General features: G+C 69.9%; 53 protein-coding genes and 1 pseudogene (1 of these 54 cut by a window edge). 23 read left to right on the top strand and 31 right to left on the bottom strand.

The genetic code is table 11. The features are described 5' to 3' along the window. Positions 1-975: the 5' portion of a DUF7134 domain-containing protein gene (locus tag I004_RS0126825; RefSeq protein ID WP_028438029.1), read on the bottom strand. It extends 282 nt beyond the left edge of the window; only the first 975 of its 1,257 coding nucleotides appear in the window; the start codon lies at positions 973-975; its stop codon lies off the left edge, out of view. A 121-nt stretch (positions 976-1,096) separates the two neighbouring features. Between I004_RS0126825 and I004_RS0126820 the strand changes: the two genes are divergently transcribed. After that, positions 1,097-2,356, top strand: coding sequence for an SAM-dependent methyltransferase (locus I004_RS0126820; RefSeq protein ID WP_028438028.1), 1,260 nt, complete (start codon positions 1,097-1,099; stop codon positions 2,354-2,356). On the opposite strand, the gene I004_RS36260 is transcribed toward I004_RS0126820, so the two are convergent. After that, positions 2,342-3,856 (bottom strand): PH domain-containing protein, encoded by a 1,515-nt coding sequence (locus I004_RS36260; RefSeq protein ID WP_078511840.1) that lies wholly within the window; start codon positions 3,854-3,856, stop codon positions 2,342-2,344. The genes I004_RS0126820 and I004_RS36260 overlap by 15 nt on opposite strands. 160 nt (positions 3,857-4,016) lie before the next feature. Continuing rightward, positions 4,017-4,586, bottom strand: coding sequence for a PH domain-containing protein (locus I004_RS36255; protein WP_051345481.1), 570 nt, complete (start codon positions 4,584-4,586; stop codon positions 4,017-4,019). A gap of 114 nt (positions 4,587-4,700) precedes the next feature. Here I004_RS36255 and I004_RS0126805 point away from each other — a divergent pair, with 114 nt between their 5' ends. Beyond that, positions 4,701-5,894 carry an NADH-quinone oxidoreductase subunit D gene (locus I004_RS0126805; RefSeq protein WP_486580409.1) on the top strand — a complete coding sequence of 398 codons (1,194 nt, stop codon included), beginning with the start codon at positions 4,701-4,703 and terminating at the stop codon, positions 5,892-5,894. A gap of 104 nt (positions 5,895-5,998) precedes the next feature. Here the strand turns inward: I004_RS0126805 and I004_RS39955 are convergent, their stop codons facing one another. The 4 genes from I004_RS39955 to I004_RS36240 all read right to left on the bottom strand — a co-directional run bounded on the left by I004_RS39955 (position 5,999) and on the right by I004_RS36240 (position 11,275). Next, complete coding sequence (locus I004_RS39955) at positions 5,999-8,308, bottom strand: hypothetical protein (protein WP_199779468.1); 2,310 nt, start codon at positions 8,306-8,308, stop codon at positions 5,999-6,001. Between the two features lie 239 nt (positions 8,309-8,547). Further along, positions 8,548-9,537, bottom strand: coding sequence for an ABC transporter substrate-binding protein (locus I004_RS0126795; protein WP_078511848.1), 990 nt, complete (start codon positions 9,535-9,537; stop codon positions 8,548-8,550). Positions 9,538-9,632: 95 nt separating this feature from the next. Beyond that, on the bottom strand, positions 9,633-10,433 hold the full coding sequence (locus I004_RS36245; protein ID WP_051345487.1) for an ABC transporter permease: 801 nt from the start codon (positions 10,431-10,433) through the stop codon (positions 9,633-9,635). 2 nt (positions 10,434-10,435) lie between these two features. Then, positions 10,436-11,275, bottom strand: coding sequence for an ABC transporter permease (locus tag I004_RS36240; RefSeq protein ID WP_486580406.1), 840 nt, complete (start codon positions 11,273-11,275; stop codon positions 10,436-10,438). Between the two features lie 288 nt (positions 11,276-11,563). On the opposite strand from I004_RS36240, the gene I004_RS0126780 reads away from it, so the two are divergent. The 8 genes from I004_RS0126780 (at position 11,564) to I004_RS0126745 (ending at position 17,521) form a co-directional block, all read left to right on the top strand. Further along, positions 11,564-12,796: a betaine/proline/choline family ABC transporter ATP-binding protein gene (locus tag I004_RS0126780; RefSeq protein WP_028438024.1), complete on the top strand. Its 1,233-nt coding sequence runs from the start codon at positions 11,564-11,566 to the stop codon at positions 12,794-12,796. Between the two features lie 254 nt (positions 12,797-13,050). Then, the gene (locus I004_RS0126775) at positions 13,051-13,656 is read left to right on the top strand and encodes a cysteine dioxygenase (protein ID WP_028438023.1); all 606 of its coding nucleotides are present in this window, start codon (positions 13,051-13,053) and stop codon (positions 13,654-13,656) included. A 166-nt stretch (positions 13,657-13,822) separates the two neighbouring features. Continuing rightward, on the top strand, positions 13,823-14,317 hold the full coding sequence (locus I004_RS0126770) for a rhodanese-like domain-containing protein (RefSeq protein ID WP_028438022.1): 495 nt from the start codon (positions 13,823-13,825) through the stop codon (positions 14,315-14,317). After that, positions 14,314-15,249 carry a dihydropteroate synthase gene (gene folP, locus I004_RS36235; protein ID WP_051345477.1) on the top strand — a complete coding sequence of 312 codons (936 nt, stop codon included), beginning with the start codon at positions 14,314-14,316 and terminating at the stop codon, positions 15,247-15,249. Before I004_RS0126770 ends, folP begins: the two co-directional genes overlap by 4 nt. Then, positions 15,246-15,725: a nuclear transport factor 2 family protein gene (locus I004_RS0126760; RefSeq protein WP_028438021.1), complete on the top strand. Its 480-nt coding sequence runs from the start codon at positions 15,246-15,248 to the stop codon at positions 15,723-15,725. The genes folP and I004_RS0126760 overlap by 4 nt, the downstream gene beginning before the upstream one ends. 337 nt (positions 15,726-16,062) lie before the next feature. Then, positions 16,063-16,422: a dihydroneopterin aldolase gene (gene folB, locus I004_RS0126755; RefSeq protein WP_028438020.1), complete on the top strand. Its 360-nt coding sequence runs from the start codon at positions 16,063-16,065 to the stop codon at positions 16,420-16,422. Beyond that, positions 16,419-17,015 (top strand): 2-amino-4-hydroxy-6-hydroxymethyldihydropteridine diphosphokinase, encoded by a 597-nt coding sequence (gene folK / locus I004_RS0126750; RefSeq protein ID WP_028438019.1) that lies wholly within the window; start codon positions 16,419-16,421, stop codon positions 17,013-17,015. Before folB ends, folK begins: the two co-directional genes overlap by 4 nt. A 14-nt stretch (positions 17,016-17,029) precedes the next feature. Next, positions 17,030-17,521 carry a DUF3180 domain-containing protein gene (locus tag I004_RS0126745; protein WP_028438018.1) on the top strand — a complete coding sequence of 164 codons (492 nt, stop codon included), beginning with the start codon at positions 17,030-17,032 and terminating at the stop codon, positions 17,519-17,521. Positions 17,522-17,529: 8 nt separating this feature from the next. On the opposite strand, the gene folE is transcribed toward I004_RS0126745, so the two are convergent. From folE to dacB, 6 genes are all read right to left on the bottom strand, one after another. Next, positions 17,530-18,135: a GTP cyclohydrolase I FolE gene (folE, locus tag I004_RS0126740; RefSeq protein WP_028438017.1), complete on the bottom strand. Its 606-nt coding sequence runs from the start codon at positions 18,133-18,135 to the stop codon at positions 17,530-17,532. 121 nt (positions 18,136-18,256) lie between these two features. Then, positions 18,257-20,287: an ATP-dependent zinc metalloprotease FtsH gene (gene ftsH / locus I004_RS0126735; protein ID WP_028438016.1), complete on the bottom strand. Its 2,031-nt coding sequence runs from the start codon at positions 20,285-20,287 to the stop codon at positions 18,257-18,259. 172 nt (positions 20,288-20,459) lie between these two features. Continuing rightward, a complete protein-coding gene (hpt, locus tag I004_RS0126730) occupies positions 20,460-20,999 on the bottom strand; it encodes a hypoxanthine phosphoribosyltransferase (protein WP_037977985.1) in 540 nt (179 codons plus the stop codon). An 84-nt stretch (positions 21,000-21,083) separates the two neighbouring features. After that, complete coding sequence (tilS, locus tag I004_RS0126725; protein WP_028438014.1) at positions 21,084-22,169, bottom strand: tRNA lysidine(34) synthetase TilS; 1,086 nt, start codon at positions 22,167-22,169, stop codon at positions 21,084-21,086. 282 nt (positions 22,170-22,451) lie between these two features. After that, on the bottom strand, positions 22,452-23,585 hold the full coding sequence (locus I004_RS0126720) for a zinc-dependent metalloprotease (RefSeq protein ID WP_028438013.1): 1,134 nt from the start codon (positions 23,583-23,585) through the stop codon (positions 22,452-22,454). Positions 23,586-23,678: 93 nt separating this feature from the next. Next, positions 23,679-25,301 carry a D-alanyl-D-alanine carboxypeptidase/D-alanyl-D-alanine endopeptidase gene (gene dacB, locus I004_RS0126715; RefSeq protein WP_028438012.1) on the bottom strand — a complete coding sequence of 541 codons (1,623 nt, stop codon included), beginning with the start codon at positions 25,299-25,301 and terminating at the stop codon, positions 23,679-23,681. Between the two features lie 85 nt (positions 25,302-25,386). Between dacB and I004_RS0126710 the strand changes: the two genes are divergently transcribed. After that, a complete protein-coding gene (locus tag I004_RS0126710) occupies positions 25,387-25,878 on the top strand; it encodes an inorganic diphosphatase (protein ID WP_028438011.1) in 492 nt (163 codons plus the stop codon). A 213-nt stretch (positions 25,879-26,091) separates the two neighbouring features. Here I004_RS0126710 and solA read toward each other — a convergent pair whose 3' ends face one another. From solA to proC, 4 genes are all read right to left on the bottom strand, one after another. Continuing rightward, on the bottom strand, positions 26,092-27,228 hold the full coding sequence (gene solA / locus I004_RS0126705; protein WP_028438010.1) for an N-methyl-L-tryptophan oxidase: 1,137 nt from the start codon (positions 27,226-27,228) through the stop codon (positions 26,092-26,094). Then, positions 27,225-28,160 carry an EamA family transporter gene (locus I004_RS36230; RefSeq protein WP_199779467.1) on the bottom strand — a complete coding sequence of 312 codons (936 nt, stop codon included), beginning with the start codon at positions 28,158-28,160 and terminating at the stop codon, positions 27,225-27,227. Before I004_RS36230 ends, solA begins: the two co-directional genes overlap by 4 nt. Further along, positions 28,157-29,023, bottom strand: a complete 867-nt coding sequence (locus tag I004_RS37730; protein WP_158677112.1) for a methyltransferase — start codon at positions 29,021-29,023, stop codon at positions 28,157-28,159. The genes I004_RS36230 and I004_RS37730 overlap by 4 nt, the downstream gene beginning before the upstream one ends. 62 nt (positions 29,024-29,085) lie before the next feature. Continuing rightward, positions 29,086-29,886, bottom strand: coding sequence for a pyrroline-5-carboxylate reductase (proC, locus tag I004_RS0126690; RefSeq protein WP_486580398.1), 801 nt, complete (start codon positions 29,884-29,886; stop codon positions 29,086-29,088). Positions 29,887-30,180: 294 nt separating this feature from the next. On the opposite strand from proC, the gene I004_RS0126685 reads away from it, so the two are divergent. After that, on the top strand, positions 30,181-31,011 hold the full coding sequence (locus tag I004_RS0126685; RefSeq protein ID WP_158677111.1) for a helix-turn-helix domain-containing protein: 831 nt from the start codon (positions 30,181-30,183) through the stop codon (positions 31,009-31,011). A 78-nt stretch (positions 31,012-31,089) separates the two neighbouring features. Here the strand turns inward: I004_RS0126685 and I004_RS0126680 are convergent, their stop codons facing one another. The 7 genes from I004_RS0126680 to I004_RS0126650 all read right to left on the bottom strand — a co-directional run bounded on the left by I004_RS0126680 (position 31,090) and on the right by I004_RS0126650 (position 38,881). Then, positions 31,090-32,742: a threonine/serine exporter family protein gene (locus tag I004_RS0126680; protein ID WP_028438007.1), complete on the bottom strand. Its 1,653-nt coding sequence runs from the start codon at positions 32,740-32,742 to the stop codon at positions 31,090-31,092. Between the two features lie 193 nt (positions 32,743-32,935). Then, positions 32,936-33,715, bottom strand: a complete 780-nt coding sequence (locus I004_RS0126675; RefSeq protein ID WP_028438006.1) for an ABC transporter permease — start codon at positions 33,713-33,715, stop codon at positions 32,936-32,938. After that, entirely contained in the window at positions 33,712-34,740 is a 1,029-nt protein-coding gene (locus I004_RS36220; protein WP_037977955.1) for a daunorubicin resistance protein DrrA family ABC transporter ATP-binding protein, read from the bottom strand. Before I004_RS36220 ends, I004_RS0126675 begins: the two co-directional genes overlap by 4 nt. Positions 34,741-34,853: 113 nt before the next feature. Beyond that, positions 34,854-35,474 carry a PadR family transcriptional regulator gene (locus tag I004_RS0126665; RefSeq protein ID WP_028438005.1) on the bottom strand — a complete coding sequence of 207 codons (621 nt, stop codon included), beginning with the start codon at positions 35,472-35,474 and terminating at the stop codon, positions 34,854-34,856. 169 nt (positions 35,475-35,643) lie between these two features. Continuing rightward, on the bottom strand, positions 35,644-36,228 hold the full coding sequence (locus I004_RS0126660; protein WP_028438004.1) for a DinB family protein: 585 nt from the start codon (positions 36,226-36,228) through the stop codon (positions 35,644-35,646). 255 nt (positions 36,229-36,483) lie between these two features. Beyond that, positions 36,484-37,941: an aldehyde dehydrogenase family protein gene (locus I004_RS0126655; RefSeq protein WP_028438003.1), complete on the bottom strand. Its 1,458-nt coding sequence runs from the start codon at positions 37,939-37,941 to the stop codon at positions 36,484-36,486. Positions 37,942-38,041: 100 nt separating this feature from the next. Continuing rightward, a complete protein-coding gene (locus I004_RS0126650) occupies positions 38,042-38,881 on the bottom strand; it encodes a helix-turn-helix domain-containing protein (protein ID WP_486580393.1) in 840 nt (279 codons plus the stop codon). 350 nt (positions 38,882-39,231) lie between these two features. Between I004_RS0126650 and I004_RS0126645 the strand changes: the two genes are divergently transcribed. After that, positions 39,232-39,747 carry an ATP-binding protein gene (locus I004_RS0126645; protein WP_028438001.1) on the top strand — a complete coding sequence of 172 codons (516 nt, stop codon included), beginning with the start codon at positions 39,232-39,234 and terminating at the stop codon, positions 39,745-39,747. A gap of 164 nt (positions 39,748-39,911) precedes the next feature. Here the strand turns inward: I004_RS0126645 and I004_RS0126640 are convergent, their stop codons facing one another. Next, positions 39,912-40,151, bottom strand: a complete 240-nt coding sequence (locus I004_RS0126640; RefSeq protein WP_028438000.1) for a DUF397 domain-containing protein — start codon at positions 40,149-40,151, stop codon at positions 39,912-39,914. Between the two features lie 378 nt (positions 40,152-40,529). Between I004_RS0126640 and I004_RS0126635 the strand changes: the two genes are divergently transcribed. From I004_RS0126635 to I004_RS36215, 4 genes are all read left to right on the top strand, one after another. Further along, positions 40,530-42,431, top strand: coding sequence for an ABC transporter ATP-binding protein (locus I004_RS0126635; protein WP_028437999.1), 1,902 nt, complete (start codon positions 40,530-40,532; stop codon positions 42,429-42,431). 151 nt (positions 42,432-42,582) lie between these two features. Beyond that, positions 42,583-43,605: a rod shape-determining protein gene (locus tag I004_RS0126630; RefSeq protein WP_028437998.1), complete on the top strand. Its 1,023-nt coding sequence runs from the start codon at positions 42,583-42,585 to the stop codon at positions 43,603-43,605. 138 nt (positions 43,606-43,743) lie between these two features. Continuing rightward, positions 43,744-43,950 (top strand): DUF2277 domain-containing protein, encoded by a 207-nt coding sequence (locus I004_RS0126625; protein ID WP_028437997.1) that lies wholly within the window; start codon positions 43,744-43,746, stop codon positions 43,948-43,950. Positions 43,951-44,034: 84 nt separating this feature from the next. Continuing rightward, positions 44,035-45,792 carry a BCCT family transporter gene (locus tag I004_RS36215; protein WP_051345473.1) on the top strand — a complete coding sequence of 586 codons (1,758 nt, stop codon included), beginning with the start codon at positions 44,035-44,037 and terminating at the stop codon, positions 45,790-45,792. Between the two features lie 156 nt (positions 45,793-45,948). On the opposite strand, the gene I004_RS0126615 is transcribed toward I004_RS36215, so the two are convergent. Continuing rightward, a complete protein-coding gene (locus I004_RS0126615; protein WP_028437996.1) occupies positions 45,949-46,890 on the bottom strand; it encodes a DUF389 domain-containing protein in 942 nt (313 codons plus the stop codon). Between the two features lie 262 nt (positions 46,891-47,152). On the opposite strand from I004_RS0126615, the gene I004_RS0126610 reads away from it, so the two are divergent. The 3 genes from I004_RS0126610 to I004_RS0126600 all read left to right on the top strand — a co-directional run bounded on the left by I004_RS0126610 (position 47,153) and on the right by I004_RS0126600 (position 50,340). Further along, on the top strand, positions 47,153-48,136 hold the full coding sequence (locus I004_RS0126610) for a tripartite tricarboxylate transporter substrate binding protein (RefSeq protein ID WP_028437995.1): 984 nt from the start codon (positions 47,153-47,155) through the stop codon (positions 48,134-48,136). Positions 48,137-48,204: 68 nt separating this feature from the next. Further along, positions 48,205-48,723: a tripartite tricarboxylate transporter TctB family protein gene (locus I004_RS0126605; RefSeq protein WP_051345486.1), complete on the top strand. Its 519-nt coding sequence runs from the start codon at positions 48,205-48,207 to the stop codon at positions 48,721-48,723. Between the two features lie 3 nt (positions 48,724-48,726). Next, a complete protein-coding gene (locus I004_RS0126600) occupies positions 48,727-50,340 on the top strand; it encodes a tripartite tricarboxylate transporter permease (protein ID WP_028437993.1) in 1,614 nt (537 codons plus the stop codon). Positions 50,341-50,494: 154 nt separating this feature from the next. On the opposite strand, the gene I004_RS0126595 is transcribed toward I004_RS0126600, so the two are convergent. From I004_RS0126595 to I004_RS0126585, 3 genes are all read right to left on the bottom strand, one after another. Further along, positions 50,495-51,241, bottom strand: coding sequence for a VTT domain-containing protein (locus I004_RS0126595; protein ID WP_028437992.1), 747 nt, complete (start codon positions 51,239-51,241; stop codon positions 50,495-50,497). Positions 51,242-51,399: 158 nt separating this feature from the next. Further along, complete coding sequence (locus I004_RS36210; RefSeq protein ID WP_028437991.1) at positions 51,400-52,335, bottom strand: hypothetical protein; 936 nt, start codon at positions 52,333-52,335, stop codon at positions 51,400-51,402. Between the two features lie 616 nt (positions 52,336-52,951). Beyond that, positions 52,952-53,494, bottom strand: a complete 543-nt coding sequence (locus I004_RS0126585; RefSeq protein WP_051345472.1) for a hemerythrin domain-containing protein — start codon at positions 53,492-53,494, stop codon at positions 52,952-52,954. A gap of 371 nt (positions 53,495-53,865) precedes the next feature. On the opposite strand from I004_RS0126585, the gene I004_RS0126580 reads away from it, so the two are divergent. Further along, positions 53,866-54,690, top strand: coding sequence for an alpha/beta fold hydrolase (locus I004_RS0126580; RefSeq protein WP_028437989.1), 825 nt, complete (start codon positions 53,866-53,868; stop codon positions 54,688-54,690). 65 nt (positions 54,691-54,755) lie between these two features. On the opposite strand, the gene I004_RS36205 is transcribed toward I004_RS0126580, so the two are convergent. Both I004_RS36205 and I004_RS36200 read right to left on the bottom strand, forming a co-directional pair. Beyond that, a complete protein-coding gene (locus I004_RS36205) occupies positions 54,756-55,523 on the bottom strand; it encodes a peptidoglycan recognition protein family protein (protein WP_486580387.1) in 768 nt (255 codons plus the stop codon). 132 nt (positions 55,524-55,655) lie between these two features. After that, positions 55,656-56,258, bottom strand: coding sequence for a VTT domain-containing protein (locus I004_RS36200; RefSeq protein WP_158677110.1), 603 nt, complete (start codon positions 56,256-56,258; stop codon positions 55,656-55,658). A gap of 379 nt (positions 56,259-56,637) precedes the next feature. Between I004_RS36200 and I004_RS38555 the strand changes: the two are divergent. Together I004_RS38555 and I004_RS0126560 are read left to right on the top strand one after the other, a co-directional pair. After that, positions 56,638-56,751, top strand: a pseudogene (locus I004_RS38555) (TOBE domain-containing protein); the annotation flags it as partial. A gap of 105 nt (positions 56,752-56,856) precedes the next feature. After that, positions 56,857-57,184: extracellular solute-binding protein (locus tag I004_RS0126560; RefSeq protein ID WP_028437988.1), on the top strand; the 328-nt coding region annotated here is incomplete at its 3' end.

Raw genomic sequence — 57,184 nt, 5'->3', positions numbered from 1 at the left:
CACGCGGTACGCGGTCAGTTCGACGCTGCTGGGCAATGGGCGCGGAGTGCCCTCTATCGAGAAGCTGACGGTGAGGCCCGCGCCTCTGACCTGGTCGATCAGTTCCGAGAGCTGCTCGACGCCGGGCTGCGGGAGGTATTCGCCGATCCCCTCCCTGCCTTCGCGGCCCTGGCCGCCGGAGCCGCCCCCGCCCTCGCCGGTGCGGAGCACTCCGAGGAGCCGGCGCATCTCCGCGAGCGCCTGACGGCCCGTCCCGGAGATCGTCTCCAGGGCCTGCTTGGTCTGGTCGGGAGCGGAGTCCAGCACGTACGCGGCACCGTCGGCCTGAACGACCATCACCGAGACGTTGTGAGCGACGACGTCGTGCAACTCGCGGGCGATGCGGGCCCGTTCGGCGGCGGCAGCGATCTTCGTCTGCGCCTCGCGCTCCTTCTCCAGGCGCGTGGCGCGCTCTTCGAGCTGCGCGTAGTAGGCGCGGCGGGTGCGCAGCGAGTCTCCGAGCACCCAGGCGAGGAGGAAGGTCACCGTCAGGAAGATGTCGCCGAGGATCGTACCGGCGAGCGACTGCCTCTCGTCGGGCCAGCGGAGCGTGGCGATGGTGGGAGCGAGGAGGGCTGCGCACAGCGCGAAACGCGACGCCCAGCGGATGTTCCGGGACGCGACCGTGAAGACGATCACCAGCATGGCGAAGTTGCTGGGCCCCACCTCGACGTGCGTGACGACCTGTGCCACGCCGGTGCCGGACGCCAGGACGAGCATCTTCTCCGGTACGCGGCGGCGCAGCGCGACCACCGTGCACATCGCCAGGACGATGGGGATCGCGGCTATCTGCTCGTCGGGGCCGTGCGGCAGCCCATCCCCGTCGCCCTCCACGCTCGAGACGAGCCACACCGCCGAGATCATCAGCAGCAGGACAGCCCACAAGCTGTCCACCCAGGTGGGATGCCGGCGGATGAAATCGTAAATGCGGTGCACATAACCCAGCGTATTCAGACCGAGCACGTGCCGGGGTCAGCCCGAGGGGCGATCCCGTGGCCGCCCGCCTACTCCGCAAGGTGGAGGAGGACCGTCCGCACCGCTCGCCTAACGTGGCCACGTGAGCACACCCCACACCGGCCCGGAGCCCGGCGTCACGAGCGGAACGGACGGCGTCTGGCTGCCCTGGCGGACCGCCGCGGAGCGCGCGCTCTACGGGACGCGGGACGTGGACTCGGACATGGCGGCGGACGCCGGTGCGAGGGCGGACGAGGGCGCCGGGCAGGCGGACGGCGCGGGAGCCGGCGGCACTGGAGCTGCCGGGGCAGGAGCGGGGGGCGGGGGCTTCTTCGTGCGCGAGGCACCCGCGGCCCACTTCCGTACGTCCGTGCACGCCTCGCCGCTCTTCGCGGTCGCGGTCGCCCGCCTGCTGCGGCACGTCGACGACGCGCTCGGCCACCCCGAGGAGCTCGCCATGGTGGACGTCGGCGCCGGGCGCGGAGAACTGCTCACCGGCGTGCTCGGGGCGCTGCCCGCGGACGTCGCCGCGCGTGTGCGGCCGTACGCGGTCGAGCGGGCTGCCCGTCCCGAGGGACTGGACGAACGGATCGTGTGGTCCCGGCAGTTGCCCGCTCCTCCCAAAGCGGCCGGCCTGCTCTTCGCGAACGAATGGCTCGACAACGTGCCCGTCGACGTCGCCGAGACCGATTCCGGCGGGGTGCCGCGCACCGTGCTCGTACGGACGTCGGACGGCGCCGAACGGCTCGGCGATCCCCTGAGCGGACCCGACGCGGAGTGGCTGGAGCGGTGGTGGCCGCTGGGGCCGGCCGGCTTCGACCCCGGCGGGCCCGCCGGACCCGATCGCGCGGAGCCCGGGCTGCGCGCCGAGATCGGGCGTCCGCGCGACGAGGCGTGGGCAGCGGCCGTACGCACGCTCGGGCAGGGACTCGCCATCGCCGTCGACTACGGGCACTTCCGCGAGAACCGCCCGCCCTTCGGCACGCTCACCGGCTACCTCGACGGCCGCGAGGTGCACCCCGTACCGGACGGCAGCCGGGATCTCACGGCGCACGTCGCGATCGACGCCTGCGCGGCCGCGGGTGCGCGGGCCGCCGCACGCCGCAGCACTGCCACGCCCGGCGACCCGACGGAGACCGCCGGGACAGCGCCTCCGGCCGTACGGTCCCAGCGGGACGCCCTCCACAGCCTGGGGATCGACGGTGCCCGTCCCCCCCTCTCGCTGGCGTCCAGTGATCCCGCCGCGTACGTACGGCAGTTGGCCTCGGCCGGTGAGGCCACTGAGCTGACCGGCACGGGCGGGCTCGGTTCCTTCAGCTGGCTGATCCAGCCGCTCGGCGGCGTACCGTCACCCTTCGGCTGACCGGCCCTCGTCAGCCGCGGAGGCGGGCACATCGGGCACCTCGTGCAGCAAGGCCCCGGCCTGCGGGGCGGCCTGGGTCTGGGAGGCGTGCGCCGCGCCGCCTGTCATCCAGCGTTCGGGACGTGCCTCCCGACGTCCTGTACGCGAGCGCTCCGCCTGCGCGTGCACCAGCGCGCGCGCCTCGTCCGCGTCGCGCAGCCGGGCCGCGGTCCAGCCGTTGGCGCCGTGGTCGACGGCCACGTCAGCCAGCCGCATCCTGCGCTCCCAAGGGCCCTGCGCGAAGCGCACGCTCTGCACCTTCGCGTGCGGGACGAGCGTGACCCGACGGCTGATCAGGCCGCTGCGGGTGACGAAGACGGAGTCGGTCGCCCCGTGCCCATAGCCACGCCACAGCAGCGGCACACACCAGCGGGCGCGGCGGGGCGCGGGAGCAGTCGTCCCGGCCGCGGCCGCGAGGTCGACGCCGGGCAGCACACGAGCGAGAACGTCGGCCGCCTCACCCCGCGGGGCGACCGGAATGAGCACCCCGCCCTTGTCCTTGCCGGCGCCCGCGATCTCCAGCTCGACGCGCACCCAGCCACGGCGCCGCCACAGCAGCGGCTCTGTGATCCGCACGGACTGCACCCGTCCCGGCGGCACGGTGGCGTGCTCGCGGTCCAGCAGGCCGTGGTCGAGGCGCAGCCCGTCCGGCGACTCGGCCACAGTCCAGTCGTACTCCTTGAGGAAGCGGCCGCCCGTGCTCGCCCAGACACCGCCGAGGGCCGGGACGAGAGCGGCGACGGCGCCCAGGGCGCTGTCGCTGGCGACGTACACGAGGGCGGGTACGACGAGCATCATCAGCAGCGCGCCCCAGCCGGTGCCCATGAGCAGCAGGCCCGTGACGAGCGTGCGGGTGCCGACGCGCAGCAGTTCGCGGGCCGGGGCCTCACCGGCCTCCGGTGCGGCGTCCGGGGCGATACCGGCGGCGCGGGCGAGGAGTTCGGCCCGCAGGGCGACCGCCTCGCGCTCGCCGAGGAAGGCGAGTTCGTCCTTCGCCTCGGTGCCCACGACGTCCAGCTTGAGCTTGGCGACCCCGGCGACGCGGGCCAGCAGCGGCCTGCCGACGTCGACGGCCTGTACGCGGTCGAGGCGGATGTGCGCGGTGCGGCGGAAGACCAGGCCCGTGCGGATGCGCAGTTCGGTGTCGGTGACGAGGTAGCTGGTGAACCACCAGGAGAAGAAGCCGTAGGCCGCCGCGACCGGGAGCAGCACCGCGAACGCGGCAGCCAGCCAGCCCGGCGTCAGATGCGTGAACCACTCACGGGTCCGCTCGAAGTCGTGCACGGAGAAGGCCACCAGACCCGCGACGGGGGCCCAGGCCCGGCGCCAGGGCGTGACGGGATGCAGCCGCTTGCCCTCCGAGCGGTCGGGCAGCGCGGGCCCGTTGCCGGTGTCCTTCCCGGAGTCCTTGCCGGGGTCCTTGCCAGGGTCCGTGCCGATGGCGTTCCCGGCTTCTGCCACGGTCCCTGGGCCTGGGCCTGCCCCTGGGCTCGTGCTCGTCGCAGCTCCGGATCCTGCCCCCGTGCCCGGGCCGGTGCGGCTGCCCGCCTGCCCGGCGGCCGGATCCGCCCCGTCCTCCGCTCCGCGTACCTCGCTCACAGCTCCGCGCTCTCCACCCGGCTCACAGCCCCGCCGACCTGGCGCCGCCGAGCTCCGTGAGCCTGTCGCGCAGCCGCTCGGCCTCGTCCGGCACGAGACCCGGGATCTCGGCGTCGGTCGTGGCGGCGGCGGTGTGCAGCTGAACGCGTGCGAGGCCGTAGCGCCGCTCCAGCGGACCCGAGGTGACCTCCACGAGCTGCATGCGCCCGTACGGCACCACCGTCAGCTCCCGCCAGAGCACGCCCCGGCTGATGAGCAGGTCGTCCGCGCGCTCCGAGTACCGCCAGGAACGCCAGTTGCGCTCCAGCGCGCCCCAGCCCCACACGGCGAAGGCGCAAGGCAGCAGCGCGAAAGCAGCCCACACCTGGCCGGCCGTCGGCCAGAGCACGCCGGCCGTCACGGCGGCCAGCGGAAGCAGCGTGCTCAGCAGCACGACCCTGCGCATCCGCAGCAGCGCACGCTCGACACCGCTCCACCGCTCGGGCTCGCCTGCGGGCCCCGGCTCGTCAGGCCCGGCGGTCCCGGGCCCGCTCGCGGCACCGGTTGCGGCACCCTTCGCTGCGCTTCCCGGGTCGTTCCCCGCATCGGACATCCCCGTCCCCGTCGTCATGCGGCCACCCTACGGCCGGGTCAGGCAGGAGGGGCAGGCTCCGGGAGATACACCGCCGCCGGGGGACGCCGAAGGGGCGGGTGCGAGACTGAGCCCATGAGTCAGCGGACGATGACGGACGGCACCGCGGCGGCACCCGACGGCCCGGGGAAGCCGACCACTGTCGGCATCGGCGGTGCCGCGGAGAGCTCCGACATGGTGCTCAACATCGGCCCCCAGCACCCCTCGACGCACGGGGTCCTGCGGCTGCGGCTCGTCCTCGACGGCGAGCTGATCAGTCAGGTCGAGCCCGTCGTGGGCTATATGCACCGCGGGGCGGAGAAGCTGTTCGAGGCCCGCGACTACCGGCAGATCATCGTCCTCGCCAACCGCCACGACTGGCTGTCCGCCTTCTCGAACGAGCTCGGCGTGGTGCTCGCCGTCGAGCGCATGCTCGGCATGGAGGTTCCCGAGCGAGCCGTGTGGATGCGCACGCTGCTCGCCGAACTCAACCGCGTCCTCAACCACTTGATGTTCCTCGGCTCCTATCCGCTGGAGCTGGGCGGCATCACGCCGGTCTTCCACGCGTTCCGCGAACGCGAGGAACTGCAGCACGTGATGGAGGAGATCTCCGGCGGCCGGATGCACTACATGTTCAACCGTGTCGGCGGGCTGAAGGAAGACCTTCCGGCCGGCTGGCAGGGCCGGGCCCGGCAGGCGGTCTCCGACGTCCGGTCGCGGATGGGCACCTTCGACCGCCTGGTGACGGGGAACGAGATCTTCCGCGGACGCACCCGTGGCGTCGGAGTCCTCGACCAGGCGACCGCGCACGCCTACGGGGTGAGCGGCCCCATCGCCCGTGCCTCCGGTGTCGACTTCGACCTCCGCCGCGACGAGCCGTATCTGGCGTACGGAGAACTGCGGGACACCCTCAAGGTCGTCACCCGGACCGAGGGTGACTGCCTCGCCCGCTTCGAGGTGCTGCTGGAGCAGGTGCACAACTCGCTCGACCTCGCGGACGCGTGCCTCGACCGGCTCTCGCAACTGCCGCCCGGGCCGGTCAACCAGCGGCTGCCGAAGGTGCTGAAGGCACCGGAAGGGGCCACATACGCCTGGACCGAGAACCCGCTCGGACTCAACGGCTACTACCTGGTCTCCAAGGGGGAGAAGACGCCGTACCGGCTCAAGCTCCGCTCGGCCTCGTTCAACAACATCCAGGCGCTGACGGAGCTGCTGCCCGGGACGCTGGTCGCCGACATGGTGGCGATCCTGGGGTCGTTCTTCTTCGTCGTGGGCGACATCGACAAGTAGCCGGTACGGGGCCCGCGCATCTGTGCCGCGGCGGACGGGCCTGCGAGGGCCGTGCGCCGTCCACCGCCCCCCCCCGGATCTCCGCGGCCCGTGAGGCGGCTGCGTCAGCCGACGTTGCGCACGCCGGTGTCCGACGTGGACTTGGATCCCGTGGACGTACGGGGCTTCGGCGTCGAGGGCCCGGACTTCGCTTCGGATTCCGCTTCGGCGCTCTTGTCCGCCTTCGGCTCGGGGTCGGCGGCCGCGTCCGGCCCCTTCTCGGACTCCGCTTCCGACTTCTCGGACTCCGGCTCCGACTTCCCGGACCCCGGCTTCGCCGATGAGTCGGTCTTCGCGATCGGCTCGGGCTTCTTTTCGGCGTCGGGCTCCGTGGCCGGCCCGGAACCCTCGGTGGGTTCGCCCTGCTTCTCGCCGGGGTCTTCCGCCTCGCCCGACGCAGCGCCCGGCTCCGGTTCGGTGTCCGACTCCGGCTTCGCGGAGGGCGTCTGCTTCGCCTCAGGCTCCGGCTTCGCCGCCGATGCGGGGCCGGAGTCCGAGTCCGTCTTGGCGGTCGGTTCGGACGTGGCAGCGGATTCCTCGCGCTTCCCGGACTTCGGCCCGGTGCCCACCCCCGCCTTGGCGGCCTGCTCGGGCTTCCCGGCCGGCTCGGGCTGCTTCTTGCCGGGCTGGTCCGCCTTGCCGGACGCGCCCGGCTCCGGCTTCGCGGAGGACTCCGGCTTGCCCGATGCGGTCCCGTCCGTCCCCGCCGTTCTCTCGTCCGAGCCCGTCCCTGCCTTTTCGGGGGTTCCGCTCGACGTGGTCGTACCGCCCGACCGGGTGCCGCCGGGCTCCGGTTCGGCGCCAGGTGCGTCTGCCGCCTTCGCCGACGGTCTGTCCGGTCCGGCCCCTGAACCGGTCCCGCGCCGACGCGACTTGGGATCCTGCGACGAGTCCGCACCCCCGGACTCCCCGGCGTCCGCCTCGGAGGACTCCGACGACTCCGATGCCTCCGACGACTCCTCCCGTACGGTCACGTCGCGCTTGGCATGCCTGCCGGACGGACGAGCCGGTTCGGCGGCCGACGAGCCAGAACCGGCCCCGGACTCGGGCCGCCCGGTACGTGTCCGCGGAGCGGAAACCCCCGAACTCGCCTTCGCCGCCGTCCCCTTGGCAACCTTCCCCTTGAGCTCCGTCCCCTTGGGCTCCGTGGACTCCTCTGCCTTCTCCGGCTGCTGAGCCTCCGTCGCGCTGTCCGAGTCCTTCGTCCCGCCCGGCTCACCGGGCGCGGGCGGCTCCCCCGGCACGGGCCGAGCGCCCCGACTCTTCGCGCCGCTCCTGCCGTTCGTGCCGGCCTTCGTGCTCGCAGGTCCCGGCTCCGGCTGTGCCGCGCTGCCGTTGATCGTCGGCCGGGAGTCCCTTGCCGGACCGGCCGCCTCGGACACCTCGTCCGTCTCCGCGGCCTCGGCCTGCTCCGCCACATCGCGCGGCTCGCGCGGTTCACGGAGTTCGAACAGCTCGGAAGCCTCGCGGGGTTCACGTCCTGCCCTGGACGGCGCGGACGATGCGCCCTGCGCTCCCTGCGTGGCGGACAGCCTCTTAGCACGCCGCTTCGGCTTGGCCGCGCCCGCGGTGCCGAAGAAGTCGAACTTCCCGCTCTCCGGCTCTCCCGGCCGACGCTCCTCGAGAGCCGGCTGCGGCTTGTACACAACCGCCTGCCGCACGGCCTCGCGCTCCTGCTCGCGCAGTTCACGCTCCCTGCGGAGCGTCTCCTGCCGTTCGAGTTCCTGCTCTTCCTCTTGCTGCTCCTCGCGCTCCTGCTCCTCGCGTTCCTGCATCCGCGCGATGTTGCGGCTGAGGTTCCGCAGCGCCTCGTTCGCCTGGAGGTAGGTCAGCGGAGTCGGGGCGCCCGACGGGTGGCGGTGGTCCGTGGCCGTCGCGGCGAGGGCCTTGGTCGGCTCGCCGGACTCCAGTTGCAGCTGCCGCCGCCCCTCCAGGGCGCTCGCCCGCTCCGTCTCGGCATTCGCGTAGCGGCGCAGAAGATCCGCGTGTTCGTTGCGCAGCTGCGCCAGTTCGCCGCGCTTCTCGCGAAGCCTGGTCCGCGTCTTCTCCCGCCCCTGGCGGGCCTCCTCGAGTTGGCCCTCCAGTTCGGCCTGCCGCTCCTCGGCGCGCCACTCCGTGCTCGCCTGCTTGGCCTTGAGCTCGCCGACACGCTTGCCCGCCGACCTGTCCCAGGCCCGAAGCATCACGGCACCGGTCACGGCAGCCACGGCGGCACCTGCCGCACAGGCCCTGAGCAGCACCGTTTCCGCGTCACCGACGCCGACTTCGCCGAACAGCCAGGCGGCGCCCGCGCAGATCAGTGCGGCCACCGTTACGGATGCCGGGGCGAGGACCCGGTGCAGTGGCTGCGAATGGCGATGACGTCCACGAGGCATGGCCTGGAATGTACCTTGCAAGACTCCGATCAGGCACCGGACATGGGGCATTGTTACGCCGCCACAACCCGTTGCTGTCCTCTTTCGCCTCCGCTGTCCCCTTCTGGAATTCCTCGCTCCGGCAGCCTTGCGCATTGGGCCGGAAAGCCCTCCTGAGACGCCTCACGGACCTCCGCGAGACGTCTCTCTCGGACATCCCGGACGCGCTCAAAGCAGGCTTGCCGGAAGTGCCGGTTTCCTCAGAGGAGCTTCTCGGCCTTGAGGAACTCCTCGGCGACGTCCTTCGGCTTCTGCCGCTCCGCGTCCACCTTCCTGTTGAGGTCGGCGAGGTCCTTGGTGGTGAGGACCTTCGTCAGCTTCTCCAGAGCCGCGGAGACCTTCTCGTCGCCCGCCTTCTTGGCGTTGACGACCGGCAGCACGTTGTCGGCGTTCTGCAGGCCCTTGTCGTCCTCGAGCAGCACGAGCCCGAAGTCCTCGAGGGTGGCGTCGGTCGTCGTCGTCAGCACCATCTGGTCGGTGCCGTCCTTGACGGCCTCCTTCGCCTGGGTCGTACCGACGCCCTTGGGGTCGATGCCGGTGATGTCGATGTCGTACGTCTTCTCCAGGCCGGGGCGGCAGAAGGGCCGCTCCTCGCACTCGTCGCTCGCCGCCAGCTTGACCTTCTCGCCGGACTTTCCGAGGTCCGAGAGCGTCTTGAGCTTGTGCTTCTTCGCGAACTGCTCGGTGACCGCGAAGGCGTTCTGGTCGACGGCGTCACCGGCGGGCAGCACCTTCAGTCCGCGGGGCTTCGCGAGCTTCTCCAGCGCGGCTGTCGTCTTCCCGATGTCGTTGGAGGCGACGGGCTTCGCCTTCGGCCCGTTCTCCTTCGCGTTCAGGAACTCGGCGAGCGTCGCCGCGTACTCCGGTACGACGTCGATCTCGCCCTTCTCCAGGGCCGGTTCGTACAGCTCGCGGTTCTTCAGCTTGCTGATCGAAGTGCTGTAGCCGGCCTTCGTCAGCAGCTTCGAGTACAGCTCCGCCATGATCTGCGACTCGGTGAATCCGGCCGAGCCGATGACCAGTTCGCCCTTGGAGCCGCCGTCGGCGGAGCCGCCGCCCTCCTTCTCCAGGCTGTTGCCGCCGCACGCGGTCAGGGCCGTGGCCAGAACGGCCACCGCGCCGCCCGCGGCCAGCAGGGTGCGTGCCCGTCGGGGCTTCCGGTCGGGCTTCGGGGTTGCTGCCTCATTCATCATGTCCACCGTTCATCAGGGGTACGGGGGTCACCCGAGGCATCGGAACCCCAGGCCAGGGAGTTGTCGGTCGTCATCTGTCAGGACGCCGGCTGTCAGGACGTCGGCTGGGCGGGGATCACCTTTTCATCGAAGCCCGAGGGCGTCGAAGGGGAATGCGAAGGGGATCCGGGCTTCCCGGACCTCCCGGCGCCGCGGGACCTGCCGGAGGCCGGGGCCCTCCCGCTCCTGCGACGGCCCCGCATCGGGTCCAGCAGCCGCTCGGCCCCCACCAGCACGCCCTCCACCAGCAGTGCGAGCGCCGCGACGAGCGCCGCGCCGGCCACGACCTGCGGGGTGTCGTACGTCCCGAAGCCCGCCGTGATGATGCGGCCGAGACCGCCGCCGCCCGGCAGCGCCGCCAGCGTCGCCGTCGCCACGACCTGCACCGCCGCCGACCTCACGCCCGTCATGATCAGCGGGAAGGCGAGCGGCACCTCGACACGGCCCAGCAGCTGCCATCCCGACATGCCCATTCCGCGGGCCGCCTCGACCACGTCACGGTCGGCCTCGCGCATCCCGACGTAGGCGTTCGTCAGCAGCGGCGGAAGCGCGAAGAGCACGAGCGCGATGATCGTCGGGAGGTCGCCCTGCTTGCCCAGGGGGCTCAGCGTCAGCAGGACGAGCACCGCGAACGTGGGCACCGCACGTCCCACGTTGGAGATGTTGACGGCGAGCGCGCCACCGCGCCCCACGTGCCCGAGCCACAGCGCGACGGGCAGGGCGACGGCGCATGCGATGCCGAGGCAGACGACGGTCAGGTAGAGGTGCTCGGCGAGCCGGTGCGTCACGCCGTCGCCGCCGGTCCAGTTGGCGCCCGTGATCAGCCACGTCCACGCGTCCAGGAAGAAGCTCACCGTCACGCCCCCTTGCCGGCCGGCTCCGGCGCCCCGCGGACGCCGTCGTTCGCACCGTCCGCGCCGGCGGCGTCCCATGCTGCGACATCGGCTGTGTCCGTGCCGTTGCGGCGCCGCCCGCGCCAGCGCCCGCGCGTGCGGGCCCAGGGCGTCAGCAGCCGCTGCACACCGAGCAACAGCACGTCGGCGACCACGGCCAGCAGCACGCAGATCACCGACGCGGTCAGCACCTGCGCCCTGAAGAAGCTGTCCATGCCGTCGTAGATGAGATTGCCGAGACCGCCGTAGCCGACGATCGCACCGACCGTCGTCAGCGCCACCGCGGAGACGGTCGCGATCCGCACGCCTGCCATCAGAGCCGGCAGCGCGAGTGGCAGTTCCACGCCGAAGAGCAGCCGGTACGGGCCGTAGCCCATGCCCCGCGCGGCCTCCCGGGCCTCCTCGGGGACGGATTCGAGACCGGCCAGGATGTTCCGTACGAGCACGGTGAGCGAATAGAGCACCAGACCTGTCACGACGACTGCCGCGCCCACACCGAAGAGCGGGAGCAGCAGCGCGTACATCGCCAGCGACGGCACCGTGTAGAGCACCGTGGTCAGCCCGAGCACGGGCCCGTAGGCGCGCTGCCAGCGGCGGGCCGCGAGCGCGAGGGGAAAGGCGACCAGCAGCGCCAGCAGCACCGAGGCGACGGTGATCCCGACGTGCTCCACGGTCGCGTCCGTCAGCTCCTGGCCACGCGTGCGCACGTACTCGGCGCAGATCCAGTCGTTCGCGGAGAGGCAGTCGCCGCCCTGCCGCGCCGCGGCCCCGGCCAGGGCCGCCGCTCGCTCGACGCCGTTCACCCCGCTCACCCCCTCAACCCGCTCGCTGCGCTCGTCGTGGCCCGCTCACAACGGACACCTACGTCACCGGGCGCGTCACGTGCGCCCGTAAGCATGCCGGGAGACCGTACAGTCCGCTACCGACAGCCGCTCCGAACTGCCACACTCCTGCAACACAGACTTCATCCGGCCCCCGGAAGAATGCGGCCGAGGCCGATGACGTCGGCAGCCGACGAGGGCCCAGGACGGTGGCCGGCAGAGCAGACCGGACCAGGGCCGAATCCCGAGCCGAGCGATGAGAATGAGACGATGATCCGCTTCGAGAACGTCACAAAGCGCTACCCGGACGGCACCAGCGCCGTGCACGAGCTGTCGCTGGAGGTGGCGCGGGGCGAACTCGTCACCCTCGTCGGGCCGTCCGGCTGCGGCAAGACGACCACGATGAAGATGGTCAACAGGCTGATCGAGCCGACGTCCGGACGGATCCTGCTCGACGGCGAGGACATCTCCACCGTCGACCCGGTCGAACTCCGCCGCCGCATCGGCTACGTCATCCAGCAGGTGGGGCTCTTCCCGCACAAGACGGTGCTCGACAACACGGCCACCGTCCCGTTCCTGCTCGGCTGGTCCAAGGCCGAGCGCCGCAAGCGCGCCGCCGAGCTGCTGGAGATGGTCGGCCTCGACCCGGCCCGCTACGGCGACCGCTACCCGGACCAGCTCAGCGGCGGCCAGCGGCAGCGCGTCGGCGTCGCGAGGGCGCTCGCCGCGGACCCGCCGGTGCTGCTCATGGACGAGCCGTTCGGCGCCGTCGACCCGGTGGTGCGTGAGCATCTGCAGAACGAGTTCCTGAAACTCCAGTCCACGCTGCACAAGACGGTCCTCTTCGTCACCCACGACATCGAGGAGGCCGTGCGGCTCGGCGACCGCATCGCCGTGTACGGGGACGGCCGCATCGAGCAGTTCGACCCTCCGGCGAAGGTGCTAGGCGCACCCGCCACCCCGTACGTCGCGGACTTCGTGGGCGCCGACCGCGGTCTGAAGCGGCTGTCGGTCACCCCGATCGAGCACGGCGACCTGGAGGCACCGCCGGTCGTGCACCTCGACGACCCGCTCGACAAGGCCCGCGCCCGCATGCAGAGCGAGGGCGCACGCTGGGCCGTGGTACTCGATGACGCGGACGAGCTGCACGGATGGCTCGCCGCCGACGCGCTGGACACGGACGCCGGCACCGCCGCCGACGCCGACGCGAAGACCGACACGACAGCCGCCGCGAAGGCCGCGGGCAAGAACGCGCCCCCCACGGTCGCGGACCACGCCCGCCGCATGGAGGCGTGGCTGCCGCTCGGCTCGCCCCTGAAGCAGGCGTTCAGCAGCATGCTCCAGCACGACGCGGGCTGGATCGCCGTGCTGGACGACGCGGACCGCTTCGTCGGCGTGCTGACACCCGGCCGGCTGCACGAGGCGCTGCGCCGTTCCATCGACGCGGACGAACGCGACGTCAGCCGCGACGAGGTGGAGCTGGAGACGGTGGCGGACGCGTAACGAACCGCTCCACGACAGGGGTGCGCGCGGCCCCTCCGTCCATCGCCGCACAGGTGGAGGCGAGTTGACCACCCGGGGGTCTCGTGCTTCACTCCACCGCATGACCGGCACCGAGTTGCACCCCTGGCGGAGGGTCCACCTGGACCTGCTCCGCTACGTGGGCTGCGTGTGTCGTCCGTCCTGTTGATCAAGTCAGGCCATTCCACGCGCTCTTGATGAGCACGTGCCCTCGATCACATTGAGGACGGTTCTCCGTGTCTCCCGCATCCCCCGCCACACCTGTGTCCGGTTCCGGCTCCACGCCCGGAGCGGATCCCGCCCCAGTCACCGCCGACGCGCCCGCAGTCGACGCACCCGCCGCAGTTCCCGCACCCACCGAGGCCCAGCTCCTCGCATTCGTCCGGGAGACGGCCGCCGACGCCGGGCTCATCGCCTCGCTCCCCCTCGACCCCGAGGGCCGCACCTGGCTCCGGCTGAACGGACCCGGCGGCAGCGAGGCATGGATCATCAGCTGGCCGCCCGGGACCGGCACCGGCTGGCACGACCACGGCGGCTCCCACGGCGCCTTCGCCGCGGCCGGGGGCCGTCTCACCGAGCAGTCCCTCGCCGTCCGGCTCCCCACCGATGGGTGGGAGACGCTGGAGCTGGCGGACGGAGTGGATCGCGAGCGTGAACTGACCTCGGGCCGCGGACGCGCCTTCGGGCCCCATCACGTGCACCAGGTGCTCAACGAGACCGAGGACGAGCACGCGGTCTCCGTCCACGCCTACTACCCACCGCTGCCGCTCATGCGCCGGTACAGCCGCACGGGCGCACTGCTGCGCCTGGAGCAGGTCGAGCGCCCGGGCGAGTGGGAATGATGCGCGACCTCACGGGCGCCTGGAGCAGGTCGAGCCATTGGGGTCTCCCCAGGCCCCACGGGCCGAGGGGAAGAGTGGGAATGATGTGGCGCCTCAGCGCTGCGCCTGGAGCAGGTCGAGCCATTGCGGTCTCCCCAGGCCCCACGGCCCGAGGGGACGAGCGCGCATGACCGGCGTTCCGGAGGCGTCCGGCGACGCCTCGCCCCCGAGCCGCGTCGACTCCCTGCTGGCGTCGGCGCGCTCCGGGCTGTCCCGGCTCGGCGCCGAGGCGGCCGCACATGCCCAGCGCGAGGAGGGCGCGCTGCTCGTCGACATCCGCTACGCCACGCTGCGGGACCGGGACGGCACCATACCCGGTGCCCTGATCGTCGAGCGCAACGAACTCGAGTGGCGTCTGGACCCGACCTGTCCGCACCGCTCACCCGAGGCGTTCCCCCCGGCCCGTGGGGCCTGGGGAGACCCCAAGGCGTTCGACCTGCCCGTCGTCGTGGTGTGCAACGAGGGTTACGCCTCCAGCCTCGCGGCCCGTTCGCTCCGCGACCTGGGACTGCACCGGGCCACGGACCTCGAAGGCGGCTTCCAGTCCTGGCGTGCCGCAGGACTCCCCGTCACGCCACCCGTCACCCCTGGAGAGGATGCGCGGCCTACGCTGGAGACATGAATCCATCGCGTGGCCGCGTCGCCGGACTCCCGGACTGGAACCGCTGTGCCGTGATGGGGGTGGTCAACGTCACGCCGGACTCCTTCTCCGACGGCGGCAAGTGGTTCGACAGCGAAGTGGCGATCAAGCGGGGCCTCGACCTGGTGGCCGAGGGCGCCGACCTGGTCGACGTCGGGGGCGAGTCGACACGTCCGGGCGCACCCCGCGTCGACGAGGAAGAGGAGCTGCGGCGGGTGCTCCCCGTCGTCCGGGGTCTGGCCTCGGAGAACGTGCTGGTCAGCGTCGACACGATGCGGGCCTCCGTCGCGCAGCTGGCTCTGGAGGCGGGCGCGGTGCTCGTCAACGACGTCAGCGGCGGCATGGCCGACCCGCGGATGCTCCCCACGGTGGCCGCCGCAGAGGTCCCCTTCGTGGTCATGCACTGGCGCGGCCAGTCCATCGACATGAACAACCGCGCCGTCTACGACGACGTCACCGCGGAGGTCATCGCGGAGCTGCGCGCGAGCCTCGACCGCGCGGTGGACGCCGGCGTCGCCCCGGACCGGATCGTCGCCGACCCCGGACTGGGCTTCGCCAAACAGGCCCAGCACGATCTGCGCCTGGTGTCCGAACTCGGCCGTCTGCGTGCGGAATTGGGCCGACCGCTTCTGGTGGCCGCCTCCCGCAAGCGGTTCCTGGGCCGTGTACTCGCGGCCACCGACGGCGCCCCGGTTCCGCCCGCGCGTGAACGGGACGCCGCCACGGCGGCCGTGTCGGCCCTGGCGGCCCGCGAGGGCGCGTGGGCGGTGCGCGTGCACGAGGTACGGGCGAGCGCCGACGCGGTCCGCGTCGTACACGCCGTGGAGAGCGCGGCCGAGCCGGGCGCCGGAGCCGAGGATCCGGGCGGCACCGCGAAACCAGCGGGCGTCGACCAGGTGGGGCGGCAAGGGTGAGCCGGGGCGCCCGTACCGACATCGAGGCGGTCGAGGCCGCGAACACGGCCCTGTACGACGCGGTGGAGCACGCGGATCTCGACGCGCTGCAGAACCTGTGGATGGACGACGGCATCAGCGTCGTGCACCCGGGCTGGCCGGTGCTGACCGGCCGGGAGGAGGTGCTGCGCTCCTACGCCCTGATCATGGCGAACACGGACTACGTGCAGTTCTTCCTGACGGACGTCGAGGTCGCCGTCCACGGTGACACGGCCCTCGTGAACTGCACGGAGAACATCCTCAGCGGCGGCCCCGCCGAGGACGACGGCTCGGCCGGCCCGCTCGTGGGCGGTCTTGTCGTCGCCACGAACGTCTTCCGGCGGGCCGAGAGCGGGAACTGGAAGGTCTGGTCGCACCACGGTTCGCCCGTCCTGGTCGAGCGCGAGGGCGAGGACGACGACGAGGGCGGCCTCGACGACGGCGACGTCCACCTCTGACATCGGCCGGGCTGTCGCCGCGCTCCCCCTACCGCGACCGCCCGGCCCGGCTCGGGTTGTTCGCTGCGCGCGGGCGCGCGAAGCGAACAACGACCGTCCTGCGGACCGGCGCGCCCCGTGGGCGCGCCGTCAACGCACGCATTCGCGCCACTCCGGGTGTGGCCCGTACCACTCCTTCGCAGCAGCTCGGCCGGAATGCGAGCGTGGAGATCGGCGCTGTCGGGTAGGCACCCGCCCCGGGCAGGTACTTGCACCGCCCACGGGTAGATTCGATGCGGCAATGCTGACGACACGCGCCGCGCAGCTGTGACCAGGACCGAGGACGGGAGTGATACGCGTGGACCACCTCGCACTGCGGGGCTTGCGGGCCCGCGGGCATCACGGAGTCCTCGAACGGGAACGGGAGGAGGGTCAGACCTTCGTCGTGGACGTGGAGCTGGGCCTGGACACCCGCCCCGCCGCAGGAGGCGACGACCTCGCCAAGACCGTTCATTACGGCGTTCTCGCCGAGGAGATCGTGGGGATCGTCGAGGGAGAGCCCGTCGACCTGATCGAGACCCTCGCGCAGAGGATCGCCGATGCCTGCCTCGCGTATACGCGGGTGCAGGTGGCAGAGGTGATCGTGCACAAACCGGACGCCCCGATCACCGTCCCCTTCGACGACGTGACCATCACAATCAAGCGGAGTCGCGCATGACGCCGAACAGTGACCCGACCGTACAGCCGGTGCCCGCCTCCGTCGTGCACCAGGTGGATGCGGCAGACACCACGCTTCACAACCCGCAGCAGGCGGTGATCGCGCTCGGCAGCAACGTGGGGAACCGCCTGGAGCGGCTGCAGAGCGCCGTGGACGCGCTCGCCGACACCCCGGGCATGAAGGTCGTCGCCGTCTCACCCGTCTACGAGACGGAGCCGTGGGGTGTGGATCCTGACAGTCAGCCCTCGTACTTCAACGCCGTCGTGCTCGTACGCACGACACTGCCACCCGGCTCCCTGCTCGAACGGGGACACGCGATCGAGGAGGCCCTCGAACGTGTGCGGGACGAGCATTGGGGGCCGCGGACCATCGACGTCGACATCGTCGCCTACCAGGACGTCATCTCGAACGACCCCCTGCTGACACTGCCTCACCCGCGCGCCCACGAACGGGCCTTCGTGCTCGTTCCGTGGCACGACGTGGACCCGGGTGCCGAGGTGCCCGGACACGGCGCGGTGGCGGAGCTTGTGGCGAGACTGGGACGCGAAGGCGTAGCAGCCCGGACGGATCTGGAACTCAGCCTGCCCGAGTAGTCGTTGGGAACCCCGTGAAGGAACTGCGTATCCCCGTCCTGGCGGGTGTCTTCGTCGTCGCCGGGGTACTGGCCTGGGCGGTGTCGCGGCTGTGGAACTCGCTGGGCACCCTGCCCGCCGTACCCGTCGCCGCGCCTGTCGTGCTCGCGATCATCGCGACGGTGCTGCTGGCCACCGCGCTCTCGCTGCGCTCCCGGCTCAAGGCACAGCGCGAACGCGAGCCGGGAGCGAAGGGCGTGGATCCGATGATGGCGGCGCGGGCCGTCCTCTTCGGGCACGCCAGCGCTCTGGTGGCGTCGCTGGTCGCCGGGATCTACGGAGGCATCGGGGTCTTCCTGCTGATGGACCCGTCCGAGGCGCCGGCACGCGACGACCAGACGATCTACGCCGGCCTGTCCGTCCTGGCGGGCGTGGCAGTGGTGGCGACGGCGATCTTCCTGGAGCGCGTCTGCCGGCTCCCCGATGACGACGACCACGACGACCCGTCGGCCGCTGCGGCGGCCTGAGCGCCTTCTCAGCGCAGGATCAGGCTCATCGCCTCGGAACGCGTCGCGGCGTCCCGCAGCTGGCCGCGGACCGCGGACGTGACGGTCTTCGCACCCGGCTTGCGTATGCCGCGCATCGACATGCACATGTGCTCGCACTCCAGGACGACGATCACTCCGCGCGGGTCCAGTATCTGCATCAGTGACTCGGCGATCTGCGTCGTCAGCCGCTCCTGGACCTGGGGCCGGCGGGCATAGACGTCGACGAGCCGCGCGAGCTTCGACAGACCCGTGATCTTGCCGTCCGCCGAGGGGATGTAGCCGACGTGGGCGACGCCGTGGAACGGCACGAGATGGTGCTCACACGTGCTGAAGACCTCGATGTCCTTCACCAGGACCATCTCGTCGTGGCCCAGGTCGAAGGTGGTCGTCAGCACGTCCTCGGGACGCTGGTGCAGGCCGGCGAACAGCTCCTTGTACGCCCGCATGACACGGGCGGGAGTCTCCAGCAGTCCCTCGCGGTCCGGATCCTCGCCGACCGCGATCAGCAGCTCGCGTACGGCGTTCTCCGCGCGCTTCTCGTCGAATTCGGCCGTGGGGAACTCGCCCTCTCCGAGCGTCACCGGGTCGGTCATCTGTCGCCTCGTTCCTGGTACCTGCTGCACAAGCAGTCAGCCGCGCCCCTCAGGTCTCACAACCCGGGGGGCGCGGCTGGAATTCCACGACCCGCTGTGGGCCGTTGCACAGCTACTGCTTCTAGCTCTCCGTCGGATCGGCCGGTTCGACGACGGCGTCGGCCTCGTGCGGGCCGATCTCCTTGCCGCCGCTCTTCTCGAGGGTGGGAACGGAGCCGTTCCCGTTGCTCAGAGCGGGCGACGAGACCGGCGGACGCGTGGAGGGCGTACGCCGCGACGAGCCGGTCCAGGCCGGACGATTCGGACGCTTGATGACGGGGGCGAAGACTTCGGCGATCTCCTCCTTGCCGAGCGTCTCCTTCTCCAGAAGTGCGAGGACCAGGTTGTCGAGGACGTCGCGGTTCTCCACCAGGATTTCCCAGGCTTCGTTGTGCGCCGTCTCGATCAGGCTCTTGACCTCCTCGTCCACCAGGCCCGCGACCTCCTCGGAGTAGTCGCGCTGGTGGCCCATCTCCTTGCCCAGGAAGGGCTCGGACTGGTCGGAGCCGAACTTGATGGCGCCCAGCCGCTCGGTCATGCCGTACTGCGTGACCATGGCACGAGCTGTGGCCGTCGCCTTCTCGATGTCGTTCGCCGCACCCGTCGTCGGGTCGTGGAAGACCAGTTCCTCGGCGGCGCGCCCGCCCAGCATGTATGCGAGCTGGTCGAGCATCTCGTTGCGCGTGGTCGAGTACTTGTCCTCGTCCGGCAGGACCATCGTGTAGCCGAGAGCACGGCCTCTGGAGAGAATCGTGATCTTGTGTACGGGGTCGGAGTTCGGCGAAGCCGCCGCGACCAGGGCGTGTCCGCCCTCGTGGTACGCGGTGATCTTCTTCTCCTTGTCGCTCATGATTCTGGTCCGCTTCTGCGGACCGGCGACGACCCGGTCGATGGCCTCGTCCAGATACCTGTTGTCGATCAGCTTCTGGTCACCGCGGGCGGTGAGCAGCGCTGCCTCGTTCAGGACGTTGCTGAGGTCGGCACCGGTGAAGCCCGGCGTACGGCGGGCCACGGCACCCAGGTCCACGTCGGGCGCCATCGGCTTGCCCTTCTGGTGCACCTTGAGGATCTCGTGCCTGCCCTGCATGTCCGGTCGGTCGACCGCGATCTGACGGTCGAACCGGCCGGGACGCAGCAGCGCCGGGTCCAGGATGTCGGGCCGGTTCGTGGCGGCGATCAGGATGACCCCGCCCTTGACGTCGAAGCCGTCCATCTCGACCAGCAGCTGGTTCAGTGTCTGCTCGCGCTCGTCGTGACCGCCGCCCATGCCGGCGCCGCGGTGGCGGCCGACGGCGTCGATCTCGTCGACGAAGACGATCGCCGGAGCGTTCGCCTTGGCCTGCTCGAACAGGTCACGGACCCGGGAGGCACCGACACCGACGAACATCTCGACGAAGTCGGAACCGGAGATCGAGTAGAACGGCACACCGGCCTCACCCGCGACGGCGCGGGCCAGCAGCGTCTTGCCCGTACCGGGCGGCCCGTACAGGAGCACACCCTTGGGGATCTTGGCGCCGACGGCCTGGAACTTGGCGGGCTCCTGCAGGAACTCCTTGATCTCCTGGAGCTCCTCGCACGCCTCGTCCGACCCCGCGACGTCGGAGAACGTCGTCTTCGGGGTGTCCTTGGTGATCAGCTTGGCCTTCGACTTGCCGAAGTTCATCACCCGGGAGCCGCCGCCCTGCATCTGATTCATCAGGAACAGGAAAACGACGATGATGAGGACGAACGGCAGGAACGACAGCAGCATCCCGACGAACGGGTTCTGCTGCTGCGGCGCGACCGTGTAGCCCTTGGTGATCTCGTTCTGCTCGTACTTGCTCTGCAGCTTCTTGGCGAGGTCGACACCCTGGGAGTCGATGTAGCTCGCCTTGATCTTGTCGCTGTCCTCGACCTTGGCGCCGTCCTTGAGCTCGAGCTTCACGATCTGCTCATCGCCTGTCGTGAGCTCGGCGGACTTCACCTTGTCCTGGTCGATCGCCCGGACGACCTGTCCCGTGTCCACCGTCTTGTAGCCGCCGGACGAGCCGACGACCTGCATCAACACGACCACGGCGAGGACGGCCAGCACGATCCACATGACCGGCCCGCGGAAGTATCGCTTCACGTCCATCCATACGGAGCGCGTGCGCCCCGTCCCTCCTGCCACAGTGAGTTGAAAAGGCTGACCTTCGGACGGTACCTCAGCATTGTCTCTGGGCGCCGCCGAGGACGGTCAAACAGAACCGTCCTGGCTCGTCCAACGGAGCGCGGCCCCGCATGGTTCCCGCTGGGTGCCGGGGTGCTCAGCCGCCGTAGACGTGCGGTGCGAGCGTTGCGACGAATGGGAGGTTCCGGTACTTCTCCGCGTAGTCGAGTCCGTAACCGACGACGAACTCGTTGGGGATGTCGAAGCCCGCCCACTTCACGTCGATCGCCACCTTTGCCGCATCGGGCTTGCGCAGCAGGGTGCAGACGTTCAGCGACGCGGGTTCACGCGAGCCGAGGTTGGAGAGCAGCCACGAGAGCGTCAGCCCCGAGTCGATGATGTCCTCGACGATCAGGACGTGCTTGCCCTTGATGTCGGTGTCGAGGTCCTTGAGGATGCGGACGACCCCGGAGGACTGGGTGCCGGCGCCGTAGGAGGAGACCGCCATCCAGTCCATGGTCACCGGTGTCGAGACGGCACGTGCCAGGTCGGCCATCACCATCACCGCGCCCTTGAGGACGCCGACGAGCAGCAGGTCCTTGCCCCCGTACTCGTCGTCGATGTTCCCGGCCAGCTCGGCCAGCTTCGCGTCGATCTCTTCCTTTGTGATGAGCACCGACTTGAGGTCGGTGCCCATGTCCTTCTCGTCCACGCGTGCCGCTCTCGGTCGAGGTCCCGGGCCCACGCTGCCGCCGGCCGGAGACCGCCCCGGGAGGGGCGGTCAGCCGGTCGGTGTCGGCGGGGTCTGTGAGCCATGCCGGATGACAAGTCTGCCACCCTGCCTCGCGGCCTCGACACGGCCTGGCAGATTGATGGCGCGCTGACCGCGCCAGGCCGTGAGCAGCCGGTCGACTTCTTCGAGATGGCGGGCGAAGAGCGAGCCCGCGGGGGCACCCGCGGCGACGGCGGCGCGGCGCAGCACGCGGCGGCGTACCGCCGACGGGAGTGCATAGAGCCGGGCGGTGTCCAGCTCCACCCCGTCCCAGCCGTCGGTGCCCGGCTGGTCGGTGCGTACGGCCCTCTCGGCCTGGAGGGCCCAGGAGTCGAGAGCGTCGGCGTCGTCGCGGGAGAGACGTGCGGTACGGGCGAGCGCCTCGACGACACCCTTGCCCAGTGCTTTCTCCAGCACCGGCAGGGCCTCGTGACGCACGCGGGAGCGGGTGTAGGCGGGGTCGTCGTTGTGGGGGTCGTCCCATACGGGCAGCGACTGTGCGAGGCAGGCCTTGCGGGTGGTCTGCCTGTCGATGGCGAGGAACGGGCGGCGGTAGCGGTCCGCAGGGCCGGTGACTTCCGCCATGCCGGACAGAGAACGCGTACCGGAACCGCGGGCCAGCCCGAGGAGCACCGTCTCGGCCTGGTCGTCACGGGTGTGTCCGAGCAGCACGGCCTTGGCGCCGCAGCGGTCGGCCATGTCGTCGAGAGCTGCGTACCGCGCGGTGCGCGCGGCGGCTTCGGGGCCGGTGTTCGTACGTCCGATGGTGATGGCGATCGATTCGACGGGATGGAGTCGGAGGGCGGTGAGCCGCTCGGCGACCTCCTGGGCGCGATCGGCCGATCCGGCCTGAAGACCGTGGTCGATCGTCACGCCTCCCGCGCGGAGGCCGAGCCGGGGGGCTTCGAAGGCGAGGGCGGAGGCGAGCGCCATGGAGTCGGCGCCGCCGGAACAGGCCACGAGGACGAGCGGTGGCTCGCCCGGGCTGCGGGTGTCGCCGGCATTCTCACTGACGACGGCTTGCTCGCTGAGGACGTCGTGAAGTGCGCGGCGAACCGCGAGACGTATTGCAGCGACCGCGGGATGGGGACCCATGTCCGATTCACTTCCTCGAAGGAGTCTTGTCACGCTGAGTGTGTTGATGGTGACAGAGATGGAAGGGTTCCCAGAGCATCGCACGCGGAGCGGCCAATCTCGGTCCCTCGGACGAGTGATTACCGGGGCTTCCTGTGGTCCCCGCCCGCTCCGGAGAGTAGCCGTCGGACCCCCGCGGCAGACATGCCTCTCGCATCATCAGCACCTCCCCTCGCGAACTCGTCCCTCCTGCGTGCGGCCGCGACACGGGAGCTGTCCCCGGGTCGCGGCCGGCCCCGCGGGTCAGGAGCGCATGCGCGCGACCCAGTCGGCAGGGCTGACGATCTCCGACTTCGTGGGGAGCGTGTTGGGCGAGGTCCAGACGCGGTTGAAGCCGTCCATGCCCAGGTCCTCGACGACGGCCCGTACGAACCGCTCGCCCTCGCGGTACTGGCGCAGCTTGGCGTCGAGGCCGAGCAGCTTGCGCAGAACCTGGTCCAGCCGTCCGGCACCGGTGGCACGGCGCTTCTGGAACTTCTCGCGGATCTCCGAGACGCTCGGCACGACCTCCGGGCCGACGCCGTCCATCACGTAGTCGGCGTGGCCCTCCAGCAGCGACATCACGGCGGTGAGGCGGCTGAGGATCTCGCGCTGCGTGGGTGTCTGCACCAGCTCGACGAGCCCGGCCCGCCCGGCGTCCGGCTTCTCCTCCCCCTCCGCGCCCTGCGAGCGCGCGCCGGAGACCGACTGCGCGACCTCGCGCATCCGCTCCAGCAGCGTGGAGGGGTCCATGTCGGTCTCGCTGAGGAAGGCCTGGATCTCGCCCTGGATGTGGTCGCGGAGCCAGGGGACGGCGGCGAACTGCGTGCGGTGCGTGTCCTCGTGCAGGCACACCCAGAGGCGGAAGTCGTGCGGGTCGACTTCGAGTTCGCGCTCGACGTGCACGATGTTCGGCGCGACGAGCAGCAGACGGCCGGCACCGTCGGCGCCGCCGGGCAGCTCGCGGGTCGCCGGGGCGAACGTCTCGTACTGGCCGAGCACGCGCGAGGCGAGGAACGAGAGCAGCATGCCGACCTCGACGCCCGTCACCTTGCCGCCGACCGCACCGAGCACGGCCCCGCCGGGGGTGCCCGAGCGGCGCTCCTGCACCTTCGCGAGCAGCGGCGTGAGGAGTTCCCTGAAGCCGGCGACGTTGGCGCGCACCCAGCCGGGCCGGTCGACGACGAGGACAGGGGTGTCCGACTCCGACGGCCTGTCCGGCTGCATCCCCGTGAAGCCGCGCACGTGCTCCTCGGACGACTTCGCGTGACGGCGAAGCTCCGAGACGGCCGCTCGCGCCTCCTCGCGGGTCACTTCCGGGCCCGGCCGTACGAGCCGGGTCGCGGTCGCGACCGCGAGATTCCAGTCGACCATCTCCACACCACCGAGGCTCGTCATGACTTCACGGTACGTGGCACCGCCGCCGGGCGGGAGGCTGCACCGACGGCGCAGGGGTCCCCGCCCGGGGGCGTTCCGCGGTTCCTGCCGAGGTCAGCCCTCCGACGGCGAATCCCGGCAGCCGCAGTTGGCGAGTGCGGCCGCGAGGCTGTCCAGGGAGCGCTGCGCGCCCTTTCCGTCGGTGGTTCCGGACGTCATGAAGGCGAAGGCCAGCAGTCGGCCGTCAGCGTCCACGACGGTGCCGGCGAGGGTGTTCACGCCGGTGAGGGTTCCGGTCTTGGCACGTACGAGACCGGCGCCCTGCTTGCCCTTGTCTCCGCCGTACCTGCCGCCGAGGGTGCCGGTGAAGTGGGCGACCGGCATGCCCGTCAGGACGGGGCGCAGCCCGGCGTGGTCGGGGTCGGCGGCGCGCACGAGGAGGCCGGTCAGCAGCTTGGGCGACACCTTGTCGCGGCGGTCGAGACCGCTGCCGTCGGCGAAGTGGGCGCCCTTCAGGGAGATTCCGAGCTTGCCGAGGCGATGACGTACGGCCTTGCCGGCGCCCTTGAAGCTCGCGGTCTCGCCCGCGGCGAGGGCGGTGTGCCGGGCGAGGGCCTCGGCGATGTCGTTGTCGCTGTAGGTCAGCATCCGCTCGACGAGCGCGGAGAGCGGGGCCGAGCGGTGCACGGCCAGCTCCTTCGCCTTGCCCGGCGCCTTCCCCTCCTTGGGCTTGCCCTTGACGTCGACTCCGTGCTTCCCGAGCGCCTTGGCGAAGGCCTCGGCGGCGTCCTTCGCGGGGTCGCCGGACCGCGGCGCCGGGCCGTGCGGCGGTGCGTCGCCGTCCTTGCCGTCCCCGGAACCGCCTCCGAGGCGGGCCTCGTCGACCATGAGCGGACTGACGGGCGCGAGGTTGTCGTTGGTGCCGATGGAGTGGCGGAGAGGGCCGCTGTAGCGCGAAGTGTCGTACCGGAGCGAGACCTTGCCGTCGTGCCCGTTCAGCCGGCGGGCCGTGTCGCGTGCGAGGCCGTCGAGCGCGGCGGAGGTGAGGGTCGGGTCGCCTCCGCCCTGGAGGACGACCTCGCCGGAGCCCTTGCCGCGCAACGCCCGGGTGGGGATGCGGTGGTCGGCGCCGCGTGCCGAGAGCGCGGCCGCCGCGGTGGCCAGCTTGACGGTCGAGGCGGGGGTGACCGCGGTGCCGTCCTTGGTGGCGTACAGCTTCCGGCCCGCGGCCGCGTCGACGACCGAGACCGCGCGGACCTTGCCCAAGTCGCCGTCCTTCAGCAGCGGTTCGAGCGTGTCGGCGAGCGCGTCCTCGCTGGGCGGGGGCACTCCTGCCGCGCCCGGGCCGTGTGAGGGCTTGGCGTCGCGGCCGCCGCCGGCGGCGGCGCGTACTGCGTCCATGTCGAGTGCGGCGAGCACGTCCGGCGCTCCCGGGGCGCCCTTGCCCGGGCCGTCCCCTGTGTGGTTCCCGCCACTTCGGCCTTCCCCGGCGGCGGCCCGTGAACGCTCCGCCGTACGCTGGCCCGAGTCCCACGGTCCGCTCGCGGCAACCGCCGTGACGGCGAGCACCAGTCCGATTGCGGCGGCACCGGCCGTCACTCCGACGGTCTGCCGCCGCTGCGGAGTCGCGGTCCGCCAGTGCTGCCGGATCCGCCGCCCGTGACGACGGGCACGGGCCCGGGCCTTCCGGTATGCCCGGATCGCGGTGTCACGCACCTCTGAGGCGGTGTCACGCACCTCGATCAGCCCCTTTCGCGCCCGTGTACGTGCGTGGGGGACACTTAATCACCAGATACATGTGCTGATCATTGAGGAGCCTTCCTTGGAGTTCGACGTCGTCATCGAGATCCCGAAGGGTTCGCGGAACAAGTACGAGGTGGATCACGTGACCGGGCGCATCCGTCTGGACCGGCACCTTTTCACCTCGACCGTGTACCCCGCCGACTACGGCTTCGTCGACCACACTCTCGGCGAGGACGGCGACCCGCTGGACGCGCTCGTGCTGCTCGATGAACCCACCTTTCCCGGTTGCATCATCAAGTCCCGCGCCATCGGCATGTTCCGCATGACGGACGAGGCCGGGGGCGACGACAAGCTGCTGTGCGTACCCGCGTCCGATCCGCGGATGGAGCACTTGCGGGACATCCACCACGTGAGCGAGTTCGACCGGCTCGAGATCCAGCACTTCTTCGAGGTCTACAAGGACCTGGAGCCCGGCAAGTCCGTCGAGGGTGCCAACTGGGTCGGCCGTGCCGAGGCCGAGGCCGAGGTCGAAGCGTCGATCAAGCGGCTTGAGGCCCACGGCGACCACTGAAGCACCGAACCGGGCCTCCGGCGAGACGGGACGGTACGAACGGCGTAGGCACACACGGCTGCGCTCCGGCGGACGGGGCGCAGCCTTCGCGTGTGCGGTCACCCCGCGGACGGGCTCCAGGCACGCGGCGCCCGGCGGGCGTCCCGACCCCCGGCCTGTCCTCCCGGCAGGGCTTCTTGTTGTCCAGCCCGGGGTGATGCCGGGCGCTGAGGGCTACCCGAACCTGGCCGTGGAGAACGGGCTCAGATCGATGCCGGGGGACTCACCGAGCGCGAGCGTCGCGGCGCACTCTCCGACCGCCGGCCCGAACTTGAATCCGTGCCCGGAGCAGGCCGAGACGTGAACGACCGCCGGGTCCGTCGGGGAGCGTTCTATGACGAAGCTGCCGTCGGGCGCCATCGTGTAATAGCAGTAGCGTGACCTGATGGGTTCCGGCAGGATCCGCCGCCCGAAGATGCGGTCCGTCATCTTCGCCATCTCCCGCACGTACTCGTCGGACACCTTTCGAGGCGTCACGTCCATGGGGTCCCCCGACCGCTGCTGCCTGTTGTGGAACCCGATCTTTATCTCGCGGCCGCCCTGGGCCGATTCCGGAACCCCGTACACGACCTCGCCCTCCGGCGACTCGTAGAGGAATGCCGGAAAGCCCTCATTGCCGGACTCCCCGTCGGTGAGGAACCAGTGGACGGGCACCCGCACCGGCTGAAGGAGACCGCCGAGCCCGGGGACGCCGTGCATCCAAGGCCCCGTCGCCATGATCACGGCTCCGCACGAGATCGTCTCTCCGGAGTGCAGGCTCACCATCGTGCCGCGCTCTGCCTGCTGTACGTCCGCCACCCCGTCTCCGAACCGGATCACCGCCCGCCGGCGCACCGCGGCGTCGATCATGGCCAGGCGTGCCCGGTTCGCCAGGACCGTGTGGGCACCCGGTTCGTACAGGACTGCCATGTCGGCGCTGATGTCGAACCAGGGGAAGCGGGAATTGAGTTCGTCCGCCGTCCACGTCTCGTGGTCGATACCGCCCGACTGGGCGGTCCTTCCGCTCAGTTCGACGACGCCGCTGGACCGGGGTCCCACGAAGACGCCGCCGTTGCGGACGAGCAGCGTGTCGGCGTGGGCTCGCTCCAGCTCGTTCCACAGGGCGTCCGCCCGGTTCAACAGCGGTAGGTAATCAGCGCCTTCCCAGTACGCCCGGCGGAAGATGCGGCTCTCCCCGTGGGACGACCCGAAGCGATGCGTGGGCCCGTGCGGATCCACCGCGAGCACGCGGGCGCCGCGTTCCGCCAGCGACCAGGAGGCGGCCGCGCCGAAGACCCCCAGGCCCGCTACGAGTACGTCGACGTTCTTCACAGCTTTGCCCTCTCTTCTGACTGCTGCGGCGCACGTGGGGACTTACGGGCGCGCACTATGGAGTCGATGACGATGGAGATCAGCGAGAGCCAGACCACGGCGAAGCACAGCACGGTGTTTCCGGAGGGCCTCTGGCCGTAGAAGGCCAGCGCGACGACGAACTGCGTGGTCGGAAGGACGTACTGGAGGAACCCCGAAGCGGTGAGCGTTATCTTCTTCGCCCCCCAGGAGATGAGCCACAGCGGCGTCACGGATACGAGACCGCACAGCGCCAGCAGGGCGAAATCCGTCCGTTCCGCGGCCGGACCCGGATCGAGCGAGTAGGACGACGCGAGGACGGCAGCACCGATTCCGACGGTGAGCAGTGTGGTTTCCAGCGTGAGCCCGGTGACGGCGTCCGCCGTGGTGAGCTTCTTGAGGAAGGCGTACGTCCCCCAGGTCAGCCCGATGGTGACGTACACCCACCATTCGAGTTCCGAACTGCGCGCGATGAGCAACGCCACACCGAGCAGGCACATGACGAGTGCGGTTCTGTGCACCAGCCCGAGACGTTCGCGCATCACCATCGCGCCCAGGACGACCGTCACGGCCGGTGCCACCAGGTAGCCGAGGCCGGTCTCGATGACCCGGCCGTGGATCGAACCCCAGATGAAGGTGAGCCAGTTCAGGCAGACAACGGCCGCGGCGGCGAGGTGGATGAGCACCAGCTTCGGGCTCGACGCCGTGCTGACCGCCTCCCTGAGCCGGCCCATCAGCGCAAGCGCGGCGCCGAGCGTGATCAGTGACACCAGGATGCGAAAGCCCAGCAGTGTCGCCGAGGGGACGTGGGCGAGAGCGTGCCAGAACAGAGATGACGCACCGAGAATCACATTGGCGACGACCATCGCCGAGACGCCGGACGCGGTTCCCCGACCTTGCGACGTGCTACTCACGCGTTTCCCCGTCCCGATCCGGCGGATCCGGTCGCACGGCATTCGACGATCTCGTACGACCAGTGAAGTGTGCCGTCGTGGCTGGCGCTGAACGCGGCTCCATGCTGCTCCTTCCAGTGGTCGAACTCCTTGAGGAGGACGTCCCTGAAGGTTCGCCATTCCTCGCTGTAGAAGAACAGCGGGAAGCTGTGGCGCTCGATCAGCCTGAACTCCAGCGGTACGTGGCCACCCTCCTCGTCGCGCAGGGACGACAGCACGTCCTGGATTCCCGTCATGGAGTTGAGGCCGATGACCGCGCGGCCCGCCGGCGTGAGATGCCGCGGCAACTGCCGCAAGAACTCGGCGAGTACCTTCTCGCCCGAGAACATGGCCGAGAGATCGAGGCCGAGCTGCCCCCGGCTGTTCAATTCCCGCTCACACGCCGTGGACGGCGTACGCCATCCCGGAGGGTTGAAGACGATCAGATCGAACCGGCGGTCCGCTCCGGAGCAGTCGAAGAGGCTTCCCCGTTCGAACGCGACATGGCGATCACCGAAGTTGAGCAGTTCGTTCTGTGCGGCGGTACCGACTGCCGGGGCGGAGACGTCCGTCGCCAGTATGTCTCGCGCGCCCATGCTGCGCAGCAGAAGTGCCAGTGCGCCGCTTCCGGTCCCCATGTCGAGCACCGAGCCGTTCAGCACGCCCGGACCCAGACTCCGCACCAGATAGTCGCCCAACGCCAGACCGGCCGGACTGACTCTGAACACACCCCGCCGGTCCAGCAGCCGCAAGGAATGGCCGAGTCCGAAGTACACCTCGTACGACTCGTCCCCGGCAGACAGATGCGAACCGGTGTCGGGAACCGACTGAATTACGCCCAGCATGCTCTCCCTCGTACCCTTCCGTTCCTGCGAACCGAATTCCTCGACCCCGGGTCGGGGCATGGCTATCGACCGATGCCGCCCAGTTCACGTGACCGGTCTGCCGACCTGTTCAGCCCTTCCGCGAGGATCTCCTGAAGGCCCCTCTCCTGATAGAGGAAGATGCCTTGCTCCGTCGTACCGCCCGGTGTCATCACGTCCTTGCACAGCTCCTCCGGATCCCGTTCCGTGAACTCGATCAGCTTCGCCGATCCTCTGAGGACCTGACACGTCATGAGCCGGGCCTGATCGACCGGAAAGCCTTTCTCCAGAGCGAAGTCGATGAATGCGCCGGCTATGTGGGCGACAAAGGCGGGGCCGCCACCGCAGAGGGCAGTGGCATCGTCGATCATGGCTTCGTCGCGGACGGTGGCGACGCGTCCGATGGCGGAGAGGACCTGCTGGCCCAGGTCGAGTTCCTCCGGCGTGACGACGGGGCCGGGGCAGAGGACGGTCATTCCCTCGGAGACTTCGGACGGGGTGTTCGGTATGGCGCGCACGACGTGCTCCGTGTCCAGCAGGCCGATCATGGCCTGAATGCTCACACCGGCCATCACGGAGACCACGAGTGAATTCTCCGAGAACTTTCCCTTGTACGTGGCCGCGAAGGCCTCGAATTGCTGCGGCTGCACGGCCAGGATGACGATGTCGCCGGGCTGCGCCTCGTAATGGACGTACGGCTCGATGCCGAACTCTTCCCGCATGGCACGCCGGCGGTCGTGTGCTACTTCGACGACTGCGAGCGGAAGCCCGGAATCCGCATCTCGGAGGCCGGAAATCAAAGCGGAACCCATATGCCCAGCGCCGATGACGACAACACGATTCACAAGACTCTCCCCGAGAATTCAGCTTGTTTCGTGGGTGACGGAAGCACGGGACGCTCGTGCTCCTCGCCCGGGAGAAATACTCCATGCAACGTGGCGTACAGGACACGTCTCATGGCAGCGTGATCCTGTATTGCACAAACATGCCGAGGGTAAAACACCATGAATCAGACATGCGGTGAGGTGTGCGGGTCTCCCCTGCTTTGCGACGAGGGAGTCGCCGCATACGAAGAGGCCATAGCCACCGGACCGTTCGCATCTGAGGCCGTGCCCCCATGTCTGCGCAGACTGGGCCTGGTGAGCTCCTCCGGCTCGGAGGAACTGCGGCCGGTGCCTCCGGGCGTGGCAGCCGCCCACCACGTCGCGCCGCTGGAACGAGAGCTGTCGCGGAGACGCGACGACCTGGCCGGCGTCGCACAGTCCTTCGAGATGATCGAAAATGCCTACAAGCGTGGGCGGTCGAGACGTCTTCCGGACGTGGCGCTCTTACAGGGCGAGACGGATGTCGAAGCGAGTCTCCAGCGGTCCCTCGACGAGTGCCGGGCGGAATTCATCACCGCCCACCCCGGCGCGGGACGGTCACCCGAAATTCTGAGCCAAGTTCTGGAACGCGATCTTCCGGTGCTCCGGCGGGGCGTGCGCAAACGCGTGATCTACCAGCACACCATCCGCACCCACGGTCCGACCCTCGACTACATCGAATGCATCGTCAGTGAAGGCGGTGAGACGCGCACTCTCAGCGAACTCTTCGACAGGCTCATCGTCTTCGACCGCCAGGTCGCCTACGTGTCATGTCCTTCTCGCGCTGAGCACTCGCTCGTGGAGATACGCCAGCCGGCCCTCGTCCACTACCTGAGCCGCGCGTTCGAAGTCGCCTGGGGACGGGCCACGCCGCTGCCGACGCGCCCTCGGGGAGACCGTTCGGCAGCCGTCATCGGCGACTTGCAGCGAAGCATCATGCGGATGCTGGTCAGCGGCTTCACCGACGACAGAATCGCGCGTGAACTCGGCATGGGCCGCCGCACCGTGTCCGAACACGTGCGAAGGCTCTCCGAACGCTTCGGAAGCAGCAGCCGCGCCCAACTCGGCTACGCCATAGCCGTATCCGGAGAGTTGGCAGAGCGCTGAGGCTCCGTGACGAGCGCCGGCCCCCTCACACCGGTGGGGAGCAGTTGCGGGCGGCGACGAGGCGTTCGGGAGATCGGCCTAGAAGCCGCGGGTGCGCTTGGCCGCGCGGCGGCCGGGCAGCGGCGTCTCCACGCCGGGGCTCTTGATGAACAGCCGCGCCAGCTCGCCGCCCAGGTTGACGCCGATGGCGATGGCAAGCGCGAGTGCGACGGCCCTGGACATGCTCAGGATGCCCTCGTCCATGTGTCCCTGGGCGATGTTGAGCAGTCCGAAGTACGTGGCACTACCGGGCAGCAACGGTCCGATCGCCGCCGTGATGTACGGCAGCGACGACGCGAACTGGTAGCGGGACATCAACTGCCCGAAGAGGCCGACCAGTCCGGCCGCGGTGACCGTCGCCGCCACCGCGTCGACGTTCACCGGAGGGTTCGTCAGCGCCCCGTAGACCAGCCAGGCGACACCGCCGTTGAGGGTCGCCAGGACCACGGTGTGACGTTCCTGCTGGAGCAGTACGCAGAAGGCCAGAGCCAGCAGCATCGCCGCGAAGAGCTGTATCACCGGGCTGACGTCGCCGTGCGTGTTCTCCGGCGTGAGCTCGGCGCCCAGCTTCGAGCCGATGTAGAGCATCACCAGCACGCCGCCGACGATGCCGACGACGAGGTAGATGACCTCCAGCAGGCGGGCCGCCGCCGTGATGTAGAAGCCGGTCAGCCCGTCGTGCACGGCCGCGACCAGTGCCCGGCCGGGGATCAGCGCGAAGAGACCACCGGTGATGACGGCCGCGGCCTTGAGCTTCGTCTCCTCCTGCGAGTCGAAGAGCGCCACAGCGACGCCCATCGCCGCCGGGGGGACCGCGGCGACCGTGAACTGGTAGAACTCCGGCAGTCCGCGTGCCGCGCACAGCCACGCCAGCCTGTCGCCGAGCATCGCCCCGATCGCGGCCAGTACGAAGACCAGCCCGTCACCGCCGACGAGCAGCGACGCGGCGCCGGAGAGCAGGCCGCTGGCGAGGGTCAGCGCGTTCTTGGAGTACGGGTGGCGGTTACGGCGCATGGCGGCGAGGCGCCGGTAGGCCTCCTCCAGCGTGACGTCGCCCTTGGTGATGTCGTCGACGAGCCTGAAGACGCCGGCGAGACGCGTGTAGTCGGTGCCGCGGCGGCGTACCGTCCGGCCGACCGTGACCGGGTCGTCGACCAGCGAGGGCTGGTGCGTTATCGAGATCAGCGTGAAGGTGACGGTGGGCTCGCAGCGGTCGAGCCCGAAGGCGTGGGCCACGCCGAACATCGCGGCCTCGACGTCCTCGGCACCCTCGCCTCCCGCGAGCAGCAGTTCGCCGATGCGGAGCGTGAGGTCGAGCACACGGGGCACGGCGGGGCCCGTCTCCGTGTCCTCGGGACGGCCGGGCCTCTCCGGCGCGGGCCGCTCCGCGAGCGGCATCCGGATCATCGTGCGCATCCGGTCCTGCCACGGGCCGCCCGGCTTTATCAGGGAGACCTTCGGAACACCCTCGGGCGGTGTGAAGGCGCTGCCGAACTCCTGCGGCGGCGACGTCAACAGCCCCTCGGGAACGGCGAATTCGGAGCTGGGGTGGTCGTCCGGTAGGGGCGGCAGCGGCATGCCCTGGGGCGGTGTGAACGCGCTGTGCACCTCTTCGGCGAGTTGCTGCCGCGCCTCCTCCGAGGCATCCCCGTTCTCCGCCGACCGGCCGTTGCGCTTCGGCTCCCCGACCACTTTCTTCCCGCTCCCTAACACTCGCGTCCGCGGCCTTCGCCCACTTCCGCCCGCTGGTCCGAAGCATAGGGTCGCTCCCGGGCGGAGGTCCCGGTCAGGGTGCCCGTAAGGGTGGTTCCCGACACGCGTGCGACGGCACCCGCGGAACGTGGCGGAAACTGTGCGCTGCGGGGTTGGGCCGGATCCGGCAGGCTCAGCGCCCCAGTGCGCGGTAGCGGCGCACGGAGAGCGTGAAGAACACCACAGCCAGCACCACGGGCCAGACGACGGCCAGCAGCAGCGCGTGCTCCGTCGCCCACGAACCGCCGCCGCCCCACACGGGGTTGGCGAAAAGTTCACGTACGGCCTGTGCGGTGGCCGACATCGGGTTCCACTCGGCGACCGCGCCCATCCACCCCGGCATGGTGTCGGGGGAGGTGAACGCGTTCGAGAGAAACGCCACAGGCCAGACCAGGATCTGCACGGCCTGCACCAGTTCCGGCCTGCCGGCGACGAGACCGAGGTAGATGCCGACCCACAGCAGCGCGAAGCGCAGCAGGAGGAGCAGGGCCACCGCGGCGAGTGCCGCCGCTGCCGTGCCGTGCCAGCGCCACCCCATCGCGAGCCCGACGGCCAGCAGCACGAGCAGACTGAGCGCCGACTGCAGCATGTCCAGCACGCTCCGCCCGACGAGCACCGCCGAGGAATGCATCGGCAGCGAGCGGAACCTGTCGATCACTCCCTTCGTCAGGTCCTGCGTCAGCGCGACCATGGTCGACTCCAGCCCGAAGGCCATGGTGAGCGCGAGCATGCCGGGCACCAGGAACTCGCGGTAGTTCTCCACACCCATGCCGCCGCCGAGGAAGTAGGCGAACATCACCAGCATCAGCACGGGGAAGGCCAGGCCCACCACTGCCTGCACGGGCTGCCGCCGCCAGTGCGAGAGGCCGCGCCGGGTCATCGTCCAGGAATCGGTCATCACGTAGCTGCTCATGCGACTGCCTCCGCGGGCTGCTGCTCGGTCATCGTTCCGGTCTGCGGCCCGCCGGTCAGGTGCAGGAAGACCTCGTCGAGGGTCGGCCTGCGCAGGGCGACGTCCTCCGCTTCGATGCCGGCCTCACCCAGCGCCCTCACGGTCTCGGTCAGCGCGGCCATGCGGTCGGACACCGGGGCGCTCACCAGCCGCCGGTACGGGTCGCTCTCGACGGCGGCATCCGGGGACGTGCCGCCTCCCGTACGGGAGAGGGCCGCGGCCAGGGCGGAGGCGGCGGCGTCCAGGTCCGCTGCTTCGTGCACGACGACGTCGATGCGGTCACCGCCGAGGCGGGACTTGAGCTCCCCGGTGGTGCCCTCGGCCACCACTCGCCCGCCGTCGATCACGGCGACGGAGTCCGCGAGCTGGTCCGCCTCCTCCAGGTACTGGGTGGTGAGCAGTACGGTCGCTCCCCCGCCGGCCAGTGAGCGCACCGCGTCCCAGACCTCGGTGCGGCCGCGCGGGTCGAGGCCCGTCGTCGGCTCGTCGAGGAAAAGGACGTCCGGTGCACCGCCGTCAACGGTGCCGAGCAGCGCGACAGCCAGGTCGAGGCGGCGGCGCATACCTCCGCTGTACCGGCGCACGGCCTTGCGGCCGGTGTCCGCGAGCCCGAAGCGATCGAGGAGTTCGCCCGCGCGCGTCCTCGCCGTCCGGGCACCGAGGTGGTGGAGCCTCCCGAACATCTCGAGGTTCTCCCTGCCGCCCAGCTCCTCGTCGAGGGCCGCGTGCTGCCCCAACAGGCCGATGCGGCGGCGCACTTGGCCGGGCTGCCGCACCACGTCCCAGCCGGCGACCTCTGCGCGCCCGGCGCTCGGGCGGACAAGGGTGGCGAGGATCCGTACGAGCGTGGTCTTGCCGGCGCCGTTGGGTCCCAGGAGTCCCTGGACGGTGCCGCGCGGCACGGTCAGATCCAGGCCCGCGAGCGCGGGCTTGCCCCCGTAGTCCTTGTGCAGCCCCACGGCCACGATCGCGTCGTCGGTGTTCATGCCGCTCCTCCACCCCAATAGTTCTGATCAAATTTGACTACCCGCCCTTGGCAGGTTAGCCGGACCGAGGCCCATTAGTCAAAGTTGATGAGCTGTCTTACTGCCCCGCTGTCCTACTGCCCCGCGAACGGGTTCTCGGTGCCCGGCGGTAGCACGTCGACCTGACGCTCACCCTCGCCCGCCATGACGTACGCACCGTTCTCGAGGCGCTCCACCAGTCCGCGCGCCCACTCCGCGCCGCTGTCGGCGTTGTGCACCCAGAGCTTCATGATCTCGCCGATGTGGCCCCACTCCTCGGGGGTGCTCTCGTCCGGCGCCCAGTGGCTCGTCACCTCCTGCCGCCACTCCTCCAGGGACGCGATGCGCTTCTTGAGCAGCGAGACGGCCTCGTCGCGGGGCAGATCGACGATGAAGCCGACGCCCGAGGTGAGCATGTCCTGCTTCTCGTCGATGGCCGTGAGCGCGTGACGCAGCAGCCTCATGAACTCGGCGCTGCCGGCATCGGTCACCTCGTACTGCGTGCGGGGCGGGCCGCCGGCGGTGCTCGGAGCGGTCTCGTACTGACGCAGCAGACCTTGCTTGGCCAGTTGCTTGAGCGCGTGGTAGATCGAGCCCGGTTTGGCGTTGGACCACTCGTGCGCGCCCCAGAACTCCAGGTCGTTGCGGACCATGTAGCCGTGTGCCCGCCCGTGTTGGCGCACCGCGCCCAGCACCAGCAGCCGGATCGCCGACATCGTCTCCCTCTCGCAGTCCGGCGCGTCGCGCCCGCGTCGCCGCCAGCCTAGACGGGCGGTGCGCGGGCGACGAGACGGACTTCGGTGAGGGGAGGTTCCGGGCGGGGGCGTCGGGCGAGGCACCAGGCGGCCCGGGTTCCGCTCGGGCCCCCGGCCGCCCCGCCGTCCGCTACTTCAGGGGCTCGCTCCCGAAGGCCGCCCAGTCCGGCTCGGGCATGGCTCCGGTCTCGAAGACGAGGTCGAAGGCTCCCTTGCCGTCGATGCTCTCCCTGATGACGTCCGCGTGCCCCGCGTGCCGTGCCGTCTCCTCGATCAGGTGCAGGAGAGCCCAGCGCCAGGAGCGCTTGCCGCCCTCGTCCCAGGGGACCTTGGGCGCGTCGAAGGTCTCGTCGAGCGAACCGAGGGCACGCACGGCCGCGTCGGTCTCCTGTGCCACGCGCTCGTAGAGGTCGAGCAGCACCTGGACGGTCTCGCCGTCCCCCGGGCTGAAGCTGTCCTTCCATTCTCCGACCGAGGCGGAGAAGTCGAACTCCTCGCCGTCGGCCTGGAGTCTGCGCAGCCAGCCGCGCTCCCCCGTGGCCACGTGCTTGAGCACTCCGGAGAGCGAGAGGGCACTGGCCGAAGGGACGCTGCGGGCCTGCTCCTCCGTGAGCCCGTGCAGGGAGCGCCGGACGCCGCCGCGCTGGGCGTCCAGGTAGGCCAGGAGTGCGCCGCGCTCGTCGCCGGGCGCTTCCGACTTCACGACTACAGGCATGGTCGTCACCTTCCGCCAGGAGCCGCCCATTCAGGCGTCTCTCGATGACGACAACGCTATGAGGGCTTGCGGTCAGGGACTGTCCTCAAGCGGTACGGCTTGGCGGGCGGGTCCGCTGCCCGGCCGGCAACGATCACGGAGCAGGGCCGCGCCTGGGGCGAGGGCGTAACTCGGACGAGGCCCGGTTCCGCGCGAACAGCCCTGGGCGCGGACGATCCCGGGTCGCGGTCCCGGCCCGGAAGACGTCCCGATGCCTCAGAAGGGGAAACCGCTACGGTCGTGCTGGATGGAGATCCACTTGGTGGTGGTGAAGGCGTCCACCATCTGTTCGCCGTTGAGCCTGCCGAGGCCGGAGTTCTTCTCGCCGCCGAACGGGACGATCGGCTCGTCGGCCACTGTGGTGTCGTTGATGTGGACCATGCCGGTCTCGATCCGGTGAGCCACGCGCAGGCCGCGGTCGATGTTGCCCGTGTGCACGGCACCGCCCAGGCCGTACGGGGTGTCGTTCGCGACCCGCACCGCCTCGTCCTCACCGTCGACCGGGATGACCAGGGCCACGGGGCCGAGGATCTCCTCACGCAGTGCGGGTGAGCCGTCGGGCAGGTCGGTGAGGATCGTCGGAGAGACGAGGTTGCCCCGCTTGGTTCCGTGTACGAGAGCGGTCGCGCCCTCCGCGATCGTGCGCTCCACAAGGGAGTTGACCTTGTCGGCCTGAACGGCGTTGATGAGCGGGCCGATCTGCGTGTCCGGGTCGCGCGGGTCGCCCACCTTCAGCGTCTCGACCTTGGCGGTGAACTTCTCGTTGAACGCCTTGCAGACGTCCTGGTCGACGATGATGCGGTTGGCCGACATGCACACCTGGCCCTGGTGCACGAAACGGCTGAACACCGCGGCGTCCACCGCGTAGTCGAGGTCGGCGTCGTCCAGGACGATGAGCGCGCTGTTGCCGCCCATCTCGAGAATCGTGCGCTTGAAGTGCGAGGCGGCGACCGTCGCGACCTGCCGGCCGACCGGCTCGGAGCCGGTGAAGGAGATGACCTTCGGCACCGGGTGCGAGATGAACGTGTCGCCGATCTCGGCTGTGTCGCTGATGACAACGTTGAGCACGCCGGGCGGCAGACCCGCGTCCTCGAGGATCTTGGCCACCAGCGAACCGCCGCACACGGGCGAGTTCTGGTGCGGCTTGAGGACGACGGCGTTGCCGAGGGCGAGCGCCGGCGTAATCGTCTTCAACGAGAGCAGCAGCGGGAAGTGGTAGGGCGTGAGGACGCCGACGACCCCGACGGGGACGCGGTGCACGCGGTTTTCCTTGCCGTCGATGGGGGACGGCACGATCCGGCCCTCGGCGCGCAGCGCCAAGTGGACGGTCTCACGCAGGAATTCCCTGGTCTGGTGGAGTTCGATGCTGGCCTTCAGCCGCGTACCGCCGACCTCGGCGATGAGGGCCTCGCTGATGGCCTCTTCGTTGTCCTCGATGATCCGGATGGCCCGCTCGAAGACCTGCCGACGGGTGTACGGGTTCGTCTTCGCCCAGTCGCGCTGGTGCCGTTCGGCCGCACGGTAGGCGTGGTCGACCTCTTCGGCCGTCGCGACCGTGATGGAGGCCAGCTTCTCGTCGTTGTACGGGTCGAAGTCGATGACGTCCCAGGAGCCGCTTCCTTCGCACCACTGGCCGTCTATGTACTGAAGCGCCAGGTCCGTGAAGTAGGACATGTCATTCCTTCGTGGGGCAGGAACAAGTTGAGCATTGCCGGCTGCGGTCGACAGCCGTAGCACAACTCCCGTACTGATAGCTGGTCATCGTACTTGCAATTCAGCCGAGTTGGCGTATTGCTTGCAGATGATCGCGCGTACGCGACGGGGACAGACTGTCCTTCACCAATCGACTCAACACCTGGTCATAGTGAGCAACTTCGTCTTTCTTGTCCAGGTAAAGAGCACTGGTCAGCTGCTCCAGATACACCACGTCGTTCAAATCGGACTCGGGGAAGCGCAGGAGCGTGAAGGCACCGCTCTCCGCAGGGTGACCGCCGAGTTCGAACGGGACGATCTGAACAGTGATGTTGGGTGACTCCGACACCTCCGCGAGGTGGCGCAGCTGGGCGTCCATGATCTCGTGCGAGCCGAACGGGCGGCGCAGCGCGGCCTCGTCGAGGATGCAGAGGAGCTTCGGGGCGTTCTCACCGAGCAGCAGCTTCTGCCTCTCGACGCGGAGGGCGACGCGGCGCTCGACCTCGTCGTAGGGGATGTGGCTCTGGTGCCCGGCGGTGACGACGGCGCGCGCGTACTCCTCCGTCTGCAACAAGCCGTGCACGAACTGCACTTCGTAGGTGTTGATGTGAGAGGCGGACCCCTCGAGGCCGACGTACGTCTGGAACCAGCCGGGCAGCACGTCGCTGTAGCTGTGCCACCACCCGGCTATGCTCGAGTCCCTGGCGAGCCCGAGCAGCGGCTCGCGTTCGGAGTCGTCGACCACTCCGTAGAGCGTCAGCAGATCGGCCACATCGCGGGCCTTGAAGCTCACACGGCCCAACTCCATCCTGCTGATCTTGGATTCGGACGCGCGGATCGAGTAACCGGCTGCCTCACGGGTGACACCGCAGGCCTCACGGAGGCGGCGGAGCTGAGATCCGAGCAGGATGCGACGGACCATCGACCCACTTGAGCCACTCGCCCCGATTGCGCCGCCGCTCACACCCATTGCCGGTTGTGTCTCCATTTTCGAGAAACCCTTCACCCTGCTCTGAAGGAAGTGTGCCATCAATACGCTTCGTTGCGTGCCCGGGTGATTACACACGATCGAAAGTCTTGCGTGCACGTGCATCTGCCCTTGCATCTGCCGTGGGCATTGGGAACCATAGGCATCGGACAAGTGCACTGCATGCCAGCGCAGTTGTGGAACAAGGGGTACGGGGACCGAGGAACAGCGAGACCAATCGGGACAGCAAATCGACCGGATCCACACAGGATCATCACTGCCGCGAACGCCAGGAGTGGCTCGTCATGGGGACCGAAGGATCGACTGTGCTGGAGCCCATGTGGCGTGGTCTCCCGCACCTCGACCACTCGACCGTCTCCGGGTCCGCCACCTGTGCACTGCCGGCCCGCTTCGAAGCGGTCAAGAGTGCACGGGACTTCACCAGCGAGACGCTGCAACGCTGGCGGCTGGAGGCCGAGTTCGACACCGTCGCACTCGTCGTCTCGGAGCTGGTGACCAACGCACTGCGTCACGGACTGCCGGCTTCACTGGCCCCGGCACCGGAGCTGACCTCTCCGGTGAGACTCGATCTGATGCGGTGGGCGTCACGACTCGTGTGCGCCGTACGCGATCCGAGTGGCGCACCGCCCGAGACCACCAACAACTGCACCGAGTATGCGGACTTCACGGCCGAGTCGGGCCGGGGCCTCTGCCTGGTGGAGTCCTTCAGCGACGGCTGGGGCTGGCACCCGATGACGGGGATGATGCGCGGCAAGGTCGTCTGGGCGCTCTTCCGGCTCACGTCGGTGCGGCCCGTCTAGGCCGTACCCATGGCGGACGGGGCGCCGCGGCCCGGGTCACAAAGCCCTTCGGGCCGGACGCCGACTCAAGACCCCTTCGTGATCGGTGATTTGGCGTGGCAACGGCTCAACCCCCGCCGCGGGGAAGGCGTCTTCACAATCGGCCCCCTGCCTCGGCTGAGGGGTCACTCCTGCACCAGGTGGTCGAACTCGCCGTCCTTGACGCCGAGGAGCAACGCCTCGACCTCCGCGGGTGTGCAGACCAGCGCCGGGCCGTCCGGGAAGCGTGAGTTCCGTACGGCGATGTCGCCGCCGGGAAGCCTTGCGAACTCCACGCAGGTGCCCTGCGAGTTGCTGTGCCGGCTCTTCTGCCACTCGACCCCGTGCAGGTCCCTGGCGGCCATGCCGTTGTACGGGTGAGGCACTTGGATCTCCCGGGCTGGTGCGGTGGGGGGGTGTCGCACAGTGCGCGGTGGGGACACCGTTGTCCTTCAACTGCCCTGGATCATAGCCTCGTTCATGTGCCTATGCATGTGCCGATGCACGTGCACGACACCCTGTCGCGACCCCATCACAGCCGGTCAAAGCCCCTTGCGGACGGCTGATCACCCATCACCCCGTGTCCCCGGGTTCCGCTTCTCCCCGTCTCCGGAGCGGTACGGAAGCACCCGTACCGCGCTCCCCCGGGTGACGTCCCCCGACGCACGGAGCGCCCGCACACCGAAGCATTGACTTCAAGGTAACTTCAACTTCTACGGTCGTCCCGTACCGCCGACCCGTCGCCCCCGCCGGCAGGAGAGACCATGAGTATGGAGACGACCGCGTGGCACGCGCTCTACTCCACCCGCTTCGCACAGCAGGACAAGCGCCCCTTCTCACGGGCCACGCTCATCCGCATCCTCCGCTTCGCCCGCGGCCACCGCCGGGCGCTCCTGGCCTTCCTCGGTTTCAGCAGCGCGCTTGCCCTGCTCACCGTGGCCACTCCCCTCCTCGCGGGCAGGGTCGTCAACGCGATCACGGGCGGCGCCGCTGTCCGTACCGTCGTGGTGCTCTCGTCCGTGATCGCGTTCATCGCCGTCGCGGAGGCGGCGACCGGCCTCCTCACGCGGTGGCTGTCCGCCCGTATCGGGGAGGGCCTCATCCTCGATCTGCGCACGGCGGTCTACGACCATGTGCAGCGACTGCCGGTCGCCTTCTTCACCCGCACGCGTACGGGCGCGCTCGTCAGCCGCCTCAACAACGACGTGATCGGGGCTCAGCGCGCGTTCAGCAACACCCTCTCCCAGGTGGTCAGCAACCTCGTCACGCTGCTGGCGACCCTGGTGGTGATGCTCCAACTGTCATGGCAGATCACGCTGTTGACGCTCGCGCTGCTCCCGCTCTTCGTGCTGCCCGCGAGACGCATGGGCACGCGGTTCGCCCGCCTGGAACGTGAACGCGCAGATCACAACGCCGCGATGGGCAACCAGATGACGGAGCGCTTCTCGGCACCGGGCGCCACCCTCGTGAAGCTCTTCGGCAGACCGGAGGAGGAGTCCGCGGAGTTCGCGCGGCGGGCCGGACGTGTGCGGGACATCGGCGTACGTACCGCGATGGTCCAGCACCTCTTCATCAGTTCACTCACCCTCGTCTCCGCTCTCGCGCTCGCCCTCGTCTACGGGCTCGGCGGCTACTACGCGCTGCGCGGCACCCTCGACCCGGGCACCGTGGTCTCCCTGGCGCTGCTGCTCACCAGGCTGTACGCGCCGTTGACCTCGCTCGCCGGTGCGCGGGTCGAGGTGATGAGCGCGCTGGTCAGCTTCCAGCGGGTCTTCGAAGTGCTCGACCTGAAACCGCTGATCGACGAGAAGCCGGACGCCGTCGCCGTGCCCGAGGGGCCCGTCTCCGTCGAGTTCGACGACGTGCACTTCGCCTATCCTTCGGCGGAGAAGGTCTCGCTCGCCTCCCTCGAGGACGTCGCCACGCTCGACACCCGCGGCGGGGAGGAGATCCTGCACGGCGTGTCCTTCCGCGCCGAGCCCGGAGCGATGGTGGCGCTGGTCGGCTCCTCGGGCGCGGGCAAGTCGACCATCGCCTCGCTGGCTCCACGGCTCTACGACGCGGACAGCGGCACCGTGCGCATCGGTGGCACGGACGTGCGCGACGTGACCGCGGCCTCGCTGCGCCGCACCCTCGGCATGGTCACCCAGGACGGGCACCTCTTCCACGAGACCATCCGCGCCAACCTGCTGCTGCCACGCCCCGAGGCCACCGACGACGAACTGTGGGACGCCCTGCGTCGCGCACGCCTCGACGGGCTGATCGCCGCGCTGCCGGAGGGACTTGACACGGTCGTCGGCGAACGCGGCTACCGGCTCTCGGGCGGTGAGCGGCAACGGCTGACCATCGCACGGCTGCTGCTGGCGCAGCCACGCGTGGTGATCCTGGACGAGGCGACGGCCCACCTCGACTCGACCTCCGAGGCCGCCGTCCAGGAGGCACTGGCCGAGGCGCTCGCGGGACGCACGTCCGTGGTGATCGCGCACCGCCTGTCGACCGTACGGGCCGCGGATCTCATCCTCGTCCTGGAAAGCGGACGCATCGTCGAGCGCGGCACGCACGAGGAGTTGCTCGCCCTCGGCGGACGATACGAGCAGCTGTACCGGACGCAGTTCAGCGAGCGGCCCCCGCTGCCGGCGGAGGCGGCTGTGCCGGACCTGCGCTGAGTCCCGGGCGACCGGCCCCGCCGGGCTGCTCGCCGCATCACTCGGGCGGAGCAGCCCAGCGGGCGGCCCCACCGGGCCGTGTGCACGCTGAGGTCAGGGTCCCCACGTGCGAGCGGACCCCTCCCACGCACCGGCAAGGATGGGGAACACCGTGAGCAAGCCTCTTGACCAGCTGCGCCGTTGCTCGGTAGCCGTCGACGTCGGCTCCGCCCGCACCCGTGTCCACATCAAGGACGCGGGGCTCGTCGTGGACGAACCGTCCGTCGTCGCCGTGAACACCTTCTCCGGGGCGCTGATCGCCGTCGGCACCGCCGCCGAGCGCATGGACGGGCGCACACCGGGCCATATCCGCGTCGTGCGTCCCGTCAGCAACGGCACCGTGGTCGACATCGAGATGGCCCAGCGGATGCTGCGGGCGCTCGTCGGGTCCTCGGTACGGCGTGCGTGGCGGCGGCGGGGTGCCATGCAGCGTGCGGCCGTCACGATTCCGCACAACGCCGACCCGCTGGCCCGCAGCGCGGCGGTCGAGACCCTGACAGGTGTGGGCGCGAAGCAGGTGGAACTGGTCGACACCCCCACCGCGGCCGGCGTGGGCTGCGGACTGCCCGTCGAGCAACCCGAGGCGACCATGATCCTCGTCTGCGGGGCCACGACGACCCAGATCGCCGTGCTCTCGCTGGGCTCGATCGTCTCCGCGACGACCGTGCCGATGGGGGGCGACACCATTCATCACGCGGTCGTCCAGCATCTGCGCAACCACCACGAGCTGATCCTCCCCAGCCAGGCCGTCCGCCCGCTGCACCTGGCGCTCACGGGCGCCGGAGAGGGCCAGACGACCGAGGTGTGGGGCCGCGACGTGGCGACCGGCATGGCCCGCACCGTGTGCATCGACCCCGACGACGTGCGGGCGGCCATACAGGCTCCTCTGATCGGGCTCTCCGATGCGATCCGCAGCGTCCTGCACAACTGCCCGCCCGACCTGGTCGCGGACCTGGCGGACCGCGGCATGGTGCTGGCGGGCGGCAGCGCGCTGCTGCCAGGGCTCGACGAGCGTCTGCGGACGGGCACGGGCATGCCCGTCCACATCGCGGACCAGCCGTCCCTCAGCGCGGTCAACGGCCTCGCGGCCATGGTGGAAGGGCAGGTCATGCCACTGAACGTCGATGTCCGCTGATCAAGGGACCGGCAGGACCGGTCCACGACCGCACCGTCTCCCCCTTCCCCTCGGGCTCCGTCCGGGGGAGGCACCGAGTCCGTCCACCGGCCGTCCCGGACGGTGACCGGGACGGGGTGGCGGAAGTAGCGTCGGAGTATGTGCAGAAACATCAAGACACTCCGACCGCCCTACGCCGAAGCCGTCACCGACGACGACATGCGGGCAGCAGCCCTGCAGTACGTACGGAAGGTGTCCGGCTTCCGGAAGCCCGCGGCACACAACGCCGAAGCCTTCGACAAGGCCGTCGAACGAGTGGCAGCAGCGACCGAGGACCTCCTTGCGTCACTGGTTGTGCGCAGCTGAAGACAAACAGATTTTCGGACGGCATGCTGATCAGGAAGTCGGGTAGCTGCTCCCCGATCTGATCCAGAACTGAAAGGTCAAAGCGTGCCGGAAAAACGGGTGGAACAGGACGCGACAGGGGAGCCGCCGGGCGGCGACTCCGCCGGTCTGCGGGCTACGTCGAAACCACAGACCGACAAAGTGGTGTTCGGTGTCACAGCTGCGCTGACCCTGGCCTTCGTGATCTGGGGGGCAGTTGCCACCGACTCCCTGGACAGCGCGGCGAGCGCGATGCTCACCAGCACGATGCACAACGGCGGTTGGGCCTTCGTACTCGCGGCCTCCGGCTTCGTCGTCTTCTCCCTCTGGCTGGCATTCAGCCGTTACGGGAAGATCACCCTCGGCAAGGAGGGCGAGGAGCCGGAGTTCCGGACGGTGTCCTGGGTCGCGATGATGTTCAGCGCGGGCATGGGCATCGGCCTGATGTTCTACGGCGTCAACGAGCCGCTGTCGCACTTCACCGACCCTCCCCCGGGTACGGGCGGCTCCGCGGCCGAGCGCATGCAGACCGCGATGGCGACGACTCTGTTCCACTGGACCTTGTATCCCTGGGCCATCTACGCGGTCGTCGGTCTCGCCATCGCGTACAGCTGCTTCAGGCGCGGCAGGCGGCAGACCATCAGCGCCGTCTTCACACCGCTCATCGGTGAGAAGAACGCGAACGGTGCCTTCGGACGCGTCATCGACATCCTGGCCATCTTCGCGACCCTCTTCGGTTCCGCCGCCTCGCTGGGCCTCGGCGCCCTGCAGATCGGCAGCGGTGTGAAGGAGATCAACTGGGCCTCGAAGGTCGGCACACCGATCCTGGTGATCATCATCGCGGTGCTGACCGCGGCGTTCGTCGCCTCCGCGATCTCGGGTGTCGAGAAGGGCATCCAGTGGCTGTCCAACATCAACATGGTGCTGGCGGGCCTGCTGGTCCTCTTCGTCTTCGTCGTCGGCCCGACGGTGCTGATGCTCAACCTGCTGCCGACATCGGTGGGTTCGTTCATCGGTGACCTGCCGCAGATGGCCGCGCGAACCGACTCGACCGGGGGCAAGGACGTCGCCACGTGGCTCTCCAGCTGGACGGTCTTCTACTGGGCGTGGTGGATCTCGTGGACGCCGTTCGTCGGCATGTTCATCGCCCGCATCAGCCGGGGCCGTACGATCCGGCAGTTCGTCGGCGGCGTGATCCTCGTGCCGAGCGTCGTGAGCCTGGTCTGGTTCGCGATCTTCGGTGGTACGGCCATCAGCCTCGAGCGTGGCGGTGCCAAGCTGACCGACCAGTCGACGGCGGAGGGCCAGCTGTTCGCGATGCTGCGCGAGTACCCGATCGCGAGCGTCACCAGCCTCATCGTGATGATCCTGGTCGGCATCTTCTTCGTGTCCGGCGCCGACGCGGCGTCCATCGTGATGGGAACCCTCTCCCAGAAGGGCACGCTGGAGCCGGGCAAGAACGTCGTCATCGTCTGGGGTGTGCTCACCGGTGCGGTCGCCGCGATCATGCTGTTGATCGGCGGGGGCGGAGCATCGGCGCTGACCGGTTTGCAGAATCTGACGATTCTCGTGGCGGTGCCGTTCACGCTTGTGATGATCGGCATGTGTATCGCGCTCACGCGGGATCTGCGGCGCGACCGGCTCATCGTCACCGGCGAACGCGGTGACGAAGCCATCGAGATCGCCGTGCTCGCCGGCCACGAGCAGTACGGCGGCGAGTACGAGATCCTCATCGGGCCGACCAACAGCGCCTCCTCGGACAGCGATCCGCAGGACTCGGCCGAGGGCGACGACGGCAAGGCCGGCGCGATGCAGAAGGACTGAGTCCGCCGGGAGCCGGGCCGACCGGCCCGAGCCGGCCCCGCGCCTCCCGTACGGAACGACGGTGCCCCGCAACGCGATTCGCGTTGCGGGGCACCGTCGTTCGTGGAATCGCCGCGGCAGTAGCGGCGGGGCCGGCTCCGCGGCGGACGTCACACGTCAGGCCGTCCGGGCGAGGTGCCTGCGCTTCCAGGCCCAGAACGCCCTCTGTCCGGAGAGAGTGAGCGTTCCTGCTACGAGAATTCCACACAGGTTCAGCGCCAGTTGCTCCGCCGACGCAAGGGACTCCCCCGGCAGTCCGTAGCTCAGTGCCATCGCGGCGTTGGCCGCCGCCGGCACGGTGGTCACGGAGATGGCCACGCCCACCAGCGCGCCCGACTTGGCCGAAGTGAGCGAGAGTATCCCGGCGATGCCCGCCAGGACGGCGACCACGAACGACATCCAGTCCGGATTCCACACGAACTCACTGACCGGGTGCGGCTGTCGGTACTTCTCCTCGCTGAACAGGCCCAGCGCGTCCATCAGTTCGGTGAAGGCACCCGTCGCGAGCATCGCCAGCGGGAAGCCCACGACCAGCGCGATCAGCGGACGCAGCGCCAGACGCGGGCTGCGTCGCACCAGCGCAGTGCAGACCCCCGCGAGCGGTCCGAACTCCGGCCCCACCACCATCGCGCCGACGATGAGGATCGCGCTGTCGAGCATGACGCCGCAGGCGGCCAGCATCGTCGCGACGACGAGGAACGCCAGATAGGTGAGCGAGAGGCGGGACTCCTCGTGCGTCGCGTCGGTCAGGGACTCCCACAGCACGGCGTCCACGCCCTCGCCCGGGGCGTCGACCTCGGCCTGGGTGCCGCGGTCGGAGAGCGAAAGGTCGATGTCCTCGACGGAGATCGCTCCGTGCGTGTGGAGGCCGAGGCGGCGCAGCTCGGTGATGAGCTCGTCGGCGGCCTCGCGGGCGACGTCGCACATCACCACGTCGCCCTCGGGGTCGCGGGCGGTGCCCGGCAGCACGACGAGATGCGCGGTGCCCACGGTCGAGTCCAGCAGGGACGTGACCTCACCAGTACGCGACGACGGAACGATCAGCCGCAGATGAATCATGAGCGGAAGACTAGACGGGACCGCCGCCGGCTCCGCAGCGGACGCCGGCCCGCGGTCCGTCAGGCGCGCGGTGACCCCCTCAACTGCCGCTGCTTTGCGGTGATTTCACCCTTGGAGCGGTTCCCCGCGAAGCCCCGTGAACACAATGACCACAACGATCATTAAGTTCTTTCGCGCACAGGGGGCGAAACCGCCGCGTACCCCGTGCAGCATGTGGGCCGTCCCCCCACCCGGACCTCACTCACGAAAGGCGGTGCCCCGCGTGCGTCAGCGCACTCTCATGTCTCTTCTCGGGGCGACGCTGCTCGTACTGATCGGCCCCCCGCTGATCACAACGGGCAGCGGTGCCGAGACAGGGACGAACATCCCCGGGCTGCAGTTCATGGTGCCCAACACGCCCGGCGGCGGCTACGACATCACCGCACGCACAGCCGCCAAGGACGCGGAGGACACCGAACTCAACCACAACATCGAGGTGTTCAACCTGCCGGGCGCCGGCGGCACCGTCGGCCTGACCCGGCTCGTCAACGAGCGCGGCAACGGCAAGCTCGCCATGTCGATGGGCCTCGGCGTCGTGGGCGCCGTGCGCACGAACGACTCGCCTTCCACTCTCGACGAGGCGACTCCGATCGCGCGCACGGTGGAGGAGCCGGACATCGTCGTGGTCTCGAAGAAGTCCAAGTACAAGACGTTCGAGCAGCTGCTCGCCGACTGGAAGAAGAAGCCCGGCTCGCTGCCCGTCGGCGGCGGCTCGTCGGCCGGAGGCCCCGATCATCTGGCCCCGATGCTCATGGCCAGGGACGCCGGCATCGAACCCAAGACCGTGAACTACGTGCCCTTCGACGGCGGCGGCGAACTCCTCGCATCCGTGCTCGGCGGCAAGGTCGCCTTCGGCATCTCCGGCATCAGCGAGTACCGCGACCAGATCAAGTCCGGCGAACTGCGCCTGCTCGCCGTCACCGGCAAGAAGCGGATCGAGGGCTTCGACGCACCGACCCTCAAGGAGGCGGGCATGGACGTCGAGTTCACCAACTGGCGCGGCATCATGGCGCCGCCCGGCCTGTCGGACAAGGAGCGCACCAAGCTCATCCACTTCTTCGACGAGCTCCACCGCAGCCCGCAGTGGCAGAAGTCCCTCAAGCGCAACGGCTGGGACGACGCGTATCTGACCGGTGAGAAGTACGGGGACTTCCTCAAGGCCCAGGACAAGCGTGTCGAGTCCGTCCTCGAGGAGGTGGGCAAGTGAGCACCGGATCAACCGAGTCCAAGGAACCCACGCAGGACGCGGAAGCACCCGCCTCCGGTTCCGGTGCGGTGAACTCGCCCTCGCCGCCCGGCGGTTGGCGTGAATGGCTGCGCGGCCGCTCCGAACTCGGCGTCAGCGTCCTGCTGCTGGTCGTCGGCGTGCTCGTGCTCGGCGACACGCTCACCATGGAGACCGTCGCGGGCCAGCGCGGCCCGGTCGGCCCCAGGACGGTCCCGCTCGTCGTCGGCGTCGCCCTGCTCGTGGTCGCCGTCGTCCTGGCCGTCGACGTGCTCCGCGGTGGGCGCGGAGAAGGAGACGCCGGAGAGGTAGCAGGCAGCGAGCCCGCCGACTGGCGCACCGTCGCGCTCCTGGCCGGGATCTTCCTCGCCAGTGCCGTCCTCATCGACCCGCTCGGCTTCCCGGTCACCGGCGCCCTGCTCTTCTGGGGTTCCGCGTACGCGCTCGGCAGCCGCAACTTCTCCCGCGATCCGCTGATCGCTGCCGTCCTGTCCATGGCCACCTTCGCGGCCTTCAACACCTTGCTGGGCGTCCCCCTGCCCGGCGGCCCGCTGATGGGGGTGCTCTGACCGATGGAATCTCTCACGTCCCTGCTCGACGGCTTCGGCACGGCGCTGACGCCGCTCAATCTGCTGTGGGCGGCGGTCGGCGTACTGCTGGGCACCGCCATCGGCGTACTGCCCGGCATCGGCCCCGCCATGGCGGTCGCCCTGCTGCTGCCGGTGACCTACGGGCTCGACCCCGTCGGCGCGTTCATCATGTTCGCGGGCATCTACTACGGCGGGATGTTCGGCGGCTCCACCACCTCGATCCTGCTCAACACCCCGGGTGAGAGCGCGGCCGTCGTGACGGCCATCGAGGGCAACCCGATGGCGAAGTCCGGACGCGGCGCACAGGCTCTCGCGGCAGCCGCAATCGGCCACTTCGCGGGCGGCATGATCGGCACGATCCTGCTGGTGGTCCTGGCGCCGACGGTCGCAGCGCTCGCGGTGGACATCGGTGCGCCCGACTACTTCGCGATCATGGTGCTGGCGTTCATCGCCGTCACGTCCGTGCTCGGCAGCTCGCGGGTACGGGGCTTCGCGGCGCTGCTGATCGGTCTGACGATCGGGCTCGTCGGGCTCGACCAGATGACGGGCCAGCAGCGGCTCACCTTCGGCAGCCTCCAGCTCTCCGACGGCATCGACGTCGTCATCGTGGCCGTGGGGCTCTTCGCCATCGGCGAGGCGCTGTGGGTCGCCGCCCACGCACACAGGAGCGCCGGGGAGTCGATCCCCGTGGGGCGGCCCTGGCTCCACCGGTCCGACCTGCGGCGCACGTGGAAGCCGTGGCTGCGCGGGCCGGCCATCGGTTTCCCGTTCGGGGCGATCCCCGCCGGCGGCGCCGAGATCCCCACGTTCCTCTCGTACGTCACCGAGAAGCGGTTCTCCAAGCACAAGAAGGAGTTCGGCAAGGGCGCGATCGAGGGCGTCGCCGGACCCGAGTCGGCGTCGTCGGCCTCGGCCGCCGGAACGCTGGTCTCGCTCCTGACCCTCGGTCTGCCCACGACCGCCGTGGCCGCCGTGATGCTGGCCGCGTTCCAGCAGTACGGGATCCAGCCCGGCCCGCTGCTCTTCGAGCGGGAGCCCGACCTGGTGTGGGGCCTCATCGCCTCGCTCTTCGTCGGCATGGTGCTGCTGCTCGTGCTCAACCTGCCGATGGCGCCGGTCTGGGCGAAGCTGCTGCGCATCCCGCGCCCGTACCTGTACGCGGGAATCCTCTTCTTCGCGGCCGTCGGCGCCTACGCGGTGGGCGGCGAGGCCATCGACATGGTGATCCTGCTCGTCATCGGGGTCGTCGGGCTGATGATGCGGCGCTTCGGGCTGCCGGTGCTGCCCGCGATCATCGGCGTCATCCTCGGACCCAACGCCGAGCAGCAGCTGCGCCGTGCGCTGCAGATCAGCGACGGCAGCGTGACGGGGCTGGTGAACACGCCGTTCGCGGTCACGATCTACGTGGTGATCGTCGTGCTGCTCGCCTGGCCGTGGCTGCGGCGCCTGGCCGGGCGTGGACGGCCGGAGTGGCCCGGCGGTCCTCGCGAAGGCGGCCGCGGCGACGGCGGGAGCGGCGGAGCCGACGGTGCTCCGGACGCGGACGGCAGCGACGACAAGGGCGGGACGGACGACAAGGAGGGCGCCAAGGTCTGAGACAGCCCTCCTCCCCCGTCTCCGTCTCCCGTCTGCTGCTGATCACACGACTGCGCCCCGTCCGTCCGGTGTCACCCGGGCGGGCGGGGCGCAGTCGCGTGCGGGGTGCGAGCTCGTGTTGCGGTGCGGGAGACTGCTGAGTGCGGGGGCCGCTTCAGCGGCGGGCGTGCCGGCCGCGCTGGCCGCCGTCGTCCGCCGAGTTCCCCGGGGCGCCGGTGGGCGGCACCCCGCCGCCGGACCCGGTGCCGGCCGATGAGCCGGCGTCCGACGCCCCGCGCGACTTCCTCTTACGGGCGCGCAGCAACTCGATGATGATCGGCGTGATGGACAGCAGGACGATGCCGACCAGCATCAACTCGATGTGCTCGCGTACCGCCGCGATCTGCCCCAGCAGGGCGCCGAGCAGCGTGACGCCCGCGCCCCACAGCACGCCGCCGATGACGTTGAAGATCAGGAAGGAGCGGTACTGCATCCGGCTCACGCCGGCGATGATCGGCGTGAACGTCCGCACGATGGGCACGAAACGGGCCAGCACAAGGGACTTGGGTCCGTACTTCTCGAAGAACTCGTGGCCCTTCTCGACGTTCTCCTGCTTGAACAGCTTGGAGTCGGGGCGCTTGAAGAGGGCAGGGCCGACCTTGCGTCCGAAGAGATAGCCCGCCTGGTCGCCGAGCACCGCGGCGATCACCACGAGCGTGCAGACCAGCCACAGCGGATAGTGCAGGTACTGTCCCGTCGCGACGAGCAGACCGGCGGTGAACAGCAGGGAGTCGCCCGGCAGGAAGAAGCCGATGAGCAGGCCGGACTCCGCGAAGACGATCACCAGGATGCCGATCAGACCGAAGGTCTGGATCAGATAGTCCGGGTCGAGCCAACTCGGTCCCAGCGCGAGGGCGGTCACGTCACAGGCTCCTCATCAGTCGCACCGCAGGGGCGGCTGTCGTCGGGGGGGGGTACACGCTATCAACGCTCACGGAGGCCCGGACGTGCCGCCTGGCCCCTGCTGTCGCAGACGTGTCCCGGCTGTCGCCCCTGCCTCGACCCGCGGTTCGGGCCCGGTCATGCCTGCGGGGCGGGCAGCATCTCGTTCCAGTTCGCCCAGTACCCGCCATATCCGTCCGGAACCAGGCCGTCCGGCAGCAACATGTCTCCGGGGGAGCTCATCTGCTGGGTGGGGATGCCCGCGTGGTGCTGCACGGTCTCCCTGCGGTGCTTGCCTCCCTGCCGTCCCGTCTCCTCCGGAGCGACGAACAGCCGTCCCTGCGCGGAGAGATACTGCGCGCGGGCGGTCAGCCTCCGCAGGTCCGTGCCGAGTTCGAGGGCGAGGATCTCCAGGTCGACCCCGGACTGCCAGCCGTCGACGAGCACCGCGTCCTGGACGGGCGACCAGCCCATGTGGTCCGGCAGTTGCGAGTGGTCGTAGGTCTGGAAGTGTTCCTGCGGCTGCTGGTAGTGCTCCTGGGGCTGGTAGTACGACTGCGCGGCGTGGTGCTGGACCGGCTGCTGGTGCTGCGCCTGGTATTGGACGTGCGCCTGGGACGCCATCTGCTGTACCTGCGGGGCCTGTTGCTGGCCCTGCACCTGGTACTGCGGCTGCGGCTGTGTCTGGTCGAGCCCCGGAATGTGGTCGGCGGCCTGCGTCGTTGCCTGCGTGTGCGCGTGGGCGTGGGCCGCGTCGTTTGCCCGTACGTTCTCGTCAGCGCCGGGGCCGGGTTGCTGATGCTGGAGCGGCGCCATCAGCAGATCGTCCGCGAGCGCGCGGGCGTCGTCCCTGCCCACGGTGCGGCGCGCGATGCGCACCTCCCGCTCGGGCAGGCCGAGCATTTCGGCCACCGCCTTGTCGTTGCCGACCACCACCGCGAACGCCGCGAGGGAACGGGCCCGGCTCGCCTGTGCGTCGTCCAGCGTCACCTGCGCCGTACGCACCTCCTCGTCGCTCTGGCAGAAGGCTCTGGCCAGCACCGTGTGCCGTTCCCACAGCTCCCGAGGCTCCATGCAGACCCCGTGTCCTCTCGGTCTTTATGTACTGAATTCACAGTCCAAATCATGCAATCCGTATCTTCGTAGGGCTCAATCTAGTGGCGTGAACGGCGATATCCGTCGCGCCGTGACGGCGTCCGGCGCGTTTCCCCTCGATTCCCCCGGGGTACACAAGTACGGCCCGACGGACGGCTTTCAGGCCGTCACTTCCGGGCGTCCCGCTCGTAGACACCGCCTCACCGGAGGCACGCACCCGGCTGCGCCGCGGTGGCGCGTCCCGCACCACGCGGGACGAGAAGGCCTCAACTCGGCGTGAAACATGAGTAGTTGAGGGCGGGCGACCTGGGACTCGCGCAGTTGCAGCGTGGCTGCAGACAGTTGGCCCGTTGCCGTGCCGGCCTCCGGCAACCGCCGCTCAGCAAGGGCCCCACGTCCCTCAGGAACACCGGGAGAACACCCGCAGCACGAGCCGCAGCCGTGCTCCCCGCCCTCGCAGGTATCGCCCGATGGAAGTACCTCCGCTGCGTCGGGGGGACTCCCACGGCATCGCGGAGCCGGGGCGCACGGGAGCCCAGTTGGGGCGCCTTCCGTCGGCTCCGCGCCCGGCCCTCGCCGTCGGGCGCCGTGTTCCTCAGCTCCCGGACGAGGCGCCCGCCTCCTCCACGATCCTTCGCACGTTCTCCAACCGCCCCGGCGCCGACGCGAGTTGATCCCGGCGAGCGCGGGCGAACGCCCGGCCCAGTTCGGCACGGCGCCCGGAGCCGACGTTCTCGCGGGTGTCGTTGATGAGGGAACGCTCCTCCTCGTCCAGATGGTGGTTCACCGCCTGGACCAGGGCCTCAAGCTTCTCGTCCCAGTCGTCGCTGCCGGGCGCGCCCGCCTCCAGCAGGTCGAGCAACGCCTCGTTGCCCTCGGCGTGTTCCTCGACGCCGTGCTCGACCTCTTCGTCGTCAACGTTCCTGTAGCGACGCAGCGCGGGGTAGACCTCCGTCTCCTCCGCCTCGGCGTGGGCGATCAGCAGATCGGCGAGCCTGTGCAGCGCCGCCGCACGGTCGGCGTCGACGCTGCGCATCTCGCGGAACAGATCCTCCATCGCGCGGTGGTCCCTCAGGATCAGCTCCACGACGTCGTCCGCGTCTTCCTTCTTGCCCTGCTCGGCGAGTGAGTCGACCATGGCACCTCTTCCGTTCTCTGCGGTCCTCCGGCCCCTGCCGGCCCCTTTCCGCTCTCCCCGCCGGTCCTGCTGCCCGCGGATCAAGCGCTCGACTGGTTCCCCTCCCGGGGCATGCCAGTCGTACGTGAGAGGGCTTCCCGGTTGCCTTCAAGAAAGGGCCACAGGATCCGCACACCAAGTCACCGGAATTCACGGACCGTCACGGGCCCGCTCTCACCGGCGGCGATGCGGTCCGCGTTCGCGAGACCCGCGCACCCGCGCGACGGTGGGGACTGAGTTCCCTTCTCCCGGGCCGGCTCCGGGCCGGCTCCGGGCCGGATCCGGAAGAACCGGCAGAACCGGCAGAACCGCAGGATGGAAGGAGTCCAGCCATGGGCACCATCACCACCACGGACGGGACCGAGATCTTCTACAAGGACTGGGGATCGGGACGCCCGGTCGTCTTCAGCCACGGCTGGCCGCTGACGGCGGACGTCTGGGACCCTCAGCTGTTCTTCATCGCGTCACAGGGTTACCGGGTCATAGCGCACGACCGTCGCGGTCACGGCCGTTCCGGTCAGCCGTGGGCCGGCCACGACATGGACACCTACGCCGACGACCTCTCGCAGCTGATGGACAGCCTCAACCTCAGCAACGCCACGCTCGTCGGGCACTCGACGGGAGGCGGCGAGGTGGCGCGGTACCTCGGCAAGCACGGGACGTCCCGCGTGGCGCAGGCCGTGCTGCTCAGCGCCGTACCGCCGCTGATGCTGAAGACGGACGCCAACCCCGAGGGGTCGCCCATGGACGTCTTCGACGAGCTGCGCGAGAGCGTGCGGAAGGACAGGTCGCAGTTCTACCAGGACCTCACCGCCCCCTTCTACGGCGCCAACCGGCCCGGCTCGGACGTCTCCGAGGGCACGCGTGACGCGTTCTGGCTGATGGCGATGTCGGTGGCGATGAATGCCTCGTACGAGTGCGTGAAGGCGTTCTCCGAGACCGACTTCACCGACGACCTGACGCGGATCGACGTGCCCGTCTTCATCGCGCACGGCGACGACGACCAGATCGTCCCCATCGACGCGTCCTCGCCCAAGACCGCCGAACTCGTGAAGGACCCGACCCTCAAGATCTACCCGGGCGCGCCGCACGGTCTGTACGGCGCGCGCCACGACACGTTCAACAACGACCTGCTGGGGTTCCTGAAGACCGCCTGAGCGCGGAGCGGTCCCGGGGCCTGACGGTCCCGGGGCCGGACGCGGGCGGCGGCGTGACCGCCTGGTCACTGTCTGCCCGCCTCCGTCGACGGGCGGTCCGGCCTCCTGGCCTCGGCGCGCTCGCGCAGGCGCGCGGCCTCGTCCCGTATCTGCGGGAGTTTGCCGTGCAGCGCTCTGCCCGGGCAGGAGGTCTCGAAGGCGTCCCGGTGCCCGGCTATGACGTGGAACCGGGCATGGTCGCCCTTGTCGAAACGGCTCTCGTCGCTCGAGGAGACGAGGCGCGTCGCGCTGTGCGGGTCGATGCCGCGCTTCAGCTTCCACGCCGCGAGGGCGGCGATCGAGTCGATCATGACCTGCGGAACCTCGGCGCCCTCGTCGAAGGTGCCCATGGCCGCTATGCCGAGGCTGCGGGCGTTGAACCCCTTCGTGTGCGCCCCTTCGACGGAGCGGCCACGTGCGCCGGAGCGGCCCTCGTAGATGTTGCCGCAGTGGTCGACGACGAAGTTGTAGCCGAGGTCGTCCCAACCGCGCTCGACGTGTTCCGTCTCCAGCTGCCGCAGCATCCGTGGCACGGCGTCGCAGTCGTAACCGTTGGGCTGGCTCGTGTGGTGGACGAAGACGACCCGCACGTTCTTCATCGTCGACGCCCGCTCCCTCACGAGGCTCTCGTCGGCGTGCCAGGAGCTGCGCGGAACGATGTCGGGGCGCGGCGCGCCGGGCAGCGTGCGCGCCTCGGCCGGCTCGCGGTGCCGCTGCCGGTGAGCGGCGGGCGAGAGGGCATCCCTCACCGGCTCCTCCCAGCTCATGGCGAACGCGAGTGGCACGAGTGCCACGTACACGAGCCTGCCGGGACGCCTCCGCTTGGGCTTACGGTGCCGCATAGGACAAAAGGTGCACCGAGGTCGCACGCTCGCACAGGTGACCGGATCCGTTCGGGTGAGTGGCCCGCTCGTCTCCGGACGCCGCTACTGCGGCACGGGGTCCGGCTCCTCGGGCTCCTGGGGCCTCTCGGACTCTTCGAGGCGTCCGCGCGCGATGCGCCGCACGGCCGACACCACACCGGCTACGAGGAGCGACACGAGCGGGCCTATGAACCACCGGGCCACACCGTCCATGGCGAACCGCCCGCCGAGGTATCCGAGCCCGACGGTGTACGAGACGAAGACGGCCTCGGCGATCACCGCGCCGAGGAGATAGCTGCGCACCGGGTAACCGACCACCCCGGCGGTCAGCCCGCCCACGCCCCGCCCGCCGGGTACGAAGCGCACGGCGATCACCGAGGGCACCCCGTGCCGCTCCAGACCCGCGGCCGTGCGCTCCAGCAGCGACCTGCGGCCGGGCCTGCGGCTCAGCCAGGCGACGACCCGGCCGCTGGACCTCCGGCCCGCCCAGAACACTCCCAGGTCGCCCAGAACGGTGCTGCCCAGCAGCACGAGGATGAGAAGAGGCAGGTTCAGCCCGCCCGCTGCGGCCATGGCACCGGCACCGGCCACCAGGGCGGAATTCGGGATCATCGGCGGCAGGGTGGCGAGCACCAGCAGGGCGTAGATCCAGTGCGCGCTGTCCATGTCCACGCTCCCGGCACCGTGGGTCATCGCCTCTTCGCAGGCTGACAGGAGCCGGGACGGTGTTCAACAGACGGAGAATGAGCCCGGGGAGAACTGCGAGTTCTCCCTTGGGGGTTCGCCCCGGTCACCCTGAGGCCGCCCTGGCTGGTCACGGGCGCAGGCACGTGCCGCCGTTGGGAGTACGGGCCTCCCGGCCGGTCCCGCACTGGGGGCGGATTGCCGCGGCTACGCCAAGGCGGTGCTCGACCTCGTTGTCGGGCCCCGGGCCGGGCTTCGGGGTCTGGCCGGGCTCCGGGCCCCGGCCCGCATCGGGCTTGCCGGCGCGTGCAGAGGCCGACTCCAGGCACCGTCACACCGCGGCGGCGGACGTCGACCGAGCAACCGTCTGGTGTCCCTGCTGACGCGGGAGGCCGTCGAGGAGCTGGGCCTGGAGGTCGGCATGCAGGCCACCGCCAGAGTGAAGTCGACCAACGTGCACATCGACCGCACCTGAGCACCACCCCGTCCCCGAATCCTTCCCGCCGCGACCTGCCCGGACGCCCGCCGACCCCCCTCCCCCGCGCCCGTCGACCCTCACCGTTCAAGGAGCCTCAACTTCATGTCGTCCACGGTCACTTGGTGGCGTGCCGCCGCCGCGATCATCACCGCCTCGCTCCTCATACCGCTGACCGCCTGTGGCAGTGACAAGAAGGACAGCGGCACCGAAGAGGGCTCGAGCAATGCCACCGAGGCCGAACTGACGGTCCTGGCCGCCTCTTCACTCACCGACGTGTTCAAGATCGCGGGAAAGACCTACGAGAAGGAACACCCGGGTACGAAGCTGAAGTTCTCCTTCGCTGCTTCCCAGGAGCTCGCCGCCCAGGTCAAGCAGGGCGCCCCCGCAGACGCACTGGTCACCGCCGACACCAAGACCATGGACGGGCTGA

This window comes from Streptomyces sp. TAA486 (genome assembly GCF_000426165.1).
Note: the sequence above shows the minus strand (reverse complement) of the source record. Positions and strands in the feature narration are given on the sequence as shown.

Bases quoted from the DNA above. Each gene is read 5' to 3' on its own strand.
- I004_RS36255 (WP_051345481.1), bottom strand. From the start codon at position 4,586: ATGTCCGATGCGGGGAACGACCCGGGAAGCGCAGCGAAGGGTGCCGCA.
- I004_RS0126805 (WP_486580409.1), top strand. From the start codon at position 4,701: ATGAGTCAGCGGACGATGACGGACGGCACCGCGGCGGCACCCGACGGC.
- I004_RS39955 (WP_199779468.1), bottom strand. From the start codon at position 8,308: ATGCCTCGTGGACGTCATCGCCATTCGCAGCCACTGCACCGGGTCCTC.
- I004_RS0126795 (WP_078511848.1), bottom strand. From the start codon at position 9,537: ATGAATGAGGCAGCAACCCCGAAGCCCGACCGGAAGCCCCGACGGGCA.
- I004_RS0126780 (WP_028438024.1), top strand. From the start codon at position 11,564: ATGATCCGCTTCGAGAACGTCACAAAGCGCTACCCGGACGGCACCAGC.
- I004_RS0126770 (WP_028438022.1), top strand. From the start codon at position 13,823: ATGACCGGCGTTCCGGAGGCGTCCGGCGACGCCTCGCCCCCGAGCCGC.
- folP (WP_051345477.1), top strand. From the start codon at position 14,314: ATGAATCCATCGCGTGGCCGCGTCGCCGGACTCCCGGACTGGAACCGC.
- folK (WP_028438019.1), top strand. From the start codon at position 16,419: ATGACGCCGAACAGTGACCCGACCGTACAGCCGGTGCCCGCCTCCGTC.
- folE (WP_028438017.1), bottom strand. From the start codon at position 18,135: ATGACCGACCCGGTGACGCTCGGAGAGGGCGAGTTCCCCACGGCCGAA.
- ftsH (WP_028438016.1), bottom strand. From the start codon at position 20,287: ATGGACGTGAAGCGATACTTCCGCGGGCCGGTCATGTGGATCGTGCTG.
- hpt (WP_037977985.1), bottom strand. From the start codon at position 20,999: ATGGGCACCGACCTCAAGTCGGTGCTCATCACAAAGGAAGAGATCGAC.
- tilS (WP_028438014.1), bottom strand. From the start codon at position 22,169: ATGGGTCCCCATCCCGCGGTCGCTGCAATACGTCTCGCGGTTCGCCGC.
- I004_RS0126720 (WP_028438013.1), bottom strand. From the start codon at position 23,585: ATGACGAGCCTCGGTGGTGTGGAGATGGTCGACTGGAATCTCGCGGTC.
- I004_RS37730 (WP_158677112.1), bottom strand. From the start codon at position 29,023: ATGCTGGGCGTAATTCAGTCGGTTCCCGACACCGGTTCGCATCTGTCT.
- I004_RS0126675 (WP_028438006.1), bottom strand. From the start codon at position 33,715: ATGAGCAGCTACGTGATGACCGATTCCTGGACGATGACCCGGCGCGGC.
- I004_RS36220 (WP_037977955.1), bottom strand. From the start codon at position 34,740: ATGAACACCGACGACGCGATCGTGGCCGTGGGGCTGCACAAGGACTAC.
- I004_RS0126665 (WP_028438005.1), bottom strand. From the start codon at position 35,474: ATGTCGGCGATCCGGCTGCTGGTGCTGGGCGCGGTGCGCCAACACGGG.
- I004_RS0126660 (WP_028438004.1), bottom strand. From the start codon at position 36,228: ATGCCTGTAGTCGTGAAGTCGGAAGCGCCCGGCGACGAGCGCGGCGCA.
- I004_RS0126655 (WP_028438003.1), bottom strand. From the start codon at position 37,941: ATGTCCTACTTCACGGACCTGGCGCTTCAGTACATAGACGGCCAGTGG.
- I004_RS0126650 (WP_486580393.1), bottom strand. From the start codon at position 38,881: ATGGTCCGTCGCATCCTGCTCGGATCTCAGCTCCGCCGCCTCCGTGAG.
- I004_RS0126645 (WP_028438001.1), top strand. From the start codon at position 39,232: ATGGGGACCGAAGGATCGACTGTGCTGGAGCCCATGTGGCGTGGTCTC.
- I004_RS0126635 (WP_028437999.1), top strand. From the start codon at position 40,530: ATGAGTATGGAGACGACCGCGTGGCACGCGCTCTACTCCACCCGCTTC.
- I004_RS0126625 (WP_028437997.1), top strand. From the start codon at position 43,744: ATGTGCAGAAACATCAAGACACTCCGACCGCCCTACGCCGAAGCCGTC.
- I004_RS0126615 (WP_028437996.1), bottom strand. From the start codon at position 46,890: ATGATTCATCTGCGGCTGATCGTTCCGTCGTCGCGTACTGGTGAGGTC.
- I004_RS0126600 (WP_028437993.1), top strand. From the start codon at position 48,727: ATGGAATCTCTCACGTCCCTGCTCGACGGCTTCGGCACGGCGCTGACG.
- I004_RS36210 (WP_028437991.1), bottom strand. From the start codon at position 52,335: ATGGAGCCTCGGGAGCTGTGGGAACGGCACACGGTGCTGGCCAGAGCC.
- I004_RS0126585 (WP_051345472.1), bottom strand. From the start codon at position 53,494: ATGGTCGACTCACTCGCCGAGCAGGGCAAGAAGGAAGACGCGGACGAC.
- I004_RS0126580 (WP_028437989.1), top strand. From the start codon at position 53,866: ATGGGCACCATCACCACCACGGACGGGACCGAGATCTTCTACAAGGAC.
- I004_RS36200 (WP_158677110.1), bottom strand. From the start codon at position 56,258: ATGGACAGCGCGCACTGGATCTACGCCCTGCTGGTGCTCGCCACCCTG.